General features: G+C 60.4%; 45 protein-coding genes and 3 pseudogenes (1 of these 48 only partly in view). 22 read left to right on the plus strand and 26 right to left on the minus strand.

The features are described 5' to 3' along the window. Nucleotides 1-365: 365 nt before the first annotated feature. The 5 genes from GSQ77_RS04195 to GSQ77_RS04215 all read left to right on the plus strand — a co-directional run bounded on the left by GSQ77_RS04195 (nucleotide 366) and on the right by GSQ77_RS04215 (nucleotide 5,072). Complete coding sequence (locus GSQ77_RS04195; protein ID WP_158899340.1) at nucleotides 366-1,142, plus strand: ABC transporter substrate-binding protein; 777 nt, start codon at nucleotides 366-368, stop codon at nucleotides 1,140-1,142. A gap of 306 nt (nucleotides 1,143-1,448) precedes the next feature. Then, nucleotides 1,449-2,138 carry an ABC transporter permease gene (locus GSQ77_RS04200; RefSeq protein WP_158899342.1) on the plus strand — a complete coding sequence of 230 codons (690 nt, stop codon included), beginning with the start codon at nucleotides 1,449-1,451 and terminating at the stop codon, nucleotides 2,136-2,138. Further along, nucleotides 2,135-2,872: an ABC transporter permease gene (locus GSQ77_RS04205; protein ID WP_158899344.1), complete on the plus strand. Its 738-nt coding sequence runs from the start codon at nucleotides 2,135-2,137 to the stop codon at nucleotides 2,870-2,872. Before GSQ77_RS04200 ends, GSQ77_RS04205 begins: the two co-directional genes overlap by 4 nt. A gap of 14 nt (nucleotides 2,873-2,886) precedes the next feature. Next, the gene (locus GSQ77_RS04210; protein WP_158899346.1) at nucleotides 2,887-3,654 is read left to right on the plus strand and encodes an ABC transporter ATP-binding protein; all 768 of its coding nucleotides are present in this window, start codon (nucleotides 2,887-2,889) and stop codon (nucleotides 3,652-3,654) included. Nucleotides 3,655-3,947: 293 nt separating this feature from the next. Next, entirely contained in the window at nucleotides 3,948-5,072 is a 1,125-nt protein-coding gene (locus GSQ77_RS04215) for a porin (protein ID WP_158899348.1), read from the plus strand. Nucleotides 5,073-5,156: 84 nt separating this feature from the next. Here GSQ77_RS04215 and GSQ77_RS04220 read toward each other — a convergent pair. From GSQ77_RS04220 to zwf, 3 genes and pseudogenes are all read right to left on the minus strand, one after another. Further along, nucleotides 5,157-6,176, minus strand: a pseudogene (locus GSQ77_RS04220) (glucokinase); the annotation flags it as partial. Then, the gene (gene pgl, locus GSQ77_RS04225; protein ID WP_158899352.1) at nucleotides 6,154-6,837 is read right to left on the minus strand and encodes a 6-phosphogluconolactonase; all 684 of its coding nucleotides are present in this window, start codon (nucleotides 6,835-6,837) and stop codon (nucleotides 6,154-6,156) included. The pseudogene GSQ77_RS04220 and the gene pgl, both read right to left, overlap by 23 nt. A gap of 151 nt (nucleotides 6,838-6,988) precedes the next feature. Beyond that, the gene (gene zwf, locus GSQ77_RS04230) at nucleotides 6,989-8,470 is read right to left on the minus strand and encodes a glucose-6-phosphate dehydrogenase (RefSeq protein WP_158899354.1); all 1,482 of its coding nucleotides are present in this window, start codon (nucleotides 8,468-8,470) and stop codon (nucleotides 6,989-6,991) included. A 345-nt stretch (nucleotides 8,471-8,815) separates the two neighbouring features. Between zwf and GSQ77_RS04235 the strand changes: the two genes are divergently transcribed. From GSQ77_RS04235 to GSQ77_RS04250, 4 genes and pseudogenes are all read left to right on the plus strand, one after another. Further along, nucleotides 8,816-10,066 carry an ABC transporter substrate-binding protein gene (locus GSQ77_RS04235; protein ID WP_158899356.1) on the plus strand — a complete coding sequence of 417 codons (1,251 nt, stop codon included), beginning with the start codon at nucleotides 8,816-8,818 and terminating at the stop codon, nucleotides 10,064-10,066. 183 nt (nucleotides 10,067-10,249) lie between these two features. Beyond that, nucleotides 10,250-11,116, plus strand: a pseudogene (locus GSQ77_RS04240) (carbohydrate ABC transporter permease); the annotation flags it as partial. Continuing rightward, nucleotides 11,106-11,990, plus strand: coding sequence for a carbohydrate ABC transporter permease (locus GSQ77_RS04245; protein WP_158899358.1), 885 nt, complete (start codon nucleotides 11,106-11,108; stop codon nucleotides 11,988-11,990). The pseudogene GSQ77_RS04240 and the gene GSQ77_RS04245, both read left to right, overlap by 11 nt. A 56-nt stretch (nucleotides 11,991-12,046) precedes the next feature. Further along, nucleotides 12,047-13,165 carry an ABC transporter ATP-binding protein gene (locus GSQ77_RS04250; RefSeq protein WP_158899360.1) on the plus strand — a complete coding sequence of 373 codons (1,119 nt, stop codon included), beginning with the start codon at nucleotides 12,047-12,049 and terminating at the stop codon, nucleotides 13,163-13,165. 159 nt (nucleotides 13,166-13,324) lie between these two features. Here the strand turns inward: GSQ77_RS04250 and GSQ77_RS04255 are convergent, their stop codons facing one another. Further along, a complete protein-coding gene (locus GSQ77_RS04255) occupies nucleotides 13,325-14,587 on the minus strand; it encodes a Bcr/CflA family multidrug efflux MFS transporter (protein ID WP_158899362.1) in 1,263 nt (420 codons plus the stop codon). A 236-nt stretch (nucleotides 14,588-14,823) separates the two neighbouring features. Here GSQ77_RS04255 and GSQ77_RS04260 point away from each other — a divergent pair, with 236 nt between their 5' ends. The 4 genes from GSQ77_RS04260 to GSQ77_RS04275 all read left to right on the plus strand — a co-directional run bounded on the left by GSQ77_RS04260 (nucleotide 14,824) and on the right by GSQ77_RS04275 (nucleotide 18,742). Further along, on the plus strand, nucleotides 14,824-15,327 hold the full coding sequence (locus GSQ77_RS04260; RefSeq protein ID WP_158899364.1) for a hypothetical protein: 504 nt from the start codon (nucleotides 14,824-14,826) through the stop codon (nucleotides 15,325-15,327). A 144-nt stretch (nucleotides 15,328-15,471) separates the two neighbouring features. Beyond that, nucleotides 15,472-16,755: a glutamate-1-semialdehyde 2,1-aminomutase gene (hemL, locus tag GSQ77_RS04265; protein ID WP_158899366.1), complete on the plus strand. Its 1,284-nt coding sequence runs from the start codon at nucleotides 15,472-15,474 to the stop codon at nucleotides 16,753-16,755. Nucleotides 16,756-16,865: 110 nt separating this feature from the next. After that, nucleotides 16,866-18,014, plus strand: coding sequence for a bifunctional diaminohydroxyphosphoribosylaminopyrimidine deaminase/5-amino-6-(5-phosphoribosylamino)uracil reductase RibD (gene ribD / locus GSQ77_RS04270; protein ID WP_158899368.1), 1,149 nt, complete (start codon nucleotides 16,866-16,868; stop codon nucleotides 18,012-18,014). 92 nt (nucleotides 18,015-18,106) lie between these two features. Further along, nucleotides 18,107-18,742 (plus strand): riboflavin synthase, encoded by a 636-nt coding sequence (locus GSQ77_RS04275; protein WP_158899370.1) that lies wholly within the window; start codon nucleotides 18,107-18,109, stop codon nucleotides 18,740-18,742. 23 nt (nucleotides 18,743-18,765) lie between these two features. Here GSQ77_RS04275 and GSQ77_RS04280 read toward each other — a convergent pair whose 3' ends face one another. After that, nucleotides 18,766-18,987, minus strand: coding sequence for a hypothetical protein (locus GSQ77_RS04280; protein WP_158899371.1), 222 nt, complete (start codon nucleotides 18,985-18,987; stop codon nucleotides 18,766-18,768). Between the two features lie 149 nt (nucleotides 18,988-19,136). On the opposite strand from GSQ77_RS04280, the gene GSQ77_RS04285 reads away from it, so the two are divergent. Beyond that, nucleotides 19,137-19,517: a chemotaxis protein gene (locus tag GSQ77_RS04285; RefSeq protein WP_216854847.1), complete on the plus strand. Its 381-nt coding sequence runs from the start codon at nucleotides 19,137-19,139 to the stop codon at nucleotides 19,515-19,517. 178 nt (nucleotides 19,518-19,695) lie between these two features. Continuing rightward, entirely contained in the window at nucleotides 19,696-20,709 is a 1,014-nt protein-coding gene (locus GSQ77_RS04290) for an aldo/keto reductase (protein ID WP_158899373.1), read from the plus strand. 272 nt (nucleotides 20,710-20,981) lie between these two features. On the opposite strand, the gene GSQ77_RS04295 is transcribed toward GSQ77_RS04290, so the two are convergent. After that, nucleotides 20,982-25,961 carry a response regulator gene (locus GSQ77_RS04295; protein WP_158899374.1) on the minus strand — a complete coding sequence of 1,660 codons (4,980 nt, stop codon included), beginning with the start codon at nucleotides 25,959-25,961 and terminating at the stop codon, nucleotides 20,982-20,984. Between the two features lie 865 nt (nucleotides 25,962-26,826). After that, nucleotides 26,827-28,962, minus strand: a complete 2,136-nt coding sequence (locus GSQ77_RS04300; RefSeq protein ID WP_254067431.1) for a bifunctional diguanylate cyclase/phosphodiesterase — start codon at nucleotides 28,960-28,962, stop codon at nucleotides 26,827-26,829. Nucleotides 28,963-29,491: 529 nt separating this feature from the next. Between GSQ77_RS04300 and GSQ77_RS04305 the strand changes: the two genes are divergently transcribed. After that, nucleotides 29,492-30,628: a HAMP domain-containing sensor histidine kinase gene (locus GSQ77_RS04305; protein ID WP_174246387.1), complete on the plus strand. Its 1,137-nt coding sequence runs from the start codon at nucleotides 29,492-29,494 to the stop codon at nucleotides 30,626-30,628. A 349-nt stretch (nucleotides 30,629-30,977) separates the two neighbouring features. Here GSQ77_RS04305 and GSQ77_RS04310 read toward each other — a convergent pair whose 3' ends face one another. From GSQ77_RS04310 to GSQ77_RS04350, 9 genes are all read right to left on the minus strand, one after another. After that, complete coding sequence (locus tag GSQ77_RS04310) at nucleotides 30,978-31,544, minus strand: helix-turn-helix domain-containing protein (protein WP_301951138.1); 567 nt, start codon at nucleotides 31,542-31,544, stop codon at nucleotides 30,978-30,980. Between the two features lie 61 nt (nucleotides 31,545-31,605). Continuing rightward, complete coding sequence (locus tag GSQ77_RS04315; protein WP_158899375.1) at nucleotides 31,606-32,898, minus strand: M20 family metallo-hydrolase; 1,293 nt, start codon at nucleotides 32,896-32,898, stop codon at nucleotides 31,606-31,608. Nucleotides 32,899-32,948: 50 nt separating this feature from the next. Further along, nucleotides 32,949-34,250, minus strand: coding sequence for an amidase (locus GSQ77_RS04320; RefSeq protein ID WP_158899376.1), 1,302 nt, complete (start codon nucleotides 34,248-34,250; stop codon nucleotides 32,949-32,951). A gap of 12 nt (nucleotides 34,251-34,262) precedes the next feature. Continuing rightward, entirely contained in the window at nucleotides 34,263-34,970 is a 708-nt protein-coding gene (locus tag GSQ77_RS04325; RefSeq protein WP_158899377.1) for an ABC transporter ATP-binding protein, read from the minus strand. Continuing rightward, nucleotides 34,967-35,752, minus strand: coding sequence for an ABC transporter ATP-binding protein (locus GSQ77_RS04330; RefSeq protein WP_158899378.1), 786 nt, complete (start codon nucleotides 35,750-35,752; stop codon nucleotides 34,967-34,969). The genes GSQ77_RS04325 and GSQ77_RS04330 overlap by 4 nt, the downstream gene beginning before the upstream one ends. Continuing rightward, complete coding sequence (locus GSQ77_RS04335) at nucleotides 35,749-36,924, minus strand: branched-chain amino acid ABC transporter permease (RefSeq protein ID WP_158899379.1); 1,176 nt, start codon at nucleotides 36,922-36,924, stop codon at nucleotides 35,749-35,751. The genes GSQ77_RS04330 and GSQ77_RS04335 overlap by 4 nt, the downstream gene beginning before the upstream one ends. Then, on the minus strand, nucleotides 36,921-37,850 hold the full coding sequence (locus GSQ77_RS04340; RefSeq protein ID WP_158899580.1) for a branched-chain amino acid ABC transporter permease: 930 nt from the start codon (nucleotides 37,848-37,850) through the stop codon (nucleotides 36,921-36,923). Before GSQ77_RS04340 ends, GSQ77_RS04335 begins: the two co-directional genes overlap by 4 nt. Nucleotides 37,851-37,978: 128 nt before the next feature. Next, nucleotides 37,979-39,094, minus strand: coding sequence for a branched-chain amino acid ABC transporter substrate-binding protein (locus GSQ77_RS04345; protein WP_158899582.1), 1,116 nt, complete (start codon nucleotides 39,092-39,094; stop codon nucleotides 37,979-37,981). Between the two features lie 803 nt (nucleotides 39,095-39,897). Continuing rightward, nucleotides 39,898-40,737: an SDR family oxidoreductase gene (locus GSQ77_RS04350; protein ID WP_158899380.1), complete on the minus strand. Its 840-nt coding sequence runs from the start codon at nucleotides 40,735-40,737 to the stop codon at nucleotides 39,898-39,900. A 116-nt stretch (nucleotides 40,738-40,853) separates the two neighbouring features. Here GSQ77_RS04350 and GSQ77_RS04355 point away from each other — a divergent pair, with 116 nt between their 5' ends. Then, entirely contained in the window at nucleotides 40,854-41,822 is a 969-nt protein-coding gene (locus tag GSQ77_RS04355; RefSeq protein ID WP_254067432.1) for an AraC family transcriptional regulator, read from the plus strand. A gap of 395 nt (nucleotides 41,823-42,217) precedes the next feature. Next, nucleotides 42,218-43,372: a sensor histidine kinase KdpD gene (locus tag GSQ77_RS04360; RefSeq protein WP_158899586.1), complete on the plus strand. Its 1,155-nt coding sequence runs from the start codon at nucleotides 42,218-42,220 to the stop codon at nucleotides 43,370-43,372. Nucleotides 43,373-43,519: 147 nt separating this feature from the next. On the opposite strand, the gene GSQ77_RS04365 is transcribed toward GSQ77_RS04360, so the two are convergent. The 10 genes and pseudogenes from GSQ77_RS04365 to upp all read right to left on the minus strand — a co-directional run bounded on the left by GSQ77_RS04365 (nucleotide 43,520) and on the right by upp (nucleotide 53,639). After that, complete coding sequence (locus tag GSQ77_RS04365; protein ID WP_254067433.1) at nucleotides 43,520-44,785, minus strand: epoxide hydrolase family protein; 1,266 nt, start codon at nucleotides 44,783-44,785, stop codon at nucleotides 43,520-43,522. A gap of 282 nt (nucleotides 44,786-45,067) precedes the next feature. Then, a complete protein-coding gene (gene rng / locus GSQ77_RS04370; protein WP_158899381.1) occupies nucleotides 45,068-46,552 on the minus strand; it encodes a ribonuclease G in 1,485 nt (494 codons plus the stop codon). A 6-nt stretch (nucleotides 46,553-46,558) separates the two neighbouring features. Then, nucleotides 46,559-47,212: pseudogene (locus tag GSQ77_RS04375) on the minus strand (nucleoside triphosphate pyrophosphatase); the annotation flags it as partial. A 304-nt stretch (nucleotides 47,213-47,516) separates the two neighbouring features. Then, entirely contained in the window at nucleotides 47,517-47,987 is a 471-nt protein-coding gene (rlmH, locus tag GSQ77_RS04380; RefSeq protein ID WP_158899383.1) for a 23S rRNA (pseudouridine(1915)-N(3))-methyltransferase RlmH, read from the minus strand. An 89-nt stretch (nucleotides 47,988-48,076) separates the two neighbouring features. Further along, nucleotides 48,077-48,724 carry a ribosome silencing factor gene (rsfS, locus tag GSQ77_RS04385; RefSeq protein ID WP_158899384.1) on the minus strand — a complete coding sequence of 216 codons (648 nt, stop codon included), beginning with the start codon at nucleotides 48,722-48,724 and terminating at the stop codon, nucleotides 48,077-48,079. A 14-nt stretch (nucleotides 48,725-48,738) separates the two neighbouring features. Next, nucleotides 48,739-49,545 (minus strand): nicotinate-nucleotide adenylyltransferase, encoded by an 807-nt coding sequence (locus GSQ77_RS04390; RefSeq protein WP_158899385.1) that lies wholly within the window; start codon nucleotides 49,543-49,545, stop codon nucleotides 48,739-48,741. Then, nucleotides 49,542-50,534, minus strand: a complete 993-nt coding sequence (hemF, locus tag GSQ77_RS04395) for an oxygen-dependent coproporphyrinogen oxidase (protein ID WP_158899386.1) — start codon at nucleotides 50,532-50,534, stop codon at nucleotides 49,542-49,544. The genes GSQ77_RS04390 and hemF overlap by 4 nt, the downstream gene beginning before the upstream one ends. 103 nt (nucleotides 50,535-50,637) lie before the next feature. Next, a complete protein-coding gene (purD, locus tag GSQ77_RS04400; RefSeq protein ID WP_158899388.1) occupies nucleotides 50,638-51,915 on the minus strand; it encodes a phosphoribosylamine--glycine ligase in 1,278 nt (425 codons plus the stop codon). A gap of 91 nt (nucleotides 51,916-52,006) precedes the next feature. Beyond that, nucleotides 52,007-52,735, minus strand: coding sequence for a YebC/PmpR family DNA-binding transcriptional regulator (locus GSQ77_RS04405; RefSeq protein WP_158899390.1), 729 nt, complete (start codon nucleotides 52,733-52,735; stop codon nucleotides 52,007-52,009). Nucleotides 52,736-52,988: 253 nt separating this feature from the next. After that, on the minus strand, nucleotides 52,989-53,639 hold the full coding sequence (gene upp, locus GSQ77_RS04410; protein ID WP_158899392.1) for a uracil phosphoribosyltransferase: 651 nt from the start codon (nucleotides 53,637-53,639) through the stop codon (nucleotides 52,989-52,991). 101 nt (nucleotides 53,640-53,740) lie between these two features. Here upp and GSQ77_RS04415 point away from each other — a divergent pair, with 101 nt between their 5' ends. The 4 genes from GSQ77_RS04415 to kdpA all read left to right on the plus strand — a co-directional run. Beyond that, nucleotides 53,741-54,520, plus strand: a complete 780-nt coding sequence (locus GSQ77_RS04415; RefSeq protein ID WP_158899394.1) for an SDR family oxidoreductase — start codon at nucleotides 53,741-53,743, stop codon at nucleotides 54,518-54,520. A gap of 42 nt (nucleotides 54,521-54,562) precedes the next feature. Next, a complete protein-coding gene (locus GSQ77_RS04420) occupies nucleotides 54,563-55,537 on the plus strand; it encodes a quinone oxidoreductase (RefSeq protein WP_158899396.1) in 975 nt (324 codons plus the stop codon). 383 nt (nucleotides 55,538-55,920) lie between these two features. After that, nucleotides 55,921-56,013 (plus strand): K(+)-transporting ATPase subunit F, encoded by a 93-nt coding sequence (gene kdpF, locus GSQ77_RS04425; RefSeq protein WP_158899398.1) that lies wholly within the window; start codon nucleotides 55,921-55,923, stop codon nucleotides 56,011-56,013. Then, a protein-coding gene (gene kdpA, locus GSQ77_RS04430; RefSeq protein ID WP_158899400.1) for a potassium-transporting ATPase subunit KdpA crosses the window boundary here: on the plus strand, nucleotides 56,010-57,671 show its 5' portion. Its footprint extends 147 nt past the window's final position; 1,662 of the gene's 1,809 nt are visible here — the first part of the coding sequence; the start codon lies at nucleotides 56,010-56,012; its stop codon lies beyond the right edge, outside the window. Before kdpF ends, kdpA begins: the two co-directional genes overlap by 4 nt.

Consider the following 57,671-nt stretch of genomic DNA (forward strand, 5'->3'; position numbering starts at 1 on the left):
TCGGCTGTACCGGTTTCCCCTGCCGTCCCTCGCTCTCGCCCGCACCTGCTCTACACCTCATCTCATTTTTGTCAGCTGGCGGCCTTGTCGCTCCGTCTCACTACACTCCCGCCGGTTGAGATAAAATGCGCCCGCCTTGCTCGTCAAAACAGTCAGATCGAACTTCGTTCCGGGACTTATTTCGAACGAGCGTGCTAATCGGGTATATTTGTCATTGCCAGCATTTATTTTCATATTATGAAAATAGAGACATTATTCAGCTTGAGCTGTTTAGAGCTTGCGGCACTTTTTGACGGGCCTAAAATGGCATCCTGCCCGCACCCGGTAGTGGGGGCTGGGACTTACATCACTGGTATCGGAGACCTATGAAAAAAATCGCACTGTGTATCGCTCTCGCCGCCGTTGCCACCGGCGCTTTCGCAAAAGATTGGCAGACCGTCAAGATCGGCGTCGATGCGAGCTATCCGCCGTTCGAATCGAAGGCACCGGACGGCAAGGTCATTGGCTTCGACGTGGATCTGGGCAACGCTTTGTGCGCGAAAATCCACGCCAAATGCATTTGGGTCGAGCAAGATTTCGACGGCATGATTCCCGCGCTGAAGGCCAAGAAGTTCGACGCCATCATTTCGTCGATGTCGGTGACCGACCAGCGTCGCGAGCAGATCGACTTCTCGGACAAGCTGTTTGACGCACCGATCCGCATGATCGCCAAAACCGGTTCGCCCCTGCTGCCCACGCCGGCATCGCTGGCAGGCAAGCACGTAGGCGTCGAGCAAGGCACCACGGCCGAAGCGTATGCCAAGGCTTACTGGCAAGCCAAGGGCGTCACTGTCGTGCCGTATCAAAACCAGGATCAGGTCTACGCCGACTTGCTGGCTGGCCGTCTCGACAGCGTGTTGCAAGACGAAGTTCAAGCTGACGTCGGCTTCCTGAAGACCCCACGCGGCGCGGGTTTCGCGTTTGCCGGCCCGGAAATCAACGACCAGAAAACGGTCGGCGACGGTACCGCGATCGGCCTGCGTAAAGAAGACACCGATCTGAAAGCCAAACTGAACGCCGCTTTGGCCGACCTGCACAAGACCGGTCAATTCGACAAACTCGAGAAGAAGTACTTCTCGTTCAGCATCTACGCTGGCAAGTAAGCACGCGCCAGACTCGGCAGGCTTTGCAGAGGTCGCAGCGTGTGGTTACGCTGAGCTGAAGCCGAAAACGAGTCTGCGCGGCTCTGCATTTTTAAGTCCCTGAAGGGGCCTCGCCGACAGGCGGGGCTCTTTTAGCATCGAATCCAGTGATTTGGCGCACTTTGACGTTGCGCGATGCCGGCTCACATGGACCACCCGGGCTGATTGGCTCAGTCGGCCCAGTTGGCGCAGTGGGCTTATAGCCGGGCCACCCTCCCGCCACGCGCAGACTGCGCTTGGACCGGGTCGCGCCGCGAAGGATACAAGATGTTTTTGGAAGGTTACGGCCCCGTGCTGCTCGCGGGTACTGTGCAAACAATACAATTATCGCTGCTGTCGCTGCTGGTCTCGTTCGTGCTCGGGCTGATCGGCGCCGGCGCGAAACTCTCCGGCAACCGCTTGGCCGTCGGCATCGCCACTGGCTATACCACGTTGATTCGGGGCGTCCCGGACCTGGTGCTGATGCTGCTGCTGTTTTTCAGCCTGCAGATCTGGCTCAATCAATTGACCGACTGGCTCGGCCTCGACACGATCGATATCGATCCGTTTTTTGCCGGCGTGCTGACGATCGGCTTCATCTACGGTGCTTACTTCACCGAGACGTTTCGCGGCGCCTTTCTTTCCGTGCCGCGCGGCCAGATCGAAGCGGCCGTCGCCTACGGCATGACGCGACCGCAAATTTTCCGCCGCATCCTGTTTCCGCAAATGATGCGCTTCGCGCTGCCCGGCATCGGCAATAACTGGCAGGTACTGGTCAAAGCCACGGCCCTGGTCTCCATCATCGGGCTGGCCGACGTTGTCAAAGCCGCCCAGGATGCCGGCAAGGGCACCTTGCAATTCTTCCAATTCACGCTGATTGCGGCGGCCATTTATCTCGCTATCACGACCGTCTCGAACCTCGTCCTGATCTGGCTGGAACGCCGCTACTCCATCGGCGTGCGAAAGGCCCAGCTATGATTGAACTGATCAACACCTACTGGCGCGCCTACCTCTATACCGACGGTTACCACTTCAGCGGCGTAGCCGTAACGCTGTGGCTGCTGGCGGTCTCGATCGGTCTCGGCTTCTGCCTGTCGATTCCGCTCGCGGTGGCGCGCGTGTCGCAAAACCGTTGGCTGTCCGGATCGGTCTGGTTCTACACCTACCTCTTTCGTGGCACCCCGCTCTATGTACAGTTGCTGATTTGCTATACCGGCTTGTACAGCCTGTCATGGGTGCGCGGCCAACCGCTGCTGGGTGAATTTTTTCGCGAAGGGTACAACTGCACTTTGCTGGCTTTCACGCTCAACACCTGCGCCTACACCACGGAAATCTTCGCCGGCTCGATCAAGGCGATGGCCTATGGAGAAATCGAAGCCGCCCGAGCGTTCGGCATGTCGCGCTTTACACAGTACCGGCGCATCATTTTGCCGTCATCGCTGCGGCGCGCGCTGCCGTTCTATTCGAACGAAGTCATACTGATGCTGCACGCGACGACGGTTGCCTTCACCGCGACCGTGCCCGATATCCTGAAAGTGGCGCGCGACGCCAATTCGGCCACCTATTTGTCGTTCCAGGCATTCGGGCTGGCGGCTTTGCTGTATCTGATCATCTCTTTCACCCTCGTCTGGCTGTTTCGCCGAGCCGAGCGCCGCTGGCTGGCCTACCTCCAACCGCAAAGCCGCGCAAGGCTACCCAAGGCACAGTCATGACCCAGGAAACCCCTATGTATAAACTGCTCGTCGACGATCTTCATAAGCAGTATGGAGATCATGAGGTCCTCAAGGGCGTTTCGCTAAAAGCCAAGGCCGGCGACGTCATCAGCATCATCGGTTCATCCGGTTCGGGAAAAAGCACGTTCCTGCGTTGTATCAATTTTCTCGAGCAACCGAACGCCGGGCGCATCATTGTCGACGGCGAAGAAGTCCGCACCGTGCATGACCGTCGCGGCGCGCTGCGCGTCGCCGATCCCAAGCAACTGCAACGGGTGCGCACCCGGCTCGCGATGGTGTTCCAGCATTTCAACTTGTGGGCGCATCTGACCGTGCTCGAAAACATCATCGAGGCACCGCGTTATGTGCTCGGGCTTTCGCGAGCCGAGGCCGAAGAGCGTGCACGCATGTATCTCGATAAAGTGGGGCTGGGCCGCGATGTCGAGGGCAAGTACCCCTCGCACTTGTCCGGCGGCCAGCAACAACGGGTCGCTATTGCGCGCGCACTGGCGATGCACCCGGACGTAATGCTGTTCGACGAACCGACTTCGGCGCTCGATCCGGAGCTGGTCGGCGAAGTATTGAAGGTGATGCAGACGCTGGCAGAAGAAGGTCGCACCATGATCGTGGTGACGCATGAGATGAGCTTCGCGCGCAACGTATCCAATCAGGTTATGTTTCTGCATCAAGGGGTGGTCGAAGAGCAAGGCACACCGGACGAAGTGTTCGGGCAGACTCGCAGCGAACGTCTCAAGCGATTTTTGTCGGGCAGCTTGAAATAAACTGAAACGGTCGGACTTTTCCTACGAGTCCACCGTTTGCCCTCCCCCTCGTTGAACCACTACAGCAACACACGCCCGTCCCTCTCGTCCCGTACGTCCATCCCTGCGCCGCGTAAATACTGCGCTTAGCCCTATTTTTTAGCCACCTCATCGCTCAGTAGTAGAAGTCCCTAACATACGCGTTCGAAGTCATTTGACCTCACGGTCATTGCCCACGCACACGTCCGCTCGCGCGTGTGCGGCGAGTTGGTCGAACGCGAGCTTTTATGTTTAGTCGTACTACGGAGTTGTTGATGCATAAGAAATTGAAAAGAAAGCTAACCGCAACAATTTTTGCAACAATCTTTAGCAGTATCGCTATCTCCGCCCACGCCCAAAGCAGCGTCACCCTCTACGGGCGGCTCGATAACGGAGTCGAATATATGCATGGCGTAAGCAATGCACAAGGACAAAGCACCTCTCGCGTGCGCGCGCAATCCGGCGACTGGGGTACCGCAATGTTGGGCCTGGAAGGCACCGAGGACCTGGGCGGCGGCACGCGAGCCATCTTCAAGCTCGAATCGGGCTTGAACACCGCGGTAGGCACCGCCGGCAATCCCGCTACCGGGCAGTATTTCCAACGCTATGCGCTACTCGGATTGACCAACGACACCTACGGTACATTTCAGGCAGGCCGTTCGCTGTTCATTTCCAATGGCGTCTGGGATTTCGATCCGTTCGTGCAGCAAGCGTGGTCGTCGGCCTCGCTGGTGCGTGGCCGCAGTTGGTTTCAGGCCAGCAATACGCTCAACTACAAAACCCCAACCATCAACGGCTTCGATCTCGCGGGTCAATACGCGCTGACCAACAATTCGAATTTCAATCAGGGGACGGCCAGCTCCGCGCCGTTTGGACGCTCAGACGGCTTGCAGCTGACCTATACCGCGCCGAACTTCATGGCGCGCGTCATCTACGACGAATTGCGCGACGGCCAAAATGGCAAATTCGATGATTTGTATAACTACTCTCGCGAAGTGTTTGTCGGCGGACGGGTCAACCTGGGTGCGTTCAAGATCCAGGCCGCCTATACGCACATGAGCGCACCGGCCGCAGTAGCGGGCGCGCCCACTCAAGCCGACCACGAATGGCTGGGATTGACCTATCAGGCCAACCCGTTCGTCGCTGTCACGGTCGGCGGCTTTCATATCAATGCCAACAACGGCGCGGGCAACGCGACGATGTATGAAGCGGGCGGCACTTACGCGCTTTCGAAGCGCACGCTGCTTTATCTGACGGGCGCCGTGGTTCGTAACAGCGCCAAGGGCAATTTCTCGTTGGAGGCCACCACGCAAAATACGCCGGGCTCGACCAACCCGGAAAACCCATTGCCCGGGCATAGTCAGTCCGGTTTATACGCCGGTATCAATCACGCGTTCTAAGCAGTTGGGAATGTTTTAACCATCGGGCCAAGGGCATGCGATACGGCGCGCCACATTCAGTGGCGCGCCGTATTTCTGTCAGCCGATCTGGTCGGCGAGAATCGCGGCGACGCCCAGGAAGGCCGGATATTCGGCCGTGATCACGTAGGTCGGGACCTGTTTCAAATACTCTTCAAAACGCCCCTTGGCTTCGAAGCACCGGCGAAACGACGACTGCGCGAAGAAATCGCCGAGTCGCGGTACCACGCCACCACCGATATAAACACCGCCCATCGCGCCTAGCGTCACGGCAACGTTGCCGGCGAACGTTCCCAGCATCGCGCAAAAACAGTCTAGTGCCTCGTGCGCCAACGGGTCGCCCGCCAGCGCCAGCGCAACCACGGCAGGGGTATCTCGCTCGACCACATCGAGCGGTTGGTGTTCTTGGCGCTCCTGATTGCGCTGCACCAACGCACGATAGATCAGCGCAATGCCGGGGCCGGAGACGACACGCTCGAACGAGACATGCGGCCAATGTTTGCGCGCGTACAAGAGCACGTAGTCCTCGCGCTCATCGGTGGGCGAGAAGCTGGCGTGTCCACCTTCCGAGTGCAGCGGGAACCATCGGTCACCCATCGGCACCAGGCCTGAAACACCCAGGCCCGTTCCAGGGCCGACCAAGCCGATGACCGTATTCGGACGCCGCGTGCCGGCGCCGACCTGCACGCTTTGAGTATCGGTGAGCACCGGCAAAGCCATGGCCAGCGCGGTGAAATCATTGACCACCAGCAGCGTGTCAAAACCCACCGCGAGCCGCGTCGCCTCGATCGAGAAGCGCCAGTCGTGATTGGTCATCTGCACCTGATCGCCATCGACCGGATTGGCGATCGCAATCGCGGCATGCTGCACACCGGCAACCTGTTCGTCAGCGAGATATTTCCGAATGACGTCGACGATGCCGGGAAAATTGGCGCACGGATAAACGCGGACCGAACGTATGTCGCCCTGCTCCCACTCCAGCGCAAATCGAGCATTCGTGCCGCCGACGTCGGCGAGCAGGCGCGGCCCATCCGAATGCGGGCCCCGCCGCGACCGACCTGCCTTATCCTGCGCTCCAGTAGACATCGATATGTATCCTCTTGTCGTGCGCCAACTTGGATATGGCGTTTTTCGTTTCGTTTGCCGCCGCTTGCTGTAGCACGTCCAATTTGTGCTGACCGGAAATCAGCAAAAACAGCTTGGGTACGGCCTTCAATGCTTGCAGCGACCACGTAATCCGAGCATACGGTGCGGTGACTGGGTTCGTCAGCGCAAAGTGCGCAGCCGTAGCCGTGGCCAAGTCCCATTCGGGGGCATCGGCAAACAGCGAAGCGGTATGTCCATCGTCGCCCATACCGAGCACCGCCACATCGGGCACGCGCCGCTGTCGATCGGCATTGAGCGCCGCGACCTGCTGCGCGGGCTCGACCGCCGTGTCCACCAGGGGCCAGAACCGGCACGCCGCGGCAGCATTTTGCAGCAGCGTCGTCCTGACCAATGCCGCGTTGCTGGCAGCGTCGTCTTCGGGCACCCAGCGGTCGTCGACCAATGTCACATCGACTTGCGCCCATTCAAGCGGTCGCGTGGATAACGCGGCAAACAATGCGCGCGGACTGGTCCCGCCCGAAACAGCGAGCACCGGTCGTTCGGCCGATTTTGCCAAGAGGGCGGACAGCTCGCCCGCAACCGCGTCAGCCAGCGCATTGGCCTGCAGCGCCGGCGTATCAAAATTGTGTAACTCGATCACATTGCCCCCTCGTCTCGGGTGTTGCCGGACCGGCTGCTTCAGTTCTCCGGGTCAGTCCCTGCATCAGTGCCTGGGTCAATTCACGGCATCAGTGCCTGGATCAACCCCCTGGGTCTATCCTTTGCAACAGTTCCTGGGTCTATCCTTTGCGTCAGTTCTCTTCTTCCAGCCAGCATGTGTCATGTTGCGCCAGCATGGCGCTCGCCGCCGCCGGCCCCCAAGTGCCCGCGCCATACGGCTTAGGGATAGACCGCTGAGCGCTCCACTCGTTCAGAATAGGCTCGACCCAGCGCCAAGCTGCCTCTTGCTCGTCGCGCCGCACGAACAGCGCGAGCCGGCCATGGATAACATCGAGCAGCAATCGGTGATAAGCGTCCATCCGCTCATCCTTGAAAAACTGGTCGAAAGCCAGATCGAGATGCACGCTTTGCAACTGCATGCCCTCGCCCGGTTGCTTGGCCAGGCAATAAAGTCGAATCGACTCGTCAGGCTGCAGCCGGATCACGAGCCGGTTGGCGCCAGGCCGCAACGCGCTCGGACCCAATGCCGAATGCGGCACCGCGCGGAAATTGACGACGATCTCCGCAACGCGGTCAGCCAAGCGTTTTCCCGTGCGCAGAAAAAACGGCACGCCGGCCCAACGCCAGTTGTCAATTTCGACCTTGAGTGCGACGAAGGTTTCGGTGCCGCTGCCGTCTCTCACCCCGGGCTCCGCTTGATAAGCCGCAGCCGGTACGCCGCGTATCGTGCCGGCGTGGTACTGACCCCGTACGGCCATCTTGCTGATATCGCGGGGCTCGACCGGTTTGAGCGCGCGCAGCACCCGAAGCTTCTCGTCGCGTACGCTGTCGGCGTCCATCGAATGCGGCGGATCCATCGCCACGATGGATAACAGTTGCAGCAGATGATTCTGCACCATGTCGCGCATCGCACCGGTCTGGTCGTAGAAATCGCCGCGCCCCTCGACCCCAAGCTCCTCGGCGATCGTCAGTTGTATGCTTTCGACCCACTCGCGCCGCCACAAAGGTTCGAACAAGGTATTGCCAAACCGCAGCGCCAGCAGATTCTGTACCGGCTCCTTGCCGAGATAGTGATCGATGCGATAGATCTGCTGTTCCTCGAATATCTCTCCGACCGCGTCGTTGATCGCGGTGGACGATTTCAAGTCGTAACCGAGCGGCTTTTCGAGCACGATGCGCGCACCGCGGTTCAGGCCGACATCGGCCAGAGCGCGGCACACCGGCACGAATAACGAGGGCCCCGTGGCGAGATAGAAGACCCGTGTGCCTATGCAGGCGTCGAGCGCGTCGAGATTCTCGCGCAGTGCGCCGAAATCCTCGCGCCGCCCGAGATCGAGACGCACATAGGACAGACGTGCCTTGAAGCTTTCCCACAGCCCAGCATCCCACGTGGCCATGGCCACCCGGCGCCGGACATGTTCGATCACATGCCGGTCGACCCACTCGCGGTAACTATCGGTGTCGTGCTCATCACGTGCAACCGCCACGATCTTGCCCTGTGGCGACAAAGTGCCGCCCTGATGCGCGGCAAACAGCGCCGGCAGAATCTTGCGCATCGACAGATCGCCCGTTCCACCGAACAACACGAAAGTAAAACTGGGCTCCGCTTGCATAGGCCTTCCTTGTGGACAGTCTGGGTAAGAGTCTGGCGAAATGCGCCTCGACTTGAAATTGTGGCTGGTCTGAATTGTAGTTTAACTACGTGCAGTTTACCTACGATCGGGCACCGAGGATAGGGGCCAGATTTGAAATTTGGACATCGCTCGCGTCTAGTCTAGACCTAACGTATCGAACCGGCTGCTCACCGCGGCCGTGTGCGATGCTGCGTGACCGCGCTGGCATTTCGAGAACGCATCCGAATAATATCGCGCGAATTTATTGCTCAGTAGACCGTAGTTATCTCAATTTTAAAAGAAAAATAAGGAGAGAATCTCGCGGTCATCAACCTGGAGGAGAAGATGTCAAAACTACACCGAGCAATCGCGGCGTTGTGCGCCGCAGGAATTTTTGTGGCGGTCCCCGCAGCGCGCGCCAACGAGTCGCTGGAAGTTCTGCATTGGTGGACCTCGGGCGGCGAATCCAAGGCGGCCGCGGTCCTAAAAGACGATATGGAAAAGCAAGGCTATCGTTGGAAGGACTTCGCCATCGCGGGCGGCGACGGAGCCGCCGCAATGACGACGCTGAAAACCCAGGTTATTTCCGGAAATGCACCTAGCGCCGCCCAAATCAAGGGGCCGCTCATCAAGGCGTGGGCCGATGAAGGTGTGCTGACCGAGATCGATGCCGCAGCGCAAGGTTGGAATCAGCTTTTGCCGCGTCAAATCAATACCTTGATGCAAGACGGTGGTCACTACGTCGCGGTCCCTTTCTCGGTGCATCGGGTCAACTGGTTGTGGTTCAACGCCGCGGCGCTGAAGAAAGTCGGTGCGCAACCGCCGACGACCTGGCCGGAATTTTTCGTGCTCGCCGACAAACTCAAGGCGGCCGGTTACATTCCCATTGCCGACGGCGGTCAACCATGGCAGGACCTGACGATCTGGGAAACCGTCGTGCTTTCGCAAGGGGCCGATTTCTATAAAAAAGCGATCGTCGATCTCGATCCCGCCACGCTCGCTTCGCCGCAGATGGCCCAGGTCTTCGAGACGGTGCGCCGTATCCAGGGCTATTTCGATAACGCACGCTCCGGGCGAGATTGGAACCTCGCCACCGCGATGGTCATCAATGGCCGAGCCGGCATGCAATTCATGGGCGACTGGGCCAAAGGCGAATTTGCCAGTGCGCACCAGAGCGTGGGCAAAGATTATATTTGCGCGCCGGTGCCTGGGACCGCGCAGTCGTTCATCTACAACGTGGATTCGTTCGCATTCTTCCAGAAGAAGACTCAGAGCGGCCCCACGCCAGGTCAGCTTGCATTGGCCCGCACCATCATGAGCCCCGATTTCCAGATGCAGTTCGCGCTTAACAAAGGTTCAGTGCCCGCGCGACTCGACATGCCCATGGAGCAGTTCGACGCCTGCGCGAAAAAGTCCTATGCCGATGAACAGGTGGCGCTGAAAAGCGGCACCTACCTGCCCTCGCTGGCTCACGGCATGGCACAGAGCGAAGCGATCTCGGGCGCGATGACCGATGCGGTGACCCAGTTCATGAACTCGAACGAAAGTGTTCAAGCTGCGCTTGAGAATCTCGCCCAGGCCGCTAAAACTCGCTAAGTCCGCATCGACCCGCTGTAACAAGCCGCAGTGGTGACGCGTCGTTATGGCCCACTGCGACGATCGCCGGCAACGTTGCCGCGGGTCCTTTTCAGGAGTCAAGCCGTGTCCGCTTCCCTTACCGACGCCCCGAGCAAGCCTATCCCCGCATCGAAACGCACGCCTCGACGCGGGTCCACTCTGGCCGACGCGTGGATACCACGCCTGGTACTCGCGCCGAGTCTGGTTCTCAGTCTCGTATTTGTGTATGGCTTCATGGCAGTGACCGGCTATCTGTCGCTGACGCCATCGCGGCTCATGCCGAACTTCACCTTCGACGGCTTGGGCCGCTACACCGATCTTTTTGCCAACGCGGTGTGGTGGACCTCGGCCGCCAACCTGGCTTGGTTCGGCATTCCCTTCATGGCTGTGTGCATTGCGCTGGGCCTGTTTCTCGCAATCCTGCTCGATCAGCAGATCCGCTGTGAAGGCGCCTTGCGCGCGGTTTTCCTGTACCCGATGGCGTTGTCGTTCATCGTGACAGGCACCACATGGCAATGGATACTCAACCCCGACTTCGGGATGCAAAAAGTGTTCCGCGACTGGGGTTGGACACAGTTCGGTTTCGACTGGCTCGATAACCCGCACAAAGCGATTTTTTGCGTCGTGATTGCCGCCGTCTGGCAATCGACCGGCTTTGTCATGGCCTTGTTTCTTGCCGGCTTGCGAGGCGTCGACGCCGACATCTTCAAGGCCGCCCAGGTCGATGGAGCGACGCTGCCCACCGTGTATCGAAAAATCGTGATCCCCGGCATGTGGCCCGTCTTTTTCTCGGTGGCGCTGATCCTCGCGCACCTGACAATCAAGACCTTCGACCTCGTTGTCGCGCTGACAGCCGGTGGCCCCGGCAACGCGTCGTCGCTGCCCGCGATGTTCATGTACACCTTTTCGTTCAATCGCGGACAACTCGGAGTCGGCGCGGCGTCCTCGGTCATGATGCTGGCCACGGTGGTCGCTGTGCTGGTCCCGTTGATGTATCTGGAATCCAGGAGCAACCGTCATGAACGTTGAACTCACTGCGCCGCCCCACCGCCGCCGCGTTCCGGTCAACCGGATTTTCATCTACGCGGTGCTACTGCTATTTGCGCTGTATTTCCTGGTGCCGCTGTACGTCATGGTCTCGACTTCGCTCAAGAATCTCGACGACCTGCGCGCCGGCAACATGTTAAGCCTGCCCCTTCATCCTGGCTTCGCGGCGTGGCTGAAAGCATGGAGCGGGGCCTGCACTGGGGTGCGCTGCGATGGCATGCAACCGTTCTTCCTGAATTCGCTGCGCATGGCGATTCCGGCGGTGCTGATTTCCTCCATCGTCGGTGCCCTCAACGGCTACGTATTGACCCACTGGCGCTTTCGCGGCGCCAACACGCTGTTCACGCTGCTGCTGGTGGGCTGCTTCATTCCGTTCCAGGCGATCCTGCTGCCCATGGCTCGCCTGGAAGGCATGCTGGGGCTCGCTAACACGACATCAGGCCTGGTCATCGTGCACGTTATTTACGGCCTGGCCTTCACGACCATGTTTTTTCGCAATTACTACTTGGGCGTTCCCAGTGAATTGGTCAAAGCGGCGCGTATCGACGGAGCGGGATTTTTCCTGATTTTTACTCGCATCATGCTGCCGGTGTCGCTGCCGATTTTCATGGTTTGCCTGATCTGGCAATTCACGCAGATCTGGAACGACTTCCTGTTCGGCATCGTCTTTTCCGGCGTCGATTCCATGCCGGTTACGGTCGCGCTGAACAACCTGGTGAACACCTCTACCGGTGTGAAGGAATACAACGTCAACATGGCCGGCGCCTTGATCGCAGCGCTGCCGACACTGCTGGTGTACGTGCTTGCCGGTCGTTACTTCGTCCGTGGCCTGACGGCCGGCGCCGTTAAAGGGTGACCCCCGGGGTAACACCCGGGCTGACACATTCATGAACTTGATCGAGGATTTTACGCATGGCTAGTCTTTCCATTCGCGATGTATATAAAACCTACGCAAACGGTGTACCGATTCTCAAGGGCGTCAACATTGATATCGAGGACGGTCAGTTTCTGATTCTGGTCGGAGGCTCCGGATGCGGCAAGTCCACACTGCTCAATATGATTGCCGGGCTCGAGCCCGTCACGCAAGGCGATATTCTGATCGACCGGAAAGCCGTCAACCATTTGCCGCCGAAAGATCGCGACATTGCGATGGTGTTCCAATCCTACGCACTGTATCCGTCGATGACGGTACGCGACAATATTTCGTTCGGCCTAAAAATACGCAAAACACCCAAGCCTGAGCGAACCGCCATTGTCGAACGCGTGGCGCAAACGCTGCAGATCTCGCATCTGCTCGATCGCAAACCGGGCCAGCTATCGGGCGGGCAGCGCCAACGGGTTGCGATGGGCCGCGCACTGGCGCGCGACCCGGCGATGTTTCTTTTCGACGAACCGCTTTCGAATCTGGATGCCAAGTTGCGCATCGAAGTGCGAGCCGAAATCAAATTGATGCACCAACGGCTGGGCACGACTATCGTCTATGTGACTCACGACCAGATCGAGGCAATGACCTTGGGCGATCGGATTGCGGTAATGAAGGATGGGGTGGTGCAACAGTTCGGTGCCCCCCAGGAGATCTACGACAACCCCGCCAATCTATTCGTGGCCGGCTTCATCGGCGCACCGCCGATGAACTTCATCCGTGGTGAGCTCGTCACCGTGGGTCAGCACGTCGGCATGGAGCTGGACACGGGCCAGGCCCGTACAGTCCTGAAGCTACCCTTCCTCGCGCACAGCTTGCATGAGCATCTGAATCGCATCGTGATTCTTGGCTTGCGCGCGGAACGCATCACCGACATGCGACATGCCCAAAGCAGCGGTCCGACGCCGCCGCAGGAAATCCTGGTGCATGTGGATGTCGTGGAGCCGACCGGGCCCGATACGCTGGTGTACACGAAGGTGAACGGGCAACGGGTTACCTGTCGGGTCCACCCTGCCGCCGAGCCGCGCGCGCTGGAAACCATGCCCTTGTTGTTCGATGTATCCAAAGCGGTGCTGTTCGATACGCTACGCCATGTGCGATTGGCGTGACGCGCTATAGGCATAGGCCGCCATGCGTCGTTCCAGGCTCCGGGTCATGTGGTCTCAAGTGCATACGGCCGCAGCTGCTAGCGCAGGTGGGCGCCGCCTCAGGTGCACGGCCGCCGCATCAGATGCACGGCCGCCGCCTCAGATGCACACGGCCCCACCTCAAGCGCGCGCCGGCAACGTATGCCAGCGCATGATGGCCGCTCGCGCCGCATAGCAGACCAGGCCGCAAGCCACAATCACCGTCGCCATGGCGCGAGGCGAACCCGCGGCATCCTGCAGAGCGCCCACCGCCAAGCTCGATAATGCCCCCAAGGCAAACTGCGTCGCGCCGAACAAAGCCGCCGCCGCACCAGCGTTGTTGGGATAGCGGTGCATCATTTCGGTGGTGCAGTCAGCCGACAATATCCCGACCACGGCGACCACGAAAAACAGCGCCGCAGCAAGCGCAGCCAATCCACCCCACCCTGTCCAGCCGACTATCGCTACGGCTAGCCCGGCAAACATCGAAACGGTTGCCGCGGCCGAAATCATCTTGAGCGGACCCAGCCGGTGCACCAATCGGGTATTGGCGAGATTGCCGAGCATGATGCCGACGATATTGAGACCAAACAGGAAGCCGTAGTGCTGGGGCGCAACGTGAAAGTAATTGATATACACGAAAGGCGTCGCGGTGATATAGGCAAACATGGCGGCAAACGCCATACCGCCGCACAGCGTGTGGCCCCACACCACCGGATCGGCGAGCATATGGCGGTAAGCGTTGAACGACACGCGCAGCGCGGACTTGGCGCGCTTTTCCACAGGCCAACTCTCATTCACCCGGTAGATGATGGTCACGAGGCTGACCAGGCCGTAAAACGTCAACACCGCGAAGACAAAGCGCCAACTGCCCAACAACAGCAATTGGCCGCCGATCAGCGGCGCCACCAGCGGCCCGCACGATGTCACGATCGCCAACAGAGACAGCACCTTGGCGGCCTCGTGCGGCGCATGGGTGTCGCGCGCGATTGCACGCGCCAGCACCGACGCGGCTCCGGCGCCCAAGGCCTGGATAAAACGCACGGTTACCAGCATGCCGATCCCAGGTGCCAATGCGCAAGCCAGGGTAGCGGCCACGTATAAACCGACGCCGCCCAACAATATGGGACGGCGCCCATACGCATCCGACAGTGGACCGTAGAGCAGCATGCCCAGCGAGAAGCCAATCATGAAACTGGTCAGCGTGCCTTGCGCGACGCCCGCCGTCACATGGAAGGCGAGCGTGATGGCCGGCAAGCTCGGCAAATACATATCGATCGAAATCGGCCCGCATGCGGCCAGTGCGCCGAGCAGCAAAATAAGACGCCAATCGGATTGCCCGGACGGTGCGCCGTGCGCGCCTGTTGACGTGGGCCGCGCACGCGCGCGTGTAGAGGAAAACATCGGTAATTTTGACCTGACAGGTCAGTGCGGATAAGGCTGCATTTTAGCGGAGCGAACGCGTGCGCACGCAATTAAATCGGTAGCGGTGTCGGCAAAACCCGCTTACCGCTGCCCTCACACGGGTTTTACGCCAAAATAACGCCGGTGCGCGCGACCGCCGCGCTTGAGCACTCTGCGCGACCGCCATAGCCGTCAAACCCGGGGACACCCGCCGACAACACCATGACTGAGCATCGATGACTGCCTTCCTGCTGATCTGGAGCCCACGCAAATGGCCTTGGCCCGAACTACCCGATATCTGCGCGGAGGTCGCGCGTCGTCAAGCGCTGAGTTTGTCTATGCCTGTGCCCGATAGCTGGGGCTGCGGTTTCTCGCGCGGCCTGGTGCCCGGCGACCGGGTCTTCATACACCGCGTCGCCCAGGAACCCAAAGGCCTGTTCGCTTCGGGCTGGGTCACCCGTGCGCCTTACGAGGTACCGGACCCGCAGCGCAAGCGCGGCTATCGGTTAGTCATAGACTTCACGTATGACTGGCTGGTGGACGCGCATCACGAAGTGGTCATCACTCGGGAAGAGTTGCGCAGCCACCCGTTTTCGGTGCAGCAATGGGACGCCCAAAGCTCCGGTAACCTGATCAAGCCGATGGTCGAAGGTCCGCTCGAAAAATTGTGGGCGCAGCGCACCGGCGCTCGTCGGGGGCCGCCCGCCCCGGCGAGCGCGCAGCCCGCTCGAGGGGGCTGACGGCGCGGCTCAGGAAGCCGGCCAGCAGCGAGCCGGCCGACGGCGCGCCGCAACATGCACTCCGGTACAATTCAAACACCTGCGAGCAGGCACCCACAACTCACGCTGCTGGCCGCTCGCGCTTCATACTTTGTGGAAACTTCGATGTCCCGGAATCAGACTTTATTCGAACGCGCCCAGCAAACCATCCCTGGCGGCGTCAACTCGCCTGTGCGTGCCTTCCGTTCGGTCGGAGGCACGCCGCGCTTCATTACGCGCGCCGAAGGCCCCTACTTCTGGGACGCAGACGGCCAACGTTACATCGACTACATCGGTTCATGGGGGCCGATGATCGCGGGGCATGTCCATCCTGACGTCCTGAAAGCCGTGCAAAACGTGCTCGCCAACGGCTTTAGTTTTGGCGCACCCACCGAAGGCGAAATCGAACTTGCCGAAGAAATCTGCCGGCTCGTGCCGTCGATCGAGCAAGTCCGGATGGTTTCCAGCGGCACCGAAGCCACCATGAGTGCACTGCGGCTAGCACGCGGCTATACGGGACGCAGCCGCATCGTCAAATTCGAAGGCTGTTATCACGGCCATGCCGACAGTCTGCTGGTGAAAGCCGGCTCCGGGCTGCTGACCTTTGGCAACCCCACGTCGGCCGGCGTGCCGCCCGAGATCGCACAATTCACCACCGTACTCGAGTACAACAATGTGGAGGCACTGCAGGCGGCGTTCGCTGCGCTGGGCGACGAGATCGCCGCGGTGATCGTCGAGCCGGTTGCCGGCAACATGAATCTGATCAAACCGGACCCGGCATTTTTGCAGGCGATGCGCACGCTATGCACCAAGCATGGCGCGGTACTGATTTTCGACGAAGTGATGTGCGGCTTCAGAGTTGCACTGGGCGGCGCACAGGCATTGTACGAAATCGAACCGGACCTGACGTGCCTGGGCAAAATCATCGGCGGCGGCATGCCGGCGGCGGCATTCGGCGGCCGGCGCGACATCATGGCGCATCTGGCGCCGCTGGGCGGCGTGTACCAGGCAGGCACGCTATCGGGGAACCCTGTAGCGGTAGCCGCGGGCCTCGCCACCCTGAAAGTGATACAGGAAGAAGGCTTTCATCAAAGGCTAGGCGAACGCACCGCACAACTGGTTCAAGGCCTGACGCACGAGGCGAAGGCCGCCGGCGTGCCGTTTTGCGCGGACAGTATCGGCGGCATGTTCGGCCTTTATTTCAGCGAGCGGGTGCCGCGTCGCTTCAGCGAAGTCTCGGCCTGCAATATCGGTCAATTCAACGCATTTTTTCACGCGATGCTGGACGCGGGCGTCTACTTCGCGCCGTCCGCCTATGAAGCCGGTTTTGTCTCCAGCGCGCATGACGACGCGGTCATCGCGGCGACGCTGGCCGCGGCGCGACAGGCATTCGGCGCATTGGAGCACTAATCGAGCGCGCTGGTGTCTTATTAAGCGGCGGCTTACGCGTTCTTAAGCAGCGGCTTACGCGTTTTATCAAGCAGCAGCCTAACGCTGCTGCACAGCTCCAACGGATAACGATGTTCTCAGACACCGATTTCACCTACATGCAGCGTGCGCTTGAGCTCGCCGCGCTCGGTCTATACACCACCGCGCCGAACCCACGAGTCGGCTGCGTGCTAGTCAAAGACGGGCAAGTCATCGGTGAAGGCTATACGCAACCAGCCGGCCAGGATCACGCCGAAGTGCGGGCGCTCAAAGACGCCCGCGCGCGCGGCAATGATCCACGTGGTGCCACCGCCTATGTTTCGCTCGAACCGTGCAGCCACTTCGGGCGCACGCCCCCCTGCGCCAACGCGCTGATCGAAGCCGGCATGAGCCGCGTGATTGCGGCCATGGAAGACCCGAACCCGAGCGTATCGGGCCGTGGCTTGACCATGCTGCGCAATGCCGGCATCGACGTACGTTGTGGCCTGCTGGAAAAAGAAGCCTACGAACTCAACATCGGCTTTGTCTCCCGCATGACGCGCGCGCGGCCCTGGGTACGGATGAAAATCGCCGCCAGCCTCGATAGCCGCACGGCGCTGCCCAGCGGCGAGAGCCAATGGATCACCGGCCCCGCCGCCCGCGCCGACGGCCACGCTTGGCGCGCTCGTGCTTGCGCGATCCTGACCGGCATCGGCACCGTGCGCGAAGACAACCCGCGCATGACCGTACGCGACGTAGAGACACCGCGTCAGCCGCTACGCGTGCTGGTCGACAGCCGGCTCGGCCTGTCGCCGGACGCGCGTCTGCTGGAAGGCGAACCGATCTTGATCGTGTGCGCCACGCTCGATGCCGAGCTCGAAGAAAAAGCCGAGATTTTGCGCGCGCGCGGTGCCGAAGTGGTTGCGCTGCCCAACCCGGACGGCAAGGTCGATCTGCCCGCGCTGATGAAGTTGCTCGGCCAGCGCGGCATCAACGAATTGCATGTCGAAGCAGGCTACAAGCTCAACGGCTCGCTGATACGCGAAGGCTGCGTCGATGAAGTGTTGATGTATATCGCACCGATGCTGCTGGGCGATGGTCCGCTTGCCGGGCCGGGCATGTTTGGACTGCCCGCGCCGGCAAGCCTGGCCGAAAGCACGCAACTGAATTTCCACACGGTGGAGCGCATCGGTGACGACTTGCGCATTCTGGCGCGCTTCGGCGCCGCGCCGCCGGCGGTCGAAGCGGCTCCACCGCAGTAGTAAAGTGGATGACAAACGCGGCGGGGCTCGCATGGACACCGCGATCGCCACGCCAATGCGGCGACTCTTTTTTGTAGCGAAGGAAAACGAATATGTTTACTGGCATCGTAGCGGCGGTTGGCCGTATCGAAACCATCACGGCACTGGGCTCCGAACCTGAAGCCGGCGTGCGTCTTACGATCGAAGCAGCCCATCTCGGGCTGGAGGATGTCGGGCTGGGCGACAGCATCGCTATCCAAGGCGCATGTATGACGGTGGTGGAGAAAACCAGCCATCAATTCGCAGTCGACGTGTCGCGCGAAAGTCTCAGCAAAACCGCCGGGCTCGACCAGCCGGGCGATGTCAATCTGGAGAAGGCGCTGCGCGCACACGACAGGCTGGGCGGCCATATCGTGTCGGGCCATGTCGACGGGTTGGGTACGGTCTCGCATTTCGCACCGGTTGGTGAATCGCATGAATTGCGAATTCTGGCGCCTCGGGAAATCGGTCGCTATCTGGCCTACAAAGGGTCCATTACGGTCAACGGCGTTAGCTTGACGGTGAACTCGGTGAGCGACCTCGCTGAAGGTTGCGAATTTTCGATCAACCTGATTCCGCATACGGTGGAAGTCACCACGCTGCATCATCTGCGTGCGGGGGTTAAGGTGAATCTGGAGATCGATTTGATTGCAAGGTATGTGGAGCGGATGCTCGCTACGTCTCAGAATGGCTATAAGTCGTTGAAATAATTTGGCTTGTCAAAAATCGACGGTTACTGTCGTCTCGCTAAGGCTACGAGCTGATAGTCGAGCGTCGCGTAGTAGCCGGCGAACCCGCTGCCGTCTCCCGCCGCTGGATCTCTCAGCGCGACCATCGCCGTACCACTGAGTCCGCCCACGCGCGGGGAAAGCCACGTCATCGCATCGCTCACGCAGGGCGTGATCTTCGACAGATTGATCAGATGCCAGTTCGAACACGCTTGAATCGAGATCATAAGGGGGCGCGTCGCTGTCTGCGCAAGAACTGTCGCAGCGGGAACGCCGCTTGCTCGACCCTGAACTCAGGATATGGCGAATGTCGGGGACACGGGTCCCCGCCGATCCGAATTTGCATCGAAACCCCTTGTCACCCCTGGAGCCGAACATGGGCAATAGCACGTTGGACCCCGATAACACCGCGTCGGCACAATCCCTGCCCGGGCACGACACTCGCGCCCTGGGCCCGAGCGATTCATCCGACAGCGGCAGTGACACCATCAATGCGCGGCAACGGGCGCTGGGCCCGCATGACGAAGTGGATCAGCATGCGCTCGAACAGGGCGAGGCGGAACTCGACAGTGACACCGACCGCCACGGGACCGGTGAGCGCGCCAGCGCTGACGGCGACTCGAACCTGCGACCGGATGGCGATGTGCTGCCTGACAGGATGGACGGCGAAGTAGGCCTGCATCAGTTGGACCTGGAGGCCGACGAGAGCGACGAATCCGACGACGGCGACGCCACCGGCGATATCGACGACGTCTAGCCCCGGCGACCTTGCTACGAGACGCGGCATAAATTACCGTTTCTCGCATTAGTTACAAGCGAGCGGGCTCCTCGAAAAGCGTGACGGGGGAATACCGATTATTTTACGACGGTGCTAGTAAATTTTCCGATCCTGATCGGGTCATCCACCTGATAGTTCAACGCAGGGGTAAACCAATATGCAATCAACCACGACTGAATGCTTCAAGCTCCCGGTCCGCTTCGGTATGGGCGGTGTACCGCTGGGCAATGAGTTCGGCATTATCACGGAAAAGGCCGCCCATGCCACACTCGAAGCGGCGTGGAGCGCGGGTGTCCGCTACTACGACACCTCGCCCTGGTATGGCCTCGGCCTGTGCGAACGCCGGTTCGGCAGCTTCCTGCACACCAAGGACCGGCGCGAGTTTACGATCTCGTCCAAAGTAGGAAAACTGCTCAAGGCGTCGCGACAGAATAACGCGAAGGAATATTTTCCCTTCACACCGTCTCCGAACGACGTGGCCTTCGACTACACGGCGGATGGCGTGAAGCGCTCAATTGAGGACAGCTTACAACGGCTCGGCCTGGATGCGCTCGATATGGTCTTCGTACATGACCTCTCACCAGACAATCCCTATCTCCCGTCGGCTTGGGAGGAGCAGTTCGAGATTGCGCGCAAGGGAGCTTTCCCTGCGCTCACCCGGATGCGTGAGGAAGGCATCATCAAGGGCTGGGGCCTCGGCGTGAACAGCCCGGAACCGATCATGAAGCTGCTGGAGGTCGCCGATGCGGATGTCTGCCTACTCGCCTCGCAATACTCGCTGATCGACCACGAGAATGCGCTGCACCACGTTTTCCCGGCCGCGCGCGCCAAGGGCGTTTCATTTGTGGTGGGTTCGTCGCTTAACGCTGGTTTCATCAGCGGCAGTCAGCGGTACAACTACGGCAAGGAAAACTACCAGATCCCTAAGTCGATCATCGAAAAGCGCGAAAAGCTGCGTGAGGTAGCTGGACGGCACGGGGTCGATCTTCGGGCGGCGGCGTTGCAATTCTCCTCGACACCCGATATCGCCGCGGCCCTGATTGTCGGCGCCGCCAGCGAGCAGCAGATTGTCGCTGACTACAGTTCCCTGCAGGTTAGGATTCCGGCGGACTTCTGGGCAGAATTGAAGCAGCGCAAACTCATCGAACAGGACGCGCCTGTTCCCGCCTGACAGGTTCAGGCGGCCCGCGCGACGCGAGGTCTATTCCGTAACTCTCATCGCAGACTTCCTTGATTCCGGCATGGACATGATGACGAAGCCGTTCGCGCTGGATGCCTTGGGCGCCAAGGCCCGCATGATGATTGAGCAACAGGCCGAGCGATGAATTCCAGCAACTGTCGTTAGTCCGATGCTGCAAGCCATGAGTCGATCAGTCGGATAACAGATGACGCTGAAGCGAGCACTCCGCGTTGAGCCGAGACTCGCTTCGGTTTCCACTTGCTTCAGCGGGCGCAGCGTCGCAAGGCATCCATTAGCGCGAGCGGATCATACGGCTTTCGCAGCGCAATTGCGTTGGGCAGCACCTGCCGCTGTTCCGGCGTCAGTACGAGGTCGTATCCGGTCAGGAAAATCACCTGCAGTTGCGGACGGCTCCGACATGCATCGATTGCCACATCGACGCCCGATTTTTCCGGCAGCCCGACATCGGCCAGCAGCACGTCGACCGGCTGTTCGCGCAGAATGCGCATCGCTTCAAGTTCGCCGTCGGCTTCAAATATTTGCAGTCCGAAGGACTGAAGCAATTCAGTGGTGCTCAGGCGCACCAGTTCATCGTCTTCGACGTAAAGAATCCGCAGACGATTGACGGCATCGGTGGCGTCAGGCGCATCGTCGGCTTGCGCGGCCTTACTTGCCTGATCCACAAGGTGGCGAACCTTAAGCGTCGCTTCATCGCCCAGCCCCCTGGCGAACGCACCAGCGCTCGCATCCCGCACACCAGAACCCGCAGAGGTCTCATCGAGGCTCTGGCGGCGCTGATTTCTCATTACATGGCGTACTTTTCGGGCCAGCGCCTCGTACGTGTACGGCTTGCTGAGCAATTCGATGCCCTCGTCGAGCCGGCCGGCGTGCACGATAGCATTGTCGGTATAGCCTGAGGTGAACAGCACCGCAATGAGGGGCAAGCGCTCGCGCGCCTTGCGGGCCAGCTCCGTGCTGCGCAGCGGCCCGGGCATCACCACATCGGTAAACAGCAGATGAATCGGCACGCCACTTTCCACGATCGCCAGGGCGCTCTGGGCGTCCTTGGCCTTGAGGACCGTGTAGCCGAGAGCGGTCAGCATCTCGACCACTGTGGAGCGCACGTCCTCGTCATCCTCAACCACCAGCACCGTTTCCGTACCGCCCTTGGCCGGGCCTGCGTCGACCTGCGTTTCGCGATCCTCCTCCTGGCGCACACGCGGTAGATAGAGGCGCACCGTCGTCCCGTGACCGGGCTCGCTGTAGATCTTGACGTGGCCGCCAGACTGTTTGACGAAGCCGTACACCATGCTCAATCCCAGACCCGTACCCTGGCCTTCCGCTTTGGTGGTGAAAAACGGTTCAAAGGCGCGGTCGCGCACCTCGGGCGGCATGCCAGAGCCGGTATCGGTAAGCGCCACCATCACATATTGGCCTGGCGTCACATCGGCATTGCGCTGCGCATAGGCGTCGTCGAGCGAGGCGTTGCCCGCCTCCATTGTGAGCTTGCCGTGGCCGCGCATCGCGTCGCGTGCGTTGATCGCCAGATTAAGCAGCGCGTTTTCGACCTGAAACGGATCGACGAGCGTATTCCACAGGCCGCCGGAGACCACCGTCTCCATCTCAATGCCGTCGCCGAGCGCGCGGCGGAACATATCGTCCAGCCCGCGAATAAAGCGACCGAGATTGACGACCTTCGGCGCGAGCGGCTGACGCCGGCCGAACGCCAGCAACTGCGAAGCGAGGTTGGCGCCGCGCGCCACGCCTGCCAGCGCGTGGCGCACGCGCTGCTCGGCTTTGTCGGAACCGGCCACCTCTTTTGCAAGCAGTTGAAGATTTCCGCCGATCACCTGCAGCAGGTTGTTGAAATCGTGCGCTACGCCGCCGGTTAGCTTGCCGATCGACTCCATCTTCTGCGCCATGCGTAGCGCTTCTTCGGCATGATGCAAGGCTTCGGCGGTTTCCTTGTCGGCGGTGAAATCGCGCCCCACGCCGTGGATGCGGTCCGACGCCGTATCGAGCGAGAGGGTCCACGACACCCAGCGCCACGTATCGTCGATGCGCTTCAAGCGGTTTTTATAGCGCACCGGCATGCCGGTGAGCCGCAAGCGCTCCAGGTGTTCGGTGACGGTGGCGGCATCGTCGGGGTGAACCAGTTGCATGTAATCGTGCGACAGCAGCCAATGCAGCGGATAGCCGAGCGTACCTTGCCACGATGGACTGATGCGCTGCAGCGTGCCATCAAAACCGGCCACCACCAGCAGATCCTCGCTCAGCTCCCACAGCCGGTCGCGATCGGCGAGGGCCTCGCTCACGCGGCGCTCCAGCGTCTCGTTCAGCTCGTGCAGGGCCTCCTCGGCCCTGGTGCGCTCGACGATTTCCGTTTGCGCGGCCTGATACAGCCGCGCGTTGTCGATGGCGATGGCGGCCTGCGCCGCGATGCCCACGACGATGCGTTCGGCCCGAGCACCAAATACCCCCGCTTCTGGATGACCGAACAGCAAACCGCCGAGCACTTCGCCCGTGCGCGAGATCACCGGCGCGGCGAGGTAGCTGCGTACCGTCAGATGGCCGGGCGGCATGCCGTGAAAGGGGGCGTTCCTGCCGTAACGCGGATCCTGCGTCACATCGTCGACGCGGACTATGCCCTCGCCCTTGAAGGTGGTCGCGAACAGCGCGGTGTTGCGCGGCATCGGCAAACGCGCGAACGCTTCTTTCGGCGCGCCGGAGAGCGAGTACAGCATGTAGCCGTCGCCATTATCCGGCTGCATGTTATAGAAAAAAGAGCCAAACGCGGCGCCTGTCAGTTCCGTTGCAGCGTCGGTCACCACCTGTACGGCACGGCTCAGGTCGAGTTCCGCGGCCACTGTCTTACCGACGCGGTTAAGGATTTCCAGCGTGCGCGACTCTTCACGCAGATTGCGCTCGGTTTCCCGCCTCAGCCGGGCCAGTTGCAGATTGCCGCTCACCCGCGCCAGCAGTTCCCGCGCCGAGAACGGCTTGGTCAGATAGTCGTCAGCGCCGGACTCGAGGCCGCCTACGCGCGCCTCTTCCCCCGCACGCGCTGAAAGCAGCAGCACCGGCGTTTCGCGCAAGGCGGGGTCGCCGCGCAGTTCGCGCAACAGACCGAAGCCGTCGAGCCGCGGCATCATCACATCTGAGACGATCAGATCAGGGGCACTCGCCCGCACCATCTCCAATGCCTCCTGCCCGTCAATGGCGACCGTGACCTCATGCCCCGCCTGGCTCAGAATGCGGCGCATGTAGTCGCGCAGATCGGCGTTGTCGTCAACCACCAGCAGCCGCCCGGCGACGTGTCCGGCAGGCAGGGCCGCCGGCGCTTCGGCCAGGTCCTGCAGGGACTGCGTATCGTCCACCTCGACGTCGGAAAGGGCGGGCGACGCGGGAATCCAGCGCCGCGCGACATCGACATACGCAAGGGCGTGCCGGCTCAGCGCGGCCGGTGCGGAAACCGCGAGTTCCGGCGCGGCGACGAGTCCAGTGGGGCACGGCAACACGACGGTAAAGCAGCTGCCGGCGCTGGGCACGCTGTCAACCCGGATCGTACCGCCGTGCAGCTTGACCAGTTCCTGCACCATCGCAAGGCCAATGCCGCTGCCCTCGACCGAGCGCCCCGCCGACCCGGCCACCCGGTGAAACCGTTCGAAAAGCCGCGGAATTTCATCGGGCGCAATCCCGATGCCCGAGTCCGCCACGCTCATCTCGATGCTGCCGTCTTCCGCCTGCCGCACCGCCACCTTGATCGCGCCGGAGAACGTGAACTTGAACGCGTTCGACAGCAGATTCATCACGACCTTTTCCCACATGTCGTGATCGATCGCTGCAATGACCGGCACGGGTCCGCAGTCCACCTCCAGTTGCAGCCCGACTGTCTCGATGGCAGAGCGAAACAGCGAGGCGAGCTCGGCGGTGAAGGCGGCGATATCGGTCGGCTGGGGACTGATCTGAAACCGCCCGGCTTCAATGCGCGAAAAGTCGAGCAGTGCGTTGACCAGCTTCAGGAGCCGCAGGCCGTTGCGATGCGTGATCTCGATCAGGTTGCGATCGGCATCGCTGGTCGCACCGGGCTTGGCGAGCAGCTCTTCGAGCGGACCCAGCATCAAGGTCAGCGGGGTGCGAAATTCGTGGCTGATGTTCGAGAAAAAGGTGGTCTTGGCGCGGTCGATTTCAGCGAGCGCTTCGGCGCGCCGCCGCTCCTGCTCATACGCATGGGCGTAACCGATGGCCGCGCCGATCTGCCCTGCTACCAGATTGAGGAAAGCCCGATAGCTGTCGTCGAGCAGCCGGCATGGATTGAGCGCGACGACCAGTACGGCCGCCCGCGCAGTCTCGCCGCCGGGTGCGATGGGCAGCACGACCGCCTGAGCCGGTTCGCGGCTCCAGGGGCCGCTGGGCAGCCCCGGCCCGAAGCGTTGCGCCAGATCGCTCACGACCGCCGGGCGTTGCGTACGCAGCACTTGCGCCAACGGCCAGCCTGCAGCGTCGCTTGCGTGCATCGACTCGGGGGCCGCGCGATGGCCGGGCTCGATGCCACTGGCGCCGGCCAGCGTGAGGTTCGCGCCCCCCGGTTCGGCCACGTACAACAGGGCAAACGGGATATCGCGCGGATCGGTCTGTAACGCGCGTACGCCAAGTTCGCAGGCATCGCGCCACAACCGCGCATCCGCAGTCGAGGCTGCCAGTTCGCGCAATAGCATCAGTTGACGCTCGCCGACGACTCGTGCGGTATCGTCGCTGTTTGCGCAGATGATGCCGCCGGCACTGCCGTCGTCGTTGGGGATCGGGCTATACGAGAAAGTGTAGTAAGTCTCCTCGGGAAAGCCGTTGCGCTCCATGATCAGCAGCTTCTGTTCGACGAAGGTGCCTTCTTCGCCCGTCAATGCAGGGGCGAGCAGGGGCGCGATGTCGCTCCAAATTTCATGCCATACCACCTTGGTCGGTTGACCGAGCGAGACCGGATGCTTGCCGCCGATAATCGACTTGTAGGGGTCGTTGTAGAAGAACAGCAGCTCCGGTCCCCAGCCAATCCAGATCGGCTGGCGCGACGTGAGCATGATGCGGATCGCGGTCTTCAGGCCTTGCGGCCAATTCCCCGGCGCGCCGATCGACGTCGAGCCCCAGTCGTGTGCGCGTATCAGCGCGCCCATTTCGCCGCCGCCGCTCAGGAAGGTCGTATTCAAACTGACGCGCAACGCGTCTGCCGTTTGTCTATCCGGCTTCATTAGCGCAAGCTCCTCGGCACAGTTGTCGTGTTGAAGTGGCGGAGGTTCACAAAACCCCAGCAGACGGGCGCTGCGGCAGTTCAAGGCGAGCCGGCCACTTTCGCAACATTCTCGCATGCGCAACGCTGGCGCAAGTAGGGGAATGCTTTTCAAAAGCGTTTTATCCTTGGCGAGCCGAGGGACAAATTTTCTCCAAAATATACTTAACTTATTGATTTTAAAAATAAATTAAGACTGTGACGGCCGGCCGAACGTCTAGAAGCCTCGCCAATGCATGTAATCCGATGCCGCATGGGCTGGAAAAGATGGGCTACCTGCTGTCGCGACGGGAACGATCCGGAAGCCGAGCGCGGCGGGTCTATGAATCACGACTGAAGAGCGAGTGGCGCTCTGCGCAGCCATCCGTTCCCGTCTATCAACGTCTCGCTACAGGCACCATCGCGCGACGGTATTTCTGACGGTGTACGAACGACTTTTCGCAACCTCGCCTATGTGGGACGCGGCTTTGCAGCCAGACTCAACATAATTGCGCGGTATGTGGAGCGGATGCTCGCTACGTCTCAGGATGGCTATAAGTCGTTGAAATAATTTTGTTTTTAAAAACTTGGTGAGTACTGTCGTCTCGCTAAGGCTCACTGTAGCGCTGATTATCGGCCAGCTTCTGCCGCTCACGCGAGGCATGAGACCGGCCGCTCATATGGATATACATGCGACGTCGCCTGATGTTCCCGAGACCTTCATTCGTCGGCCGGTGCGGTCGCGAATCGAGGACAAGCCGATTGGCGCTGTGACATGGATGTCCAGTTGCGTTTGCTAGCGCTGGCTTCAGAAGTTCACCGGTCGAGTGGACAAATACATGATGCGCCTAACTTTTCCCGACCGTCTCGACAAAATCTGGGCCGCTCGTCGCTACGCCAGTTGCCAACAGCACCGCGAATTGGTCAGCCGATAGCGGCAGACTAAAAAAATAGCCTTGCCCTTCCTCGCACTGTTGCGTTTTCAAGAAGGCCAGTTGCGTGAATTTCTCCACGCCTTCCGCGACCACCTGCTGCTTGAGGCTAGTGGCCATCGCGATGACGGCGGTGACGATGATGCCGCTTCCCTCTGAAGAGCCAATGCTGCGCACGAACGAACGATCGATCTTGAGGACGTCGATTGGAAATTGATTGAGGTAACTCAAACTCGAATAGCCGGTCCCAAAATCATCCACGGCTAATTGCACACCCATACCTTTAAGCTGCTCCAGCACGGCTTTGCTGGCCTGCGCATCGCGCATCAATGCGCTTTCGCTAATTTCAAGCTGCAGGCGGCTCGCTTCGAGACCGGTTTCGTTTAAGGTCGATCGCACGCCCTCGACAAAATCCGGACTTCGAAATTCAAGCTCTGAAACGTTGACCGCCATCGACGCGATCCACAAGCCACCGCGCTCCCAGCGCTTGACTTGAGCGCAGGCTTCCCTCAATACCCAGCGGCCTATCGGCACGATCAAACCGCAGGACTCGGCGACGGGCACGAAGCGACCCGGCAGCAGCATGCCTCGTTGAGGGTGCATCCAACGCACTAGCGCTTCGGCGCCCGTAATCGTGCCGCTCGCGAGGTTCACCTTGGGCTGGTAGTGCAGGATGAACTCGTCGTGCTCCAACGCGTGTCGCAAATGGGCTTCGATGACTTGCCGCTCCACCGCGCGCACGTTCATGTCGGCCTCGAAGAACTGGTAGTTATTCCGGCCGCTCTCCTTGGCATGGTACATCGCGGTATCGGCGTTCTTGATCAGAGTTTCGAAGTTCTTAGCATCAGCCGGGTACACACTGATTCCGATACTCGGTGTCACATGCAATTCATGCTCGTCGATCGTATGCGACAGACTCAGTGCGGTGAGTATCCGTTCAGCGGTAAGGGCAGCATTGCCACCATCTTTTTCCTCGGGCAACAGCAGGATAAATTCGTCTCCACCTTGCCGGCTCACCGTGTCCGAACCGCGTACGCATTCGCGCAAACGTTGGGCCACAGAGCGCAGCAATTTATCGCCGACCATGTGGCCGAGCGTATCGTTGATCAGTTTGAAATTGTCGAGATCCAGAAAGAGCACAGCCAGTTGGGTGTCGTCCCGCTGCGCCACCGCAATCGCATGGGCGATGCGGTCGTTGAGCAAAGTGCGGTTCGGCAAGCCGGTGAGAGAATCATGTTGAGCCAGATGCGTCATCTTCACGGCCGTCGCTTGTGCTCCGGTGATATCGTGAAAGATCACCACCGCGCCGGTGATTTCCCCGTTTGCGTCGTGAATAGGCGCCGCGGAATCCTCGATCGCCACAGTGCTACCGTCTCGTCGTATCAATATCGTTCCGGCCGGTATGGCCATAGGTGTATCTTTGTGCAGAATCATTTCGATCGGATTGCGGGCGGGCGCGAGAGTTCTGCTGTCGACGATTTGCATGACCTCGCCGATCTTGTTGCCGCGCGCTTCTTCCTTGGACCATCCGGTCATGTTCTCGGCGGCAAGGTTGAGGTAGTCGATGTTACCCAGCAAGTCGGTACCGATGACCGCGTCACTGATCGAGTTCAGCGTAATTTCCGCGCGCGCTTTCTCCGATGTGAGGGTTTGCTCGACCGCCTTACGCTGAATGATATTGCGCAGCGACTGCGGTACTAGATAGCTGTCGAAGTGGCCTTTAGATAAATAGCCCTGCGAACCGCGTTGCACCGCTTCAATTGCCAGCGCTTCGTCGTCCATGGGGCTGAGCGTCATGATTGGCGTCTGGGGTGCGACAGCGAATAGCTGGTCAAATGTGGCTATGCCCTGGCTATCGGGTAAGGACAGATCCGCCATGACGACATCGATACCGCCGGCACGCAAGCGCTCGGCGCCATCCGCGAGCCGCGTCACCCATTCGATGGCAAACGGGCCGTCGTGCGCATTCGCAAGCACGCCTCTCAACACCGCAGCATCCGATGCGTCGTTCGTAATGATCAGAACTCTATTCACCATAGTGCGTGCATCCATGTAGGCAGTTCCTTCATGTCAGGTTGACTTGTGCCGAATGGCAGAAACGGCAGCAATGGACGGTTGGCGACTCCCGACTTCATTGGACTTTCTAGCCGGTTATGCGCAATCGGATGAAGCATCGGTCATGACGTTTCGGATACGTCAGGCAAGCGCCCGGCGCCATGGATTAATTACGAGAAGCAGATCCAGAATATCGACGGGACCTCCGAGGAAGCATTGGTTTTTATTATCAGAAGATGGCCGGATCTCGTGAAACGAGTCAGTCAGACAGGGAAACAACCGTTTAATTCGTGGAGTTGATAATAAAGATTGTAAGTAATACTGTGTAAGTTCCAGAGGTATCAATTCTAAAAATGACTTAACCAATTTCGTCAAACCGGTAATCTTTACCGACTCGATTTTATTTCACCGGTGTACCATTTGTGGAGTAACGCCGACCGACTGCTCGTGATCACGTCGATAAGCTATTCAGGCCATCAACAATGGTCAATCCAAACTAGCGTCGATACGTTTCGAGGTGCCAGTCATGATGCACGATTTTTTATCCAACAACCGTATAGAACTGATAGACCGATGCAGGGCCAAGGTTGCCGAAAGGCTCGCGCGTGCGGCTACGGTCCGACAACTTCAAACGGGCGTACCGCTATTCCTGGATCAGCTTATTCGGACGCTGCGAATTGAACAGACTAGTCAGCCCATGAATAGTCGCAAGATCTCCGGCCCCGCGAGCGGCGCACCGGCTTTATCGGAGATTGGAGTAACGGCAGCACGACATGGAAAGGAACTTTTAGGCTTGGGATTTACCCTGGAGCAGGTCGTCCATGACTACGGTGATCTGTGCCAAGCGATTACGGACCTCGCGCACGAGCGTGATGCGCCGTTCAAAATCGACGAATTTCGAACTCTCAACCGCTGCCTGGATAATGCAATCGCCGAAGCGGTCACGGAATTCAGCTATCAGCGCGACTTCGCTGTGGCCGATAAGCAGGCCCTAGAAATGAACGAACGGCTCGGTTTCTTTGCGCACGAATTACGCAACTTCCTCGGAACGGCCACTCTCGCCTTCACCGCCGCCAAGGTCGGAAATTTGAATCTGGCAGGAGCAACGGGCTCGGTGCTGGAACGCAGTTTGGTGGGATTACGCAATCTGATCGATCGCTCATTAGCGGAGGTCAGGATCACAGCCGGCCCTACCGCGCAACGCCGAGTATTTTCAGCGGCTCAATTTGTCGCCGAAGTCCGGCATTCCGCCACCCTCGAGGCCGAGATACATGGGTGCCTGTTCATTGTTTCGGCTGTCGATCCATTGTTGGCTATCGCGGGAGACTGGGATCTGCTTTTCTCCGCAATCGGAAATCTGCTGCAAAACGCTTTCAAATTCACGCACCTCCATACGGAAGTGAGCTTGGATGTTTATGCCAGCGGCGACCGGATCCTGATGGATGTCAAGGATAACTGCGGCGGTCTGCCCCCCGGAACGGCCGAGAACATGTTCCTGCCGTTCGTACAGACAGGCAGCGATAGAAGTGGCCTAGGACTTGGACTATCAATCGCTCGGCGTAGCGTCGAAGCGAACGATGGGGTGCTGAGCGTGCGCGACGTTCCGCGCGTAGGCTGCGTCTTTACGATTAGTCTTCCCCGGCACGTAGTGCCCGGAGGGTAACCGCGCTGCCCTGCAGACCGTCAAGACGAGTCTCGACCTCATGACCTTCGCCCGTGAGCAGAATAGCCAACGCTTCGCTCTCTACCTACTTCACGTTCCCCGAATGTCGTCGTTGATTTAAATCCCTGATCGGTAGGCGAAGGTGGAACCCCAACGACCATTTTTTTTACGTGATGCGCGCTTATTCGGTATCTGGTTGGAATAAGTACGAAAGTTCACTGGGTCACGAACTACATTCTGGTAGTAGGGACTACTTAGTGTGTTACCGTGGATTTCACGCCCTTGACTATTTCGGGCTATCTACCAGACATGCGCGAAGTCGCGGTATACGCGCACACCGGGCTTCAACTCAATAAGTTGCCGGCGTATTGACCCACAAGATTTTGGCCACCACATCACCGGTATTGCGGTACCCATGCGGCGTGTCGCTGCTGAAGGTAAAGGCGTCCCCGGTCGCGAGCGTGTAGCAGACGTCGCGCAGCGTCAGCTCAACAGTGCCTTCGAGCACATAGCCGACCTCTTCCCCCACATGTTCGATCTGTCCGTCGCTACCCTGCCCCGGTTCGATGATATGGATATTGGCCTGCAACAGCGCGTTACTGCTCGGCAACAACACGCGCTCCAGCGCAACCCCGCCGCTGCGGATCACCGGCCGCTCGCCCTTGCGCATGATCGGCCCGGTCGGAGTAGACGGCGAAGTGAGCGCCGCGATATTGGTGTCCAATGCCATCGCCAGCCGGTGCAACGTAGCGAGCGACGGCATCGCAATACCATTCTCGATCTTCGAAATCAGGCTTTCCGAGCACTGCGCCTTGTGCGCCAATTGCAACAGCGTCAGTCGGGCCATCCGCCGCGCATGACGCAGATGTTGGCCGAGCACCGCCTGCGGCGAGTTCGCGCCGTCAGCCTCTTGGATTGTTTCGGGCTGCTTGGGAGGTGGAGTTTGCAAGGTCAAGAGTTCCCGCAGGCACGCGCGCTCATCGGTTCGCCAGTTCGGTCACGGCGTACGCGAGGGCTTGCGCACCCAGATAGAGTTGGTGGGGATCGGTATATTCAGCCGCATTATGACTGACGCCGTCTCGGCTCGGCACGAAGATCATCGCGGTCGGGCACAAATCGGCGAGATACATCGCGTCATGAAATGCGCCCGAAGTGAGGCGCAACGGCGGCAATGCGTCGGCGCGATGGGCCGCGCGTGCGCAAGCGCGCTCGATCAAATCGGTCATCTCGGCAGGAAAACGAGTCGGTGCTCGGGTAAAGAGATTCTCCACCGAGATGGAACCGGCCCATACGGCATCAAGCACCTCGATTTCATCATGCAGCGTACGCTCGAATTTCTCCAACACCGCTTCGTCCACGCAGCGCACGTCGATCGTAAACTCGACGTCGCCCGGAATGGTGTTGATCGAATTTGGCCTCACGCGCCAGCGCCCCAACGTCAAGCGCAGACCTTGCGTGAGCGCAGCCGCGCCTTCCTCATACAGGCGCGCCGCCAGCGAGACCGCAGCCTGCATCGCATCGCGGCGCACTTCCATCGGTGTCGTGCCGGCATGCGCAGCGGCACCCACCAGCGTAACGCTGAACCAACGTACGCTCTGTATACCCGTCACCACGCCCAGCGGTACGCCCGCGGCTTCAAGCACCGGCCCCTGTTCGATATGCAGTTCGACACAGCTGTCTACCGGCTGACCCAGTTCGCGTCGCGTCACATCGGAAGACACTGCGAGCGCCGCATCGAGTGCCTCACCGAATGTCACGCCATCGGCATCGCGCGACGTGCGATAAGCCGCCAGCCGTCCGGGCTCGGCGAACGCGCTCGAACCCATCGCACCGGGGCCGAAGCGCGAGCCTTCCTCGTTGGTCCAGATCACCACCTCGACGGGGCGTTTGGTCGCGATGCCGGCATCGTTGAGCGCACGCATCACTTCGAATCCGGCAAGCACACCATAGGCGCCATCCAGCTTGCCGCCCACCGGCTGTGTGTCGATATGGCTGCCGGTCAACACCGGCGGCAATTCGGTCTGTCCGGCCCTGCGAAAAAACAGGTTGCCGCAATCGTCGATCGACACTGTGCAGCCCAAGGCAGCCGCCTGATCGATCAGGTAGCGCCTGGCCTCGATATCGATCGCGGTGAGGGTCTCGCGCGCCACCCCGCCATCGCTGCGCCCACCAAAGCCTGCGAGCGCTGCCACCGCCGCGTTCAGCCGCGCCGAATCGACCGCGTCTTGCGCTTGTTCCGCGCTGCCGGCGGTATTCGTATGCTGGTTCATTGCTTGTGTTCCTGGCGGGTCATGTCGAGCATGCCCGCTATCGGTTACGGTTAACACGCGCCTAGCGCACGCTCCAGTTGTGCTGCGACTGCCAATGCCTGTCCGTCGCCCCAGCGCGGACCAATCACGGTCACACCTATCGGTAAGCCGCTCGGACCGCTGCCCACCGGCACGCCGACACACGGGTTGCCCAGCAGCGTCCACATCCGGCTGAAGATCGGGTCGCCGGTCGACGCCAAGCCGGCCGGTGCCTCGCACGGCGCGCTCGGTGCCAGCAGCACATCGAAGCGCTCGAAGAGGCTCGCGAGTGCGGCCCGACCGTGCTGCGCCACCCGTTGCTGGCGCGCATATTCGGCACCGCTCACAGCGAGACCTGCGGCCAGCACTGCGCGAAACGGTTCGCTCAGTTGCTCGGGTTGCTCATGCAGTTCCGGCACGAATGCCGCAGCAGCCTCGTAGCTCATGATCTGTATCTGTGCCCCGGCAAGACCGGCTGCCGCCGCGTCGAACTGCGCGTCCGCCAGTACTGCGCCGGCAGCTTCGAGCAGGCGCCCGGCCCGCGCCAATGCCGCGCGACTGGCATCCGTGGTTTGCGCCCAATGCGGCGTCATGCAGATACCGATACGCAACGGCGCGCGCCCGGCAGCATCGAGCGCGCCGAATTCCCAGCGCGCCAACGTGCCCACGAAGAACGCGGCATCATCGACGCTGCGGGCCAGCACGCCTATCGTGTCCAGGCTCGGCGAAAGCGACTTGACGCCCGCCGTCGGCAAGGTGCCGAAGGTCGGCTTGTAGCCGACGATGCCACAATAGGACGCGGGCCGGATGATGGAAGCCGCGGTCTGCGTGCCGAAGGCCACCGGCACCATGCCCGCCGCCACCGCGGCTGCCGATCCGCTGGAAGAACCACCGGGGGTATGCGGCGTAGAGGCATTGGGTGAGCGCGGGTTCACGGTCGCCCCCGGCTTGAAAGTCGCGAATTCGGTCGTAACCGTTTTGCCCAGCACGATGCCGCCCGCGGCGCGCACTGCTGCCACCGCGGCCGCGTCCGTCTCGGGTCGATGCTTTGCATAAATGGGCGAGCCGTAGGTCGTCGGCATATCCGCCGTATCCATCAGGTCCTTGACGCCGACCGGCACGCCGGCGAGTTCGCCCTTGGCGCCGCCGTGTGCATCCAACTGCCGCGCTTGTGCGAGTGCGGCGGCCGCGTCGAAGTACTCCCACGCATGCAGATCGCCATCCAGCGCCTGCACGCGCTCCACATAGGCGCGTGTCACCGCTTCGGCGCTCAATGCGCCCTGCGCCACCTGCCGCGCGATCTCACGTAGGCTCAAAGCCAGCACTTCGTTCATTTGATTCTCCTGTCAGGCAAAGTACGCCGCATGGACTTCATCGTTAGCGGCCAGTTCGGCGGCGCTGCCCGCCACCACCACGCGCCCCTGCGAGAGCACATAGCCGTAGTGGGCAATCGCCAGCGTCTGGCGTGCATTCTGCTCCACCAGCAGCACCGTGATACCGAGTGCGTTGATATTCTCGATAACCTTGAAATTCTCTTTGACAAACAGCGGCGACAGGCCCAGCGACGGTTCGTCGATCACCAACAAGCGCGGCGCGGCCATCAGGCCACGCCCGATCGACACCATGGCCTGTTCGCCGCCCGACATGGTGCCGGCCAGTTGCCCCGCACGCTCCTTGAGGCGCGGGAAAGTGTCGTACACGCGCGCCAGCCGCTCGCGCACCAGCGCTCCATCTTTCTCCAAGTAAGCGCCCAGCGCAAGGTTCTCGGCCACGCTCATGCGCGGGAACACCTTGCGTCCTTCGGGGATGCAGGCAATACCCTGTGTGATGATCTTATGGGTCTTTTGTCCCGCGATATCGGTGCCGTTCCACAGCACCCGGCCGGCGCGCGGCGGCGTCAAGCCCAGGATGGCGCGGATCAGCGTGGTCTTGCCCGCGCCGTTCGCACCGAGGATGCAGGTGATCTTGCCCGGCTGCACGTCGATCGAGACATCGTGCAACACGTCGACCTTGTCGTAGCCGGTACGCAAATTCCGGATTTCGAGCCCGCTCATGCCGCCTCTCCAAGATAGGCCGTCTGCACGACCGGGTCCGCCGTGATCTCGGCATACGTTCCATCGGCAATCTTCTTGCCGTAGCTGAACACGATGCAGCGCTCGGTAATGCGCTCTATCACATTCATTTCATGCTCGATCAGCACCACGCTCAGCTTGGGCAACTTGCCTCGCACCTCGAGTATGTCGTCCATCAAGGCATGTGTCTCGTCGTGCGTCATCCCGGCAGACGGCTCGTCAAGCAGCAGCAGACGCGGACTGCTCATCAGCGCACGACAGACTTCGATGCGGCGCCGGTCTATCATCGAGAAGGTCCCGACGGGTTCGAACAAGCGCTCAAGCAGCGGCGGGCTGAAGATCGCCAGCAACTGCCGCACCTGTTCCAGCGCGCGTTCATATTCGGCGCGAAATGCCGCGCGCCTGAACACGTTGAAGAACAAACCGTGCTGCAAGTGCTGGTAATTGCCGATCACGATGTTGTCGAACACCGTGAGCGGCAGCGACAAGCGCGAGCGCTGGAAGGTGCGCGCCACGCCGCTGCGGTAAATTTCCTGCGGGCTGAGTCCGGTGATCGGTCGACCGTTGAAACGGATCGTGCCGGCGCTCGCCTTGTAAATGCCGGTCAGCACGTTGAAGAAGGTCGTCTTGCCCGAGCCGTTGGGTCCGAGCAGACCCAACACTTCGCCTTCGTGCACTTCGAGCGAGAGATTGTCGAGCGCGGTCAGGCCGCCGAAACGCATCGTCAATGCGTCGACTTCGACCAGCGGTGGCTGTGCGTTCATCGTGACGCCCCCTTGCCGAAGAACAGCCGCGTCGTGCGCGGCAACAAGCCATCAGGGCGGAACAGCAAGATGGCGAGCACGACCACCGCATAGAACAGGAAGCGGTACTCCTGGATAAATTGCAATTTCTGCGGCAGCACCAGCACGATGAACGCGGCCGGCACCAGGCCGACCGGATTGCCCAGGCCGCCCAGCACAACGATGGACACCAGCAACAGCGAATCGCTGAAGGCGAAGTTATCAGGTGCGACAAAGCCGGTCATCATGCCGTAGACGCTCCCCGCAATGCCCGCGAGAAAATTGCCCAGCATGAAGGCCACCACTTTCCAGCGCGCGATATGAATGCCGAAGGTCGCAGCCGCGGTTTCGTCGGTGCGCACCACGTCCATGCTCAGGCCGATCCAGGAGCGCTCCAGCGTTTTCACCAACACGAACGCCGCGCCGCAAATCGCGAGGCTCAGCAAGGCATAAGGCACATAAAACGACACGTCCTGGTCGAACAGTTCGAAGCCGTCGTTGAAGGCGAAACCGAACATCGAGATGCCGGGCAGGCGCAGACCTTGCGGGCCACCCAGCACATCGTTGACTTCCACGAACGTGCGAAACAGGATGCCGAATGCGATGGTCACGAGTGCCGCGTAATGACCGCGCGTACGCAGCACCGGCAGAATCAGGATCGACCCGATCGCCGCGGACACGATACCGGACAGCACGATAAGCAGCAGATGCGGGATGGCCGTATGCGCAGCCAGCACGGCAATCGTGTAGCTGCCGATACCGAAAAATGCCGCGCCGGCAAAGTTCGCCACGCCAACATACCCGAACTGCAGCGTCAGGCCCAGGCAAGCAGTCGTGAAAAGCATCACGGTGCACAGCATCAGCAGCACATAGTGCGTGTCGTAAAACGCCGCGATCAGCGCGAGTGTCCCGAGCAGCGCGCACCACGGACCGACGCGCGGATTGTGCAGCGCGGCCGCTTCGATGCGCCGGTTCACACCGAGCCGTTTGGCCAGCGGCACCAGCACGGCGGCCAGCACCAGCAGGACGCCGACCTGGAACTGCGATTGGGCATACAGGAATGCCCAGACATACACGGTCAACCCAACGGCCAGCGCAATCTGGAGCGCCGCGCCATGGCGACGGCCAGGGGCGAGTGAAGTGATAGTGGTCATACGCGTTCGCTCGCTCGTTCGGCGATCAGGCCGGTCGGTTTCCACGCCATCAGGATGATGACCACCGCGAAGGCGAACACGTCCTTGTAGGCGCTGGGGATATCGGGAATCAAGGCCGGCAGCGCCGCGCTGCCCAGCACCTGCAGCGCGGCGAACAGGAAGCCGCCCAGGATCGCGCCATACACATTGCCCAGGCCACCCAGGATCGCCGCGGCAAAGCCGATCACGCCGAGCAGCAGCCCGACGTTGAAATTGATCTCGTTGTAGTACAGCCCGTTCATCACGCCTGCCAGCGCTGCCATGCCGGAACCGAGCGCGAATGTCACCAGCACCACGGCGCCGAAGTTGATGCCCATCAGCCGCGCCGTCTCACCGTCCTGCGCCACCGCGCGAATCGCCATGCCCAGGCGAGTGCGTGTGATCAGTAGGTGCAGCGACACGATCGCTGCCAGCCCGGCCAACAGCAAAATCAGGTTGTCCCAGCGCAGTGCAAAGCCGCCGAGATAGAATGACGAGGTCGGCAGCAATGCCGGAAAAGGCTTGGGATTGGCGCCGTCCGGATAGAACAAGCGTACGCATTCGCGCAGCACGGAACCCAGCATCAGCGTGGCCAATAGCGTATTGAGCGGCGGCGCCTTATGCAACGGCAAAATCAGGAAGTGGGCGATCGCCGCTCCGAGCAAACCGGTCACGATCACGGCACTCAATACCACCGCCACAAGTTGCAGCCACGGCGAGCTGATGCCGAGTGCGCTCACGCCCAGTGACGCCGCAAGACCTGCGAACGCGCCGACCATCAATACATCGCCATGCGAAAACTGGATCACATCCAACACGCCGAAAAACAGGGTGAATCCGACTGCCACCATGGCATAGATCATGCCGAGCATCAGCCCGTTGACCAGATATTGCCCCAACGCTTCCATCATTGTCCCGTCGAAAAAGAATTGCCGGTAGAGCACGCATGCACGGCATCATCGTCGCGCATGCGTCTCCTCTCTACCGTTTGCCAGTGTTGCGGCGCCCACGGCACCGCGAGACTTAAAGGCCCAGGTTAAAGACCCGCGAGCTTTTTCTGTCCCTTGGCGTAGACGCTGTCTTCCCAGATCACCCACTTGCCGTCCTGAACCACGTACTTGCTCACCAGCGGCACGACGTTTTGACGATGGTCATCGAACGTGACCTTGCCGATGATGGTGTCGACGTTCTGCGTGTGGTTCAGGGTGTCGCGTATCTTGTGACGGTTCGGACCGTCTTTCTCCACGGCGTCGATGATCAGGTTGGTCGCGGCGAACGCGAATGCACCGTAGGCCTCAGGCGGTTCGCTGTATTTCTGCGCTGCATATTGCGTCAAGAAATACGTGCCGCCCGGCAGCTTGTCGGTCGGTGCGCCTTCGAGGAACGAGAGCGAGCCTTCGGCCAGCGTTGCGCCGGCACCGTCGATATAGGCATCGGCCTTGATCCCGGAGGTACCTTCGAACTGCGCATCGATGCCGAGTTTTGCCATTTGCGTGCGGATGCGCACACCGATCGGCGTCAAGCCGCCGAAGTACACCACCTGCGGCTTCAGCTCCTTGATCTTGGTGAGCTCGGTGGTGAAATCTTGCTGATCGGCCGACACGCCGAAGTCGCCAAGAATATCGCCACCGTCTTTCTTCAGCGCTTCGCTGAAATATTTGTTGTGCCCATTGCCGTAATCGGTGGTGTCGTGAATGATCACGAATTTCTTGTAGCCGAGGCCGGTCATGAACTGTGCGGCCACCTGGCTCTGATTGATCATCGTGCCGTTGACGCGATGGATTTCCTTGTAGTCGTTGGCATACGTGACATCGGGCAGCACTGCACCCCACACCACAACCGGCAGGTTGAAGCGGTGGTACACGTCCACGGTCGCCATCGCCACCGCCGAGCAGAAGTGCGTGACACCGGCGACGATGCTGTTGTCGGAGGCGACCTGCGTGGCCACCTGCACGCCGATGTTGGGCTTGCATTCGTCATCGAGCGACACCAACTGATATTGGTATTTGCTCTTGGGATCCGCATTGCGCAGGCGCACCGCGAGGTCCGCCGAATCGCGACCACCCAGTCCGATCGCGGATACGCCGCCGGTCAGCGGGCCGATAAACGCGATTTTGACCACGTCTTTTGCTTGTGCTGCGCCGGCCAGCATCGATAGCCCGAGCACAGCGCACCCGACGGCTTTGAATAGTTTTTTCACACGCACTTCGGCTTCCCCTATTTCAAGTAATGGAACTGCATTCAAGTCTCTTTACTTAAAATAAAGCAACATGCATGCCAGTGGAATGTATGGAACAGTGCATCGCGGGCGCAGAGGCCGACAGAACGGGGCGTAGGGGAGATCGAGACCGCTGGATGTACCGAGGCGTAGACCCGCAGACCCGGCGTCGAGGCTGACGCGCAATGGTGCCGGCGCGGGCACTCGCACCATAAAGTGGAGTGCATGCACAGCAATGGTCACGATCCGACCTCTCAAGACAATGCCGGCTTGGTACCGGGCAAACGGAAGTAAAGATTGGCCGAACTCGGTCCTGCGAATAACTTCTTCAGTACCACGCCCCCGAACACCCAGGGTCGAAAAGTCACCCCACTGATTTCGTCATCGTCTATCAACGTCTCGCTACAACCACCGCGACATGGCGGTATTTCTGATGGAATACGAGCTACATTTCGTGCCCCCACGATGTGGGACTTGGCCTTCCAGTCTGATTCAACATAATTGCCTGGTATGTGGAGCGGATGCTCAGCGCGTCTCAGGACGTCCATAATCCATTGAAATAAAGTAGAGACAAGCCAAAACCGGAATCGGTCATGAATGGTCGCTTGCGATCCGTCCCGGGAAGTCTGCTTTGGAGACGCCACCTACCATCCGGCGTGAATCTCCTCCGAATGCCGACTTCCCTTTTCTTGATGTTCAAAGTGAGCGACGGTCCTCTAGCTGCCTCGCTGCAAGGCCTACATGCCCGGCCCAAAGTCGGTCGAGAACGCGAGCTCTTTCTGTGCCTCTAGCGCAGCGAGACGCTCGCTCAATTGCTTGTGCATGACGTTGTAGGCATCACTCCCCAGCGCTATGCGTTTGGGCGCGGGATGCTGGTCGGCACTAGCAATCATGATTTCGGCCATCTTTACTGCATCGCCGATCGGAATATTGATTCCCTCCTCGATCATCCGATGCGCCATGCGCGCCGGCGACGCATCGTAGGCCGCGAGCTTGGGCGAGAGTTGGGCACTTTGATAGCGAAAGTTCGTTCGCGCCGCGCCCGGTTCAACCAACGTGCAACCGATGTTGAACCCGGCCACCTCCTGCCCGACAGCGTCAGTGAACCCTTCAATGCCCCATTTGCCTGCGTGGTATAGCGAGCCGCCGGGGAACGTAGCCTGCCCGCCCATCGTCGATAACTGGATGATGCGTCCACCGCCCTGGCGGCGCAGATGCGGCAGCGCCGCACGAACGGTTTGAATGGAGCCGATCAGGTTCGTGTCGATCTGATGCATGATCTGCACGTCGGTCATTTCTTCGGCCGCGCCGAATAGTCCGTAACCCGCGTTGCTCACGACCACATCGATACGCCCCAGTTCGCCGAAGGCGAGGTCGACGACACGGCGGATGGCGGGAGCGTCCGTTAAATCAAGTTTTGCGAGCCAAAGCGCAGCACCATGGCAAGCCTTGAGATCGGTCATCGAATCCAGATCGCGCACCGTACCGGCGACGCGATCTCCTCTAGCAAGGAGCTGCTCGGTCATGTGACGGCCGAAACCGCTGTTCACTCCAGTGATAAACCAGGTTTGCTTCATGATATTGACATCCTCTCCGATCTATTCGGGCTACGAGTTCTACCTGGCAAGTCCGGGCAGTCAACGTAGCTTAAAACCGGACCGTCAGATTTTGAATACTTGAAAGTCGTGGTTTCATGCGTCAAAATCTGACAATCATGATCGATCCCTTCTCCGACTTTCTCAGCCTCATGGGCGCGCGGTCCGTCATTTCGGGTGGACTTGTTGCCGGCGGCAAGTGGGCAATCAATTTCCCGCGGGCGAACACAGTCAAGTTCTGGGGCGTGGCGCGGGGAAGCTGCTGGATGCTGTTTGAAGGCGACACGGCTCCCCTTCGCATCGAAAGCGGTGACGTGTTTCTGCTCTGCGAGCCGCGCTCACATGTCCTCGGCAGCGACCTGGAGGCGCAGCGCGTCGATCTCGCCGACGTCCTCGAGGGGCGTGTGGGCAACATGGTCCATCATGGCGACGGCGATGAGTTTTTCATGATTGGCGGCAAGGTCGAGCTGAGCATCGCTTCCAGCCAGCTTTTTCTGGACGCGTTGCCGCCCCTGATTCACGTGCGCGGGACATCGAGCCAGGCGCAATCCCTTCGCTGGCTGCTCGATCAACTCGTTCGGGAGCGGCAAGGGGCCTTTCCCGGAGCGCATGTCGCGTCGAACCAACTCGCGCATTTGATGTTCATTCAGATACTGCGGGCGCACTTCGAGGCGGCTGGATCGCAGCCTGCTGGATGGCTTCGCGCCTTGAGCGACAGGCGTCTCGCGCCGGCACTCCAGCTCATGCATGATGATCCCGGCCGCGCTTGGCAACTTCGAGAACTCGCACAAGCCGCAGCGATGTCACGTGCGACGTTTGCCGCTTACTTCAAGACGGTTGCTGGAATGTCGCCGCTTTCGTATCTGACGAAATGGCGGATGCACCTTGCGCAGCGCGCTCTTCTGGAGAGCCGAACCCACGTCAACGTGCTTGCACGCTCACTTGGCTACGCGTCCGAGAGCGCGTTCAGCAATGCCTTCAGGCGCGTCGTCGGACGCTCGCCAAAGCACTTCCGGGCACAGGCGCTCGAGGATGTTGCAACGCAGTGCGAGGGCGAAATCCAGTGACTTGGAGCCCGCGACCTGGCGTTGTGCATCCGGGTAAAGCGAGGGCGAAGCGCGCGTGCAAAGGCTCATTCGTGAGCTAGTCGCATGGCGATTGATTTTCCTCTGTAATCATCCGCGTCAATACTGCGCCCCCCTGCACAGTCGCAATCGCTGAAGTTTAGGCGGGTCGGCATGTCCAAATTTTTGATTCCCCTTGGATCGATCGAAAAATTAAGATTTGCAGAACGACGGACTCACGATCGCGCGAGAGATTCCGGGATATCGAGGCTGAGTCCGCTCCCCGCAGCGAGCGCCCTCGACGGGGCTTCTTTCCAATCGAAACTCGCCCCTAGTTCGGGCGTACCATGCACAAACTGATGGACCTCGACACCCGCTCACGCCTTGGAGGCGCCCAGATGCGACTTGCTGACTTTATCTCGCGAGACATGGAGCCGATTCTGGCGCAATGGGAGGCGTTCGCCGCCACCCTTCTGCCGGCCGCAGCAGACATGGAATCGTCGGCATTACGAGACTACGGACAGCAAATCTTGCTCGCGGTAGTAAAGGACTTGCGGACTTCGCAAACCCGGGAAGCTCAACGCGAAAAATCCCTAGGGGGAACCCTCGGTCCAATCGACGCGGCTGAAACAGCCGCGCAAACGCACGCGGTTCTGAGGGCAAGGGCCGGTTTTGATATCAATCAGCTCCTCGCCGAATATCGCGCCCTGCGCGCAAGCGTACTGCGCTTGTGGATGGACGAGTGCGCACTCGAAGCGCCTGACCTGGATGACGTCATTCGTTTCAACGAAGCGATCGATCAAGCAATTTCCGAATCGGTCACCGTTTTCAGTGCACAGGTCGAGCAGAGTCGTAACCTCTTGCTTGGCATGCTGGGGCATGACCTGCGCAGCCCTCTCCAAGCGATTCAGGTGACTGCATCGTATCTGGGCGCGCTGAATGCCGGGGAGCGAGTATCGGAAGCCGCCGGCCGCCTGATACGCAGCGGAGCCCGGATGCAGGCGTTGCTTGATGACCTGACTGATTTCAACAGGACCAAACTGGGCTTGGGCATCAACGTAACGTCCACGAGCGTCAATCTTGCGGATGTGCTTGCTGACGAGCTGGACGTGTTGCGTTCGGTTCATCCTGACAGACAGATTGAGCTACAGGTAAATGGCAATTTACAGGGGGTTTGGGACGGGCGGCGCTTGCAGCAGTTGCTTGGAAATCTCGTTCTCAATGCCATCAAATATGGCGCAAAAGACACTCCAGTCCGAGTCGACGCCACTGGCGATGGCACGCATGTCCATATCGATGTCAGAAACTGTGGACCTGCCATCGAGCGCGCAATGCTGGCCAGCATCTTTGACCCGCTGACGCAGGGCCCGGACCATCAGAGCAAAAGTGGCACAGCGGGAAGTCTCGGATTAGGTTTATATATTGCCAGTGAAATCGCCAAGGCCCATCACGGGTCGATCGAAGCGCGATCCGACGAAACAGAGACCTCGTTTTCAGTGTCGCTCCCGCGTGTGCAGAGGACCGCAGAAGATACTGACGGCTCGTCACAGTAAGAAAAGCGACTCACTCGTTGGCGGTGCCACGGCCAGAAGAGAGAGCTCTCCGGTGAAGTTTTCGCCCCTATCGCTTCGGCCTCTGGGGTCCAGACTGGCGAAAGTCGATCGCGGACGACCGCATTGCGCCGTCCGCGCGGTATCGCATTAACGCAGCGGTTTGAATGCTGCCCTAAGGTCCATCGTGAGAGCGTCGGGTTGCTCCCAAGCGGCGAAGTGACCGCCTTTCGGTTGTCGGTTGTAGTACAGCAGATTTGGAAACGCCTTCTCGACCCAACTCTTGGGCGCTTGATAGAGCTCGTCCGGAAACGCACTGACCGCAACCGGAATCTTGATCCCCTTGGGCGCAAAGAAGGCGAGCTTATTCTCCCAGTACAAACGCGACGAAGACACGCCGGTCTCGGTCAGCCAATAGAGCGTGACGTTATCGAGAATATCGTCTCGTGTGAGGCCTTCGCGTTGGCCATCAAAGACACGTGCGATGAGCGCATAACTGCGCGCGTCATGATCGAGCATCCAGGCCGCGAGGCCGATAGGCGAGTCGTCAATCGCGTACAGCGTCTGTGGCCGGTTGGTCATCTCCTGGGCATAGGCAAGACCATGTTTGTAGAAGAAGTCGAGCTGACCGTAAGCGTATTGCTCGTCCGCCGAGAGGCCGGCCGGCTGCGGTGCGCCGGACTGCAGCGCCTTGTCGATCTCGGGTGGGACCGCAGCCGGCATGTTGGTGTGAATCGCAATGAGTCCCGGGGGCGCTTGCACTCCCATCTGCTCGGTTACGGCGTCACCCCAATCGCCGCCTTGCGCTACATACCGCGTGTAACCCAGGCGCTGCATCAGCACCGCCCAGGCGCGTGCGATATGCTGAGGATCCCAACCGACAGCCGTTGGCTTTCCAGAGAACCCATATCCCGGCAGTGATGGGATCACGACGTCGAAGGCGTCCGATGCGGTTCCGCCATGCGCCGTTGGGTTGGTCAGTGGATCGATGATCTTGAGCTGCTCGATGATCGAGCCAGGCCAGCCGTGCGTAATGATGATCGGCAGCGCATTTTTTTCTTTCGAGCGAACGTGGATGAAATGAATGTCCACGCCATCGATGTTGGTGACAAATTGCGGCAAGGCATTCAACCGCGCCTCAACTTTTCGCCAATTGTAGTCGGTCGACCAGTAGCGCGCGAGCTTCTGCATGGTTGCCAGTTGCACACCTTGGGTCGCATCGTCCACCAGCTCCCGGCTCGGCCATCGGGTCGCCAAAATCCGCCGATGCAGGTCGGCGAGCACCTTATCTGACGCGTGGAAATGGAATGGACGTATCGATGTATCGCCAGCAGGTGGCTGTTGGGCAGGTGCTTGTACGGTATTCGGTGGCGCTGCGGCGGGCTTTGCGGTATCGGCTTGAGAAGACATAGGCATGAACATTGCCATCATCCCAACCAATACTGAGGTGGCTAATAAGCGCCGACGCACGAATGTTTTTAAATATGTCATCATTTTCCACAGACTCCTGTTTGGAAGTTGAATGGCATATTTGTTTCGACTACCTTGATGACGCGTACTGCGTCACACCGGCTGAAATCCCACTGAGCTCGCGCGCTGCCGAAATTCATCTGCCGATATTAGTTATAGGCGTTCCGGCAGAATCTATCGGTAGTTTTTGTGTGGCTTGTCCGGTCCCTTGATAACCGTATGTGGTCCCTACATCAACACAATGTCGTACTGCTCCTGACTCAGATTCGACTCCACCTGCAGCGAAATCGGCTTGCCGATAAAATCGCAAAGCATCGCAAGATGCTGCGACTCCTCTTCCAGAAACAGATCGATCACATCCTGCGAGGCCACCACGCGGAACTCGCGCGGATTGAATTGCCGCGACTCGCGCAGGATTTCGCGCAACACGTCGTAGCAAACGGTACGTGCGGTTTTCAATTGGCCTTTGCCGTCGCAAACCGGGCACGGTTCGCACAACACATGAGCGAGCGATTCGCGTGTGCGCTTGCGCGTCATTTCGACGAGCCCGAGCTGTGAAAATCCGCTCACGGTCACTCTGGTGCGATCGCGCGACAGTGCCTTCTTGAGCTCACCGAGCACAGCGTCGCGATGCTCGCCGTTCTCCATGTCGATGAAGTCGATGATGATGATGCCGCCCAGGTTGCGCAGCCGCAACTGACGGGCGATCGTGTGTGCTGCCTCAAGATTGGTCTTGAAAATGGTGTCGTCGAAATTGCGCGCACCGACGTAGCCGCCGGTATTCACGTCGATGGTGGTCATGGCCTCGGTCTGGTCTATCATCAGATAACCACCCGATTTCAGATCGACCCGGCGCGACAGTGCGCGCAGGATTTCCGCTTCGATATTGTAGAGATCGAACAGCGGCCGCTCGCCAGTGTAATGATGAAGGCGCGAGCTGACCGCAGGCGTGAACTCCTCGGCGAACGCGGACAGCATCTGGAAGGTTTCGCGCGAATCCACTTGAATGCGGCTCGTCTCGTCGGTGACGAAATCGCGCAGCACGCGTTGTGCCAGGTTCAAGTCTTGATGCAGCAGCGTAGTGGGCGGGGAGCGCAGCGCCAACGACTGGATCGTGGTCCAGGTCTTGCGCAGGTAGGTCACATCGCTTTTGAGTTCGTCGCAACTTGCGTCTTCGGCAATCGTGCGCACGATGTAGCCGCCGCTTTCGCCCGGTGGCAGCACCGAGGTTAGCCGCGCGCGGACCGCTTCACGGTCTGCCTCGCTTTCAATTTTTTGAGAAATGCCGATGTGCGGTTCTTGCGGCAGATAGACGATCATGCGCCCGGCAATGCTGATCTGTGTCGACAGGCGCGCGCCCTTGGTGCCGATCGGATCCTTGATCACCTGGACCATCAAGGTCTGGCCTTCGTAGATGGTCTTTTCGATCGGCTGCAAGGGCGCTGACCCATGCGCGCTGTGATGCCCGTTTTGCCCCGCTTGGCGCGGGTGCCAGATATCCGCTACGTGCAGGAACGCCGCCCGTTCGAGACCGATATCGATAAAGGCGGATTGCATGCCCGGCAAAACACGGACAATTTTCCCCAGATAGACATTCCCGACCCGGCCCCGCGAGAGCGTACGCTCGACATGCAATTCCTGGACCGCCGCTTGTTGAACGAAGGCGACCCGGGTTTCCTGGGGGGTGATATTAATCAGGATTTCTTCGTTCATCGCGCCTCAAAATGCAACACCGGCAGTGCGCAACAGCGCTGCAGTTTCAAATAATGGAAGACCCATGATACCCGAATAGCTGCCCTCAATATGGGCGATAAATTCGGCCGCTCGGCCTTGTACGCCGTAGGCACCGGCTTTGCCCAAGGGCTCGCCGCTCGCAGCGTACCGTTCGATCTGCTCGCGCGTCAGGGCGGCGAAGCGCACGGTGGATATCGACACCGTGCGGGCGATGGCGGATGCGTCGAAGCTGCTCGGATATCCGTTGACGCCAGGCGCGGGCACCACGGCTACGGCCGTCATGACTTCATGGCTGCGGCCCGACAGGCGCGTAAGCATTTCGATTGCGTGCGCAGCGTCCGAGGGTTTGCCCAGAATGGTTGCACCGAGTGCGACCGTGGTATCGGCCACCAGGATAGGTGCGGGATTGCGGCCGGTGCGCATGAGGCGGCGCGCTGCGGCTTCGGCCTTCGCCAGGCACACGCGCTCCACATAAAGCCGCGCAGGTTCGCCCGGCAGCTCGGCTTCTAGCGCCTCGGCGTCTTCGTCGGCGTCGGGCAGCAGCAGTTCGAAGCCGATTCCCAATTGATTGAGCAATTCCTGACGTCGCGGGCTTTGTGAGGCAAGGTAAGCAAAGTGAAATGGGCTTGCCGGCGATGCGGGGTCGCGAGTGGGGCGCTCAGTAGGGTAGTCGGCGGAACGGTTTGCGGCACGGTCGGCAGGGCGGTCAGTTGAGTGATCGACTGGGTGGCCGGGCCGGGGTGGAGCAGAGGAAGCACTGGACATGGCGAGCGATTTGAAAGAGGGAGGATAGAACTCGACAAAGTGTAACGTGCCGGCTGGTTGCGGTGTCGAATCCGGTGCTCGGGTGCAAGCGGCGCTTCACAGGCAACAGGATGTTCAGAGGCGATCAGACGCTCGGAGGCAAACAGATACTCCGAGGCGAACAGATGCTCAGAGGCAATCAGGCGCGGTGATACGGATGGTTCTGCGTGATACTCCAGGCCCGGTACAACTGCTCCGCCAGCAGCACGCGCACCATGCCGTGCGGTAGCGTCAGGCTGGAGAGGCGTAACAGCATGTCGGCGCGCGCCTTGAGTTCGGGGTCCAGACCATCGGCGCCCCCAATGATGAACGCAACGTCGAGCCCGTCGCGCTGCCAGCGCGGCAGTGCGTCGGCCAATTGCACGGTGGTCCAGTCATGGCCTCGCTCATCGAGCATGATCAGTTTGGCCTGCCGCGGTAGCGCGGCTTCGATGCGAACGCGTTCGGCGGCCATGACGCTCTGGGCCGAGCGTCCCGTCGAGCGCTGCTCGGGTTTGATTTCGCGCAGCTCGATGCGCAACTCGGCCGGCATACGCTTCGTATACTCTTCGAAGCCGGTGCTGATCCAGCTGGGCATTTTGTGGCCGACGGCCAGAATGAACAGTTTCATCGAGATGGATAGCGGCGTGGCCGAGGGAGGCTGGGCGGTACGCCGGCGGCCTGACTGGCAGGCTGCCGGACTAGGCTTGCCGCCTTGGCTTATGCCGCCGGCGTGGTCTTGCGAGCCGGTGCACGCTTTGCAGCCGGTTTTGCAGCCGCCGATTTCACAGCAGCGGGCTTGGCCCCCGGCTGCTTGGCTGCGAGCGCTTTGGCGCCGGCCTTGGTGCCCGGAACGCCGGGTTTGGCGACAGGCTTGCGCGCGGTTTTGACGGCAGGCTTGCCGGCCGTCTTCTTCGCAGCAACCTTGCGCACCGGTGCTTTGGCTTTCGCTTTTGCCGCCGGTTTGGCCGTATCGCTGTTTTCTGCGGTTTCTTCGGCGTAGCGCGCGGTCATCGGCCCGGAAGCACTGAGTTTGATCTTGACCGGCTTGTCGCCCCAGATTTCTTCAAGATTGTAGTACTGGCGCAGCGCCGGTTGCATGATGTGGACCACGGCATCGCCGCAATCGACCAGCACCCATTCGCCGGTTTCCTCACCTTCCGTGCTGATGATGTCGCCGCCGGCTTCCTTGACCTTCTCGCGCACGTTGGAGGCGAGCGCTTTGGTTTGCCGATTGGAGGTGCCTGACGCTACCACGACGCGATCGAACAGGCCGGTCAGGTGCGTGGTGCTGAAAACGCGAATGTCCTGCGCTTTGACGTCTTCGAGTGCATCGACGATGACACGTTGCAGTTGGGTAATATCCATAGGTTCGCTTCGCTTCAAGTCCGGTATAGGTGGTTTTTTCTAATATAGTGCCAAACCGCAGGGGGCACATGTTCGCTGGTTTCGTGACGGCCAGCGAGCCGCTCGTGTATGTGTTGCCGAATTGCCGTCGCCGACAGATCGATCGCCAGCGTCTCGTCGACCAGAATCCCGCCATGCGCCGAGCGCTGGATTCCTGCCGCGTCAACGCGTCGCTGGGCGATCTCCTGCGCGACGGCGGCCGGAATACGGGACGCTTCAAAACCGGGGCGATTCTCGGCGCAAAGATGCGCAAATTCGAATAACTGCTTCCAGTTGCGCCAGGTGTCGAGTTTGAGCAACTGGTCGGCGCCTATCAGCAAAGCCAGTGAAGCCGGCGCTGCGCCGCTTTGTTCTTCCTGCGCGCGCCATTGTGCCAATGTCTCGGTCGTGTAGGTCGGACCGTTTTGATCGATCTCATCGGTCGCGACTGACACCGTGGTACCCGCGAAGTGTAACGTTTGTGCGGCCAGCTGGGTCATTGCCAGCCTGTGGTGCGCCTGCGATACGTCGGTTTTCTGCCAGGGCTGACCCGCGGGCAGCAGGATCAGCTCGGTCAACTGCAGCAATTCGACGAACTGGCGCGCCAACGCCAAGTGCCCATTATGAATGGGATCGAAGGTCCCGCCCAGAATTCCGACGCGCCGCGGCAAAATATCTGCGCGGGCATCGGTTGCTGGATCCGCCGCTGCATGAGCTGCTGTATGGGTTACCGGGTCGCTTGCCTTGCCTGCGTGCGTCGCGGCATCCTTGGCGCCTCGTGTCTCGGTTGCGGGGGCTTTCATAACCAATCGCGCGCCATCAGGAAATCGCTATACAGGCGCGCTTCCGGCGTGCCCGGCTCGGGATGCCAGTCATAACGCCAGTGGGCGACCGGTGGCATCGACATCAGTATCGATTCGGTGCGTCCGCCGCTTTGCAGTCCGAATAAGGTGCCGCGGTCGAAAACCAGATTGAACTCCACGTAGCGTGCGCGCCGGTATGCCTGAAAGGCGCGTTCTTGTTCACCGTAGGGGGTCGCCAGGCGGCGTTCGAGTATCGGCAGGTAGGCCGACAGGAACGCATCGCCGACACTTTGCATCATCTCGAAGCCACGCGCGAATCCCAGTTCGGAGAAATCGTCGTAAAAGATGCCGCCGATGCCGCGCGGTTCTTTGCGGTGCTTAAGGTAAAAATACTCGTCGCACCATTTCTTGAAGCGCGGATACAAATCGTCGCCAAACGGCGCCAGCGCATCGCGACACACGCCGTGGAAATGCTGTGCATCGGCTTCAAAGCCGTAGAACGGCGTCAAATCCATACCGCCGCCGAACCAGAATATGGGCGCTTCCCCTGCGCGCGCCGCGACGAACAGGCGCACATTCAGGTGCACGGTCGGGCAATACGGGTTGCGCGGATGCAGCACCAGCGACACGCCCAGCGCCTCGAATCCACGTCCGGCCAGTTGCGGGCGAGCCGCGCTAGCCGAGGGCGGCATCACGTCGCCCTGCACATGCGAGAAGCCGACGCCGCCGCGTTCCAGCAACTGGCCGCCTTCCAGAATGCGGGTGTGGCCATTGCCACGCAACGGTTCATCGGGTGCTTTCTGCCAGTCGTCGCTCAGGAACTGGCCGCCGTCGAGCGCTTCAAGCGCCGTGACGATACGTTGCTGCAGGCCCAGCAAATAGCTGCGCACGGCTGCGGTATCGAGCACGGCATCGATCGCGGGCTGAGCGCCCGGGTTGCTTCCGGGCTTGGGGACGGGATTGTTCAGATTGTCAGTCAGATGAGCCATTTCAGGTCCACGCAGGCAGCCGGCCGCCTGCTATGTGAGCATTCACCGGACCTGCGCACGCCAGGCCCGCACGACGGCATGCGCGCCTGTGCCAGTGGGCGCTTCAATGTTTGCGGGTGGTCAAGGCGCGGTGACCGATATCGTGCCGGTATTGCATGCCGTCGAAATGGATCTGATTGACCACTTCATACGCAACCGAGCGCGCACCACGCACCGAATCCGACAAGCCGACCGCACACAGCACCCGCCCACCATTGCTGGTCAGGCGGCCATCGGCGAACGTCGTGCCGGCATGAAACACCACCGATTCCTCGGTTTCGGCCGGCACACCGGAAATCAGGTCGTCCTTGCGCGGCGCGTCGGGATAACCGTGCGCGGCGAGCACCACGCCCAACGCCGTGCGCCTGTCCCAGGTCAGGTCGATCTGGTCCAGCGTGCCGGCGATCGCGGCTTCGACCACTTTGGAAAAGTCGCCCTTGAGTCGAGCCATGATGGGCTGCGTCTCGGGGTCGCCCATCCGGCAATTGAATTCGAGCGTTTTCGGGTTGCCGTGCGCGTCTATCATCAGGCCGGCATACAGGAAACCGGTGAAACGCACGCCTTCCTGTTCCATGCCGCGCACGGTCGGATCGATGATCTCGCGCATCACGCGCGCATGCAGTTGCGGTGTAACGATAGGGGCGGGCGAGTACGCGCCCATGCCGCCGGTGTTGGGACCCAGGTCTGCGTCGAGCAGGCGCTTGTGGTCCTGGCTCGAGGCGAGCGGCAGGATGTGCTTGCCGTCGACCATGACAATAAAGCTGGCTTCTTCGCCACTGAGAAATTCTTCGATTACCACGCGCGCGCCCGCATCGCCGAACGTGTTGTCGGAGAGCATCGAATCGACTGCGGCATGCGCCTCTTCCAGCGTTTGCGCGACGACCACGCCTTTACCCGCAGCCAGGCCGTCAGCCTTGATCACGATGGGCGCACCCTTGCGCTCGAGGTAGGCATGGGCTGCGGCGGCATCGGAAAACGTTTCGTATTCCGCAGTCGGAATCGCGTGACGCTTCATGAACGCTTTGGCGAAATCCTTGGAGCTTTCCAATTGCGCGGCTTCGCGGGTCGGGCCGAAGATCTTCAGGCCGCGCGCGCGAAACAAATTGACGATGCCGGCGGCCAACGGCGTTTCCGGCCCGACCAGCGTGAAAGCGATATTTTCCTTGACGACAAAATCGGCCAGCGCTTCCAGATCCGTAATCGGCACATTGCGCAAGCGCTCGTCGCGTGCCGTCCCGCCGTTGCCCGGCGCGACATAAACCAACTGGATGCGTGGCGATTGCGCCAATTTCCACGCCAAAGCGTGCTCTCGCCCCCCCGAACCGACTACCAATAATTTCATGAAAATCCCCGAATCCTGAGAAACGCGCTACGGCCATGGCGGGCACGGCTGGCACGCCTGGTACTACGTTGCTGGCTCGACTATTCCTCGCTTATTCCTCATCAATGACGGCGTTGGTATAAACCTCCTGCACGTCGTCGAGATTCTCCAGAACATCGAGCAGCTTTTGCATCTTTTGCGCATCTTCGCCGGTGAGCACCACTTCCACCTGCGGCTTCATCGTCACTTCCGCCAGCTCGGCTTTGAAGCCGGCCGCTTCGAGCGCGCTCTTGACCTGACTGAAATCGTTGGGCGAGCAGATCACTTCCAGGCTGCCGTCATCGTGCGTCGCCACGTCGTCGGCGCCAGCTTCCAGAGCGGCTTCCATGAGCGCGTCTTCGGCGGTGCCTGGCGCAAACAGGAATTGGCCGACGTGGTCGAACTGGAACGCGACCGAACCGTCTTGTCCCATGTTACCGCCGTATTTGGAAAAGGCGTGACGCACTTCCGCGACAGTGCGGATCCGGTTATCGGTCATCGTGTCGACGATCACGGCCGCGCCCTGGATGCCATAGCCTTCGTAGCGGATTTCTTCGTAAGTGGCGCCGTCCAGACCGCCCACGCCGCGCTGGATCGCGCGGGTGATGTTGTCCTTGGGCATATTCGCGTCCATGGCTTTGTCCATCGACAGCCGCAAACGCGGGTTGATATCGGAGTCGCCGCCGCCCAAGCGGGCAGCCACGGTAATTTCCTTGATCAGCCGGGTCCAGATCTTGCCGCGCTTAGCATCGGTCGCGGCTTTCTTGTGCTTGATATTGGCCCATTTTGAATGACCTGCCATGAAACTTCTCCAGAGCGTTCGCCGGCTTGGGCGCACGCATATTACGTGGGGCAAAAAGAGGTCCGCGCGTGCTCTGCTGTCGGCTGCTGCTTGCAAAAAAGCGCCGTAGCGGGGGCAAATCAGTTGCGAGCGACTTGCAATCGACTTGCGACCTGCATCGCGAAGAGGGGCGATTTTACCATGCGCAACCCTGTTGGAAGTGTGCTGCAAGTGGGCTCGGCGGCATTTGCCACGGTTTTGGCTGGCCGCGTGCTCAGTTGCGGGTGCCGAAGATGCGGTCGCCGGCGTCGCCCAGGCCGGGCACGATATAAGCGTGCTCATCGAGGTGCGAATCGAGCGCCGCAATATATAAATGTACGTCGGGATGTGTGTCGCTGAAAACCTGTACGCCTTCGGGGGCCGCCACTAGCGCCATGAAAAGGATCCGGTCCGCCGCGACACCGCGCTGCTTGAGCACGTTGACCGCGTGTACGGCCGAGTAGCCGGTGGCGAGCATCGGATCGCAGATAATGAACAGGCGGTCCTCGATGTCGGGCAATTTCACCAGATATTCCACCGGGCGATGATCCTCGGCCCGATAGACGCCGATATGCCCCACCCGTGCCGAGGGCACCAGATCGAGCAGCCCATCGGACATGCCGATCCCGGCGCGCAGCACCGGCACAATGGCGAGTTTCTTGCCTGCCAGCACGGGCGCCTCGATCGTGGCCAGCGGCGTGGTGATGGTTTGCAGCGCGAGCGGCAGAGTACGGGTAATCTCATACCCCATCAAAAGCGAGATTTCGCGCAGCAACGCGCGAAAGGTCCGTGTCGAGGTGGTTTGGTCGCGCATGTGCGACAGTTTGTGCTGAATCAGCGGATGATCGAGAATATGCAATAAAGGAAAGCGCGGATCTTGTGTCATCGTTGTTTTCATCGCGGTGGGGGCAACCCGAGTGTAACCAAGAGCCGCAGCGCGCGAAAGGCGCGATAGGGATTTCAATCAAAGCCGTACCGGAGATCAGAATGGATATGGGAATTGCAGGGCGCAGCGCGCTCGTGTGTGGCGCCAGCAAGGGCCTGGGCTTGGGGTGCGCGCAGGCGCTGGCGGCAGAGGGCGTGCAGGTAACGCTGGTGGCGCGCACGGCGCCGGCGTTGGAAGCCGCGGCTGAGGCGATTCGCCGGGCGAGCGGGGTGCGGGTGACGACCGTCGCTGCGGATATCACGACGCCCGACGGACGCGCTGCGGCGTTGGCCGCCTGCCCGGCGCCGGACATCTTGGTGACGAATGCCGGCGGGCCGCCGCCCGGAGATTTTCGCGACTGGAATCGCGATGACTGGATCAAGGCGCTGGACGCGAATATGCTGACCCCGATCGAACTGATCAAGGCCACTGTCGATTCGATGATTGCGCAGCGCTTCGGGCGCATCATCAATATCACCAGCTCTTCGGTGAAGGCGCCGATCGATATTCTTGGTTTGTCCAATGGTGCCCGGTCGGGGTTGACCGGCTTTGTGGCGGGCCTTGCGCGCAAAATCGCACCGCACAACGTTACGCTGAACAATTTGCTGCCGGGCGCGTTCGATACCGACCGGCTCAACGTGACGATGACGGGCGCCGCGAGCAAGCAAAATCGCACGATCGAAGAGGTGCGCGCACAACGCGCGGCGGCCATTCCCGCAGGGCGTTTTGGGACGCCAGCCGAATTTGGCGCGTTCTGCGCGTTTCTGTGCAGCGTGCAGGCGGCCTATATGACGGGGCAAAATTTGCTGCTCGATGGCGGGGCCTATCCGGGGACGTACTGAGCGTGCACGTACTGAGACAATAAAATCATCCAAGGAGAAATTATGAGCAAGGCGATTCGACTCGAAAAGACCGGTGGTCCGGAAGTCATGCAGTGGGTAGATGTTGAAGTGGGCGAGCCCGGCGCGGGAGAAATTCGCGTCAAGCACCATGCGATCGGACTGAATTACATCGATGTGTATTTTCGCACCGGCCTATACCCGCAGCCGTTGCCCGCCGGTTTGGGGATGGAAGCGGCCGGCGTGGTCGAGGCCGTCGGAGAGGGCGTGACGAACTTCAAGCCCGGCGACCGGGTGGCCTATGCGTCGCGTCCGCCGGGCGCGTATTGCGAGGTGCGCGTGATGTCCGCGGCCTTTGTCGTCAAGCTGCCTGACGCGATCACGTTCGAACAGGGCGCCGCGATGATGTTGCAGGGCATGACCGCGCAATATCTGTTGCGCCGCACGTACCCAGTCCAGGCCGGGCAGACGATCCTGATACACGCGGCTGCCGGTGGGGTCGGACTGATCGCTTGCCAGTGGGCCAAAGCGCTTGGCGCGACGGTGATTGGTACGGTGGGTTCGGACGAGAAAGCGGAACTGGCGCGTGCGCACGGTTGTGATCATCCCATCATCTATACCCGTGAAAATTTCACCGAGCGCGTGCGTGAAATTACCGGCGGAGCCGGTGTGCCGGTGGTCTACGACTCGATCGGTAAAGATACGTTCGTGCATTCGCTCGATGCGCTGGCGCCGCTGGGCATGATGGTCAGCTTCGGCAACTCTTCGGGACCGATCGCGCCGATCGATTCGGGCATGTTGGCCTCGCGCGGTTCGCTGTTCTTTACTCGCCCGAGCTTATTCTCGTATATCGCCAAGCGCGAGGACCTGGAACGCAGCGCTAACGAGTTGTTCGAGGTGGTTACGTCGGGCAAGGTCAAGATCAGCGTGAATCAGACGTTTGCGCTCAAGGATGTCGCGCAGGCGCATATCGCGTTGGAATCGCGTCGTACGACGGGGTCGACGGTGTTGTTGCCGTAAAACGTAGAAGGCTGGCCCCACGTCGGAAGCCGGAAGGCGCCAGCCGGCAGTCACATCGATGGGCCGCGGCCAAGGCCGCGGCGCCACCAGCGCATGACGCAATGTCATGCGCTTTTTTTATGCCGGTGCGCAGCGCCTTCCCTGCGGCCCAATGCCCGCGCCGATCTGCGCGGCGCACGTTTACACCTTCTTTACATCCACTTGGGGAACTTCTTCCCGTCCTTTACACGCGTTCTCTTATTGTTGCACCTGTCTAAAACTCCTTTTGAAGAGGGCATAGAAATGGACCTGGTGTATCTGGGCGGGCTCGTGGTCTTTACCGCGTTGACCCTGGCGTTAATCGTGGGCTTCGACAAACTGCGTCGCGGTCCTGGAGGTAGGCCATGAGCTGGATGATGTGGGTCTCCGGGGTTCTCTCGGTGTTGCTGTTTGCTTATCTCGTCTACGCACTGCTGCGTGCGGAGGACCTCGAATGAACGCGAATAATTGGCTGCAACCGGCACTATATATTGTAGTTCTGCTGCTTTTGGCGGCCCCTCTTGGCCGCTACATAACCTCGGTGATGGACGGCTCCTCGGCTGTGGTGCGTCGTTTTGGCCGCCCGTTCGAGCAACTGCTTTACCGCTTGGCCGGTGTCGATTCGAACGTCGAAATGGGCTGGAAGCACTACGCGATCGCTGTAGTCTCGTTCAATGCGCTGGGTATGTTTGTGCTTTACCTGATCCTGCGGGTGCAGGGCGGCTTGCCGCTCAACCCCTCCGGCTTCGGGGCATTCTCGGTTGACAGCGCATTCAACACCGCCATCAGTTTCGTAACCAATACCAACTGGCAGGATTACACGCCAGAGACAACCGCCAGCTATCTGACACAGATGCTGGGCTTTACGGTGCAGAACTTCTTCTCGGCGGCTTCTGCCATCGTGGTCGTCGTGGCACTGATCCGCGGCTTCGTTCGCCATAGCGCGAAGACCATCGGTAACTTCTGGGTCGACTTCACACGCGTGACCTTGTACATCCTGCTGCCGTTCTCGATTCTGATTGCGGTGCTGCTGATGGGCCAAGGCGTGATCCAGAACTTGGATAGTTATCGCGATGTGCCGACCTTGCAAGCGACTGACTACACGCAGCCGAAGGTGGATGCGCAAGGCAATCCGGTCAAGGACGCCAAAGGCAATCCAGTAACGGAAACGATCACCGCCAAGACGCAGACCATCGCCATGGGTCCGGTGGCTTCGCAAGAAGCGATCAAGATGCTGGGCACCAATGGTGGCGGTTTCTTCAATGCGAACTCGGCTCACCCGTACGAAAACCCGACGCCGTTCTCCAACTTCATCCAGATGATCGCGATGTTGGTGATTCCGGCCTCCCTGTGTTTTGTGTTCGGGCGGATGGTAGGCGACAAGCGGCAGGGTCACGCCTTGCTGGCCGTCATGACGATTTCGTTCGCACTGGCCTTGTTCGGTGAAATTTCAGCGGAGCAAACCGGCAATCCGATTCTGACGACGCTGGGCGCCGATCAACAAGCGAGCGCGACGCAGTCGGGCGGCAATATGGAAGGCAAGGAAACGCGCTTCGGGATCGCACAGTCGGCGATCTTCACGGTAGCGACTACCTCGGCTTCTTGCGGCGCGGTTGCCAACACGCACGATTCGTTAACCCCGTTGGGCGGCTTGATTCCGATGTTGCTGATCCAGCTTGGCGAAGTGATCTTCGGCGGCGTGGGTTCGGGTCTGTACGGCATGCTGGTGTTCGCCATGCTGGCGGTGTTCGTGGCGGGCCTGATGATAGGGCGTACCCCGGAATACGTCGGCAAGAAGATCGAATCGTATGAGATGAAGATGGTTTCGATCGTCGTGCTGGGAACGCCGTTGCTGGTACTACTCGGTACCTCGATCGCAGTGCTGTCGGACGCCGGACGCGCGGGGATTTCGAACCCCGGGCCACATGGCTTCTCGGAAATTCTGTACGCCTTCAGTTCGGCGGCCAACAACAACGGTAGCGCCTTCGCTGGTTTGACCGTGAGCACGCCGTACTACAACGTGCTGTTGGGAATCGCGATGTGGTTCGGCCGCTTCTTCTCGATGTTGCCGGTGCTGGCAGTTGCCGGTTCGCTGGCCGCGAAAAAACGCTTGGCT

Source organism: Burkholderia sp. L27(2015) (genome assembly GCF_009765705.1).
Lineage (GTDB): Bacteria > Pseudomonadota > Gammaproteobacteria > Burkholderiales > Burkholderiaceae > LMUX01.

Excerpts from the sequence above, each read along its gene's own strand:
- GSQ77_RS04195 (WP_158899340.1), top strand. The coding sequence starts at position 366 with ATGAAAAAAATCGCACTGTGTATCGCTCTCGCCGCCGTTGCCACCGGC.
- GSQ77_RS04200 (WP_158899342.1), top strand. The coding sequence starts at position 1,449 with ATGTTTTTGGAAGGTTACGGCCCCGTGCTGCTCGCGGGTACTGTGCAA.
- GSQ77_RS04205 (WP_158899344.1), top strand. The coding sequence starts at position 2,135 with ATGATTGAACTGATCAACACCTACTGGCGCGCCTACCTCTATACCGAC.
- GSQ77_RS04210 (WP_158899346.1), top strand. The coding sequence starts at position 2,887 with ATGTATAAACTGCTCGTCGACGATCTTCATAAGCAGTATGGAGATCAT.
- GSQ77_RS04215 (WP_158899348.1), top strand. The coding sequence starts at position 3,948 with ATGCATAAGAAATTGAAAAGAAAGCTAACCGCAACAATTTTTGCAACA.
- zwf (WP_158899354.1), bottom strand. The coding sequence starts at position 8,470 with ATGCAAGCGGAGCCCAGTTTTACTTTCGTGTTGTTCGGTGGAACGGGC.
- GSQ77_RS04235 (WP_158899356.1), top strand. The coding sequence starts at position 8,816 with ATGTCAAAACTACACCGAGCAATCGCGGCGTTGTGCGCCGCAGGAATT.
- GSQ77_RS04245 (WP_158899358.1), top strand. The coding sequence starts at position 11,106 with ATGAACGTTGAACTCACTGCGCCGCCCCACCGCCGCCGCGTTCCGGTC.
- GSQ77_RS04250 (WP_158899360.1), top strand. The coding sequence starts at position 12,047 with ATGGCTAGTCTTTCCATTCGCGATGTATATAAAACCTACGCAAACGGT.
- GSQ77_RS04255 (WP_158899362.1), bottom strand. The coding sequence starts at position 14,587 with ATGTTTTCCTCTACACGCGCGCGTGCGCGGCCCACGTCAACAGGCGCG.
- GSQ77_RS04260 (WP_158899364.1), top strand. The coding sequence starts at position 14,824 with ATGACTGCCTTCCTGCTGATCTGGAGCCCACGCAAATGGCCTTGGCCC.
- hemL (WP_158899366.1), top strand. The coding sequence starts at position 15,472 with ATGTCCCGGAATCAGACTTTATTCGAACGCGCCCAGCAAACCATCCCT.
- ribD (WP_158899368.1), top strand. The coding sequence starts at position 16,866 with ATGTTCTCAGACACCGATTTCACCTACATGCAGCGTGCGCTTGAGCTC.
- GSQ77_RS04275 (WP_158899370.1), top strand. The coding sequence starts at position 18,107 with ATGTTTACTGGCATCGTAGCGGCGGTTGGCCGTATCGAAACCATCACG.
- GSQ77_RS04280 (WP_158899371.1), bottom strand. The coding sequence starts at position 18,987 with ATGATCTCGATTCAAGCGTGTTCGAACTGGCATCTGATCAATCTGTCG.
- GSQ77_RS04285 (WP_216854847.1), top strand. The coding sequence starts at position 19,137 with ATGGGCAATAGCACGTTGGACCCCGATAACACCGCGTCGGCACAATCC.
- GSQ77_RS04290 (WP_158899373.1), top strand. The coding sequence starts at position 19,696 with ATGCAATCAACCACGACTGAATGCTTCAAGCTCCCGGTCCGCTTCGGT.
- GSQ77_RS04295 (WP_158899374.1), bottom strand. The coding sequence starts at position 25,961 with ATGAAGCCGGATAGACAAACGGCAGACGCGTTGCGCGTCAGTTTGAAT.
- GSQ77_RS04300 (WP_254067431.1), bottom strand. The coding sequence starts at position 28,962 with ATGGATGCACGCACTATGGTGAATAGAGTTCTGATCATTACGAACGAC.
- GSQ77_RS04305 (WP_174246387.1), top strand. The coding sequence starts at position 29,492 with ATGATGCACGATTTTTTATCCAACAACCGTATAGAACTGATAGACCGA.
- GSQ77_RS04315 (WP_158899375.1), bottom strand. The coding sequence starts at position 32,898 with ATGAACCAGCATACGAATACCGCCGGCAGCGCGGAACAAGCGCAAGAC.
- GSQ77_RS04320 (WP_158899376.1), bottom strand. The coding sequence starts at position 34,250 with ATGAACGAAGTGCTGGCTTTGAGCCTACGTGAGATCGCGCGGCAGGTG.
- GSQ77_RS04325 (WP_158899377.1), bottom strand. The coding sequence starts at position 34,970 with ATGAGCGGGCTCGAAATCCGGAATTTGCGTACCGGCTACGACAAGGTC.
- GSQ77_RS04330 (WP_158899378.1), bottom strand. The coding sequence starts at position 35,752 with ATGAACGCACAGCCACCGCTGGTCGAAGTCGACGCATTGACGATGCGT.
- GSQ77_RS04335 (WP_158899379.1), bottom strand. The coding sequence starts at position 36,924 with ATGACCACTATCACTTCACTCGCCCCTGGCCGTCGCCATGGCGCGGCG.
- GSQ77_RS04340 (WP_158899580.1), bottom strand. The coding sequence starts at position 37,850 with ATGGAAGCGTTGGGGCAATATCTGGTCAACGGGCTGATGCTCGGCATG.
- GSQ77_RS04345 (WP_158899582.1), bottom strand. The coding sequence starts at position 39,094 with ATGCTGGCCGGCGCAGCACAAGCAAAAGACGTGGTCAAAATCGCGTTT.
- GSQ77_RS04350 (WP_158899380.1), bottom strand. The coding sequence starts at position 40,737 with ATGAAGCAAACCTGGTTTATCACTGGAGTGAACAGCGGTTTCGGCCGT.
- GSQ77_RS04355 (WP_254067432.1), top strand. The coding sequence starts at position 40,854 with ATGCGTCAAAATCTGACAATCATGATCGATCCCTTCTCCGACTTTCTC.
- GSQ77_RS04360 (WP_158899586.1), top strand. The coding sequence starts at position 42,218 with ATGCGACTTGCTGACTTTATCTCGCGAGACATGGAGCCGATTCTGGCG.
- GSQ77_RS04365 (WP_254067433.1), bottom strand. The coding sequence starts at position 44,785 with ATGCCTATGTCTTCTCAAGCCGATACCGCAAAGCCCGCCGCAGCGCCA.
- rng (WP_158899381.1), bottom strand. The coding sequence starts at position 46,552 with ATGAACGAAGAAATCCTGATTAATATCACCCCCCAGGAAACCCGGGTC.
- rlmH (WP_158899383.1), bottom strand. The coding sequence starts at position 47,987 with ATGAAACTGTTCATTCTGGCCGTCGGCCACAAAATGCCCAGCTGGATC.
- rsfS (WP_158899384.1), bottom strand. The coding sequence starts at position 48,724 with ATGGATATTACCCAACTGCAACGTGTCATCGTCGATGCACTCGAAGAC.
- GSQ77_RS04390 (WP_158899385.1), bottom strand. The coding sequence starts at position 49,545 with ATGAAAGCCCCCGCAACCGAGACACGAGGCGCCAAGGATGCCGCGACG.
- hemF (WP_158899386.1), bottom strand. The coding sequence starts at position 50,534 with ATGGCTCATCTGACTGACAATCTGAACAATCCCGTCCCCAAGCCCGGA.
- purD (WP_158899388.1), bottom strand. The coding sequence starts at position 51,915 with ATGAAATTATTGGTAGTCGGTTCGGGGGGGCGAGAGCACGCTTTGGCG.
- GSQ77_RS04405 (WP_158899390.1), bottom strand. The coding sequence starts at position 52,735 with ATGGCAGGTCATTCAAAATGGGCCAATATCAAGCACAAGAAAGCCGCG.
- upp (WP_158899392.1), bottom strand. The coding sequence starts at position 53,639 with ATGACACAAGATCCGCGCTTTCCTTTATTGCATATTCTCGATCATCCG.
- GSQ77_RS04415 (WP_158899394.1), top strand. The coding sequence starts at position 53,741 with ATGGATATGGGAATTGCAGGGCGCAGCGCGCTCGTGTGTGGCGCCAGC.
- GSQ77_RS04420 (WP_158899396.1), top strand. The coding sequence starts at position 54,563 with ATGAGCAAGGCGATTCGACTCGAAAAGACCGGTGGTCCGGAAGTCATG.
- kdpF (WP_158899398.1), top strand. The coding sequence starts at position 55,921 with ATGAGCTGGATGATGTGGGTCTCCGGGGTTCTCTCGGTGTTGCTGTTT.